At 63.4% G+C, this 57,232-nt stretch carries 52 protein-coding genes (2 of these 52 cut by a window edge); 39 read left to right on the top strand and 13 right to left on the bottom strand.

What is annotated here, in order from left to right:
• Together ppc and ACNQOP_RS03530 are read right to left on the bottom strand one after the other, a co-directional pair.
• A protein-coding gene (gene ppc, locus ACNQOP_RS03525) for a phosphoenolpyruvate carboxylase (RefSeq protein ID WP_416403347.1) crosses the window boundary here: on the bottom strand, positions 1–2,501 show its 5' portion. It extends 298 nt beyond the left edge of the window; only the first 2,501 of its 2,799 coding nucleotides appear in the window; the start codon lies at positions 2,499–2,501; the stop codon falls past the left edge of the window.
• A 170-nt stretch (positions 2,502–2,671) separates the two neighbouring features.
• Positions 2,672–4,246: a sigma-70 family RNA polymerase sigma factor gene (locus ACNQOP_RS03530; protein WP_416403348.1), complete on the bottom strand. Its 1,575-nt coding sequence runs from the start codon at positions 4,244–4,246 to the stop codon at positions 2,672–2,674.
• A 357-nt stretch (positions 4,247–4,603) separates the two neighbouring features.
• Between ACNQOP_RS03530 and ACNQOP_RS03535 the strand changes: the two genes are divergently transcribed.
• Genes ACNQOP_RS03535 through ACNQOP_RS03550 form a run of 4 tightly spaced genes read left to right on the top strand, consistent with a single transcriptional unit; the run spans position 4,604 to position 7,650 of the window.
• Entirely contained in the window at positions 4,604–5,203 is a 600-nt protein-coding gene (locus ACNQOP_RS03535; protein ID WP_416403349.1) for a hypothetical protein, read from the top strand.
• A 59-nt stretch (positions 5,204–5,262) separates the two neighbouring features.
• The gene (locus ACNQOP_RS03540; protein ID WP_416403350.1) at positions 5,263–6,612 is read left to right on the top strand and encodes an Ig-like domain-containing protein; all 1,350 of its coding nucleotides are present in this window, start codon (positions 5,263–5,265) and stop codon (positions 6,610–6,612) included.
• Positions 6,613–6,780, top strand: coding sequence for a hypothetical protein (locus tag ACNQOP_RS03545; protein WP_416403351.1), 168 nt, complete (start codon positions 6,613–6,615; stop codon positions 6,778–6,780). It abuts the gene before it with no gap.
• Positions 6,781–6,822: 42 nt separating this feature from the next.
• Positions 6,823–7,650 (top strand): DUF1684 domain-containing protein, encoded by an 828-nt coding sequence (locus tag ACNQOP_RS03550; RefSeq protein WP_416403352.1) that lies wholly within the window; start codon positions 6,823–6,825, stop codon positions 7,648–7,650.
• 29 nt (positions 7,651–7,679) lie between these two features.
• Here ACNQOP_RS03550 and ACNQOP_RS03555 read toward each other — a convergent pair whose 3' ends face one another.
• Positions 7,680–8,945, bottom strand: a complete 1,266-nt coding sequence (locus ACNQOP_RS03555; RefSeq protein ID WP_416403353.1) for an acyl-CoA dehydrogenase family protein — start codon at positions 8,943–8,945, stop codon at positions 7,680–7,682.
• Positions 8,945–9,736 (bottom strand): SDR family NAD(P)-dependent oxidoreductase, encoded by a 792-nt coding sequence (locus ACNQOP_RS03560; RefSeq protein WP_416403354.1) that lies wholly within the window; start codon positions 9,734–9,736, stop codon positions 8,945–8,947. The genes ACNQOP_RS03555 and ACNQOP_RS03560 overlap by 1 nt, the downstream gene beginning before the upstream one ends.
• Before the next feature lie 93 nt (positions 9,737–9,829).
• On the opposite strand from ACNQOP_RS03560, the gene ACNQOP_RS03565 reads away from it, so the two are divergent.
• From ACNQOP_RS03565 to ACNQOP_RS03580, 4 genes are all read left to right on the top strand, one after another.
• Complete coding sequence (locus ACNQOP_RS03565; protein WP_416403355.1) at positions 9,830–11,005, top strand: glycoside hydrolase family 76 protein; 1,176 nt, start codon at positions 9,830–9,832, stop codon at positions 11,003–11,005.
• Positions 11,006–11,158: 153 nt separating this feature from the next.
• Entirely contained in the window at positions 11,159–12,208 is a 1,050-nt protein-coding gene (locus ACNQOP_RS03570; RefSeq protein WP_416403356.1) for an iron ABC transporter substrate-binding protein, read from the top strand.
• Between the two features lie 4 nt (positions 12,209–12,212).
• Entirely contained in the window at positions 12,213–13,814 is a 1,602-nt protein-coding gene (locus ACNQOP_RS03575; protein ID WP_284985371.1) for an ABC transporter permease, read from the top strand.
• On the top strand, positions 13,811–14,977 hold the full coding sequence (locus tag ACNQOP_RS03580; protein WP_416403357.1) for an ABC transporter ATP-binding protein: 1,167 nt from the start codon (positions 13,811–13,813) through the stop codon (positions 14,975–14,977). Before ACNQOP_RS03575 ends, ACNQOP_RS03580 begins: the two co-directional genes overlap by 4 nt.
• A 13-nt stretch (positions 14,978–14,990) precedes the next feature.
• On the opposite strand, the gene ACNQOP_RS03585 is transcribed toward ACNQOP_RS03580, so the two are convergent.
• Positions 14,991–15,584: a YdeI/OmpD-associated family protein gene (locus ACNQOP_RS03585; RefSeq protein ID WP_416403358.1), complete on the bottom strand. Its 594-nt coding sequence runs from the start codon at positions 15,582–15,584 to the stop codon at positions 14,991–14,993.
• 50 nt (positions 15,585–15,634) lie between these two features.
• Here ACNQOP_RS03585 and ACNQOP_RS03590 point away from each other — a divergent pair, with 50 nt between their 5' ends.
• The gene (locus ACNQOP_RS03590) at positions 15,635–16,339 is read left to right on the top strand and encodes a hypothetical protein (protein WP_416403359.1); all 705 of its coding nucleotides are present in this window, start codon (positions 15,635–15,637) and stop codon (positions 16,337–16,339) included.
• 24 nt (positions 16,340–16,363) lie between these two features.
• Here ACNQOP_RS03590 and ACNQOP_RS03595 read toward each other — a convergent pair whose 3' ends face one another.
• A complete protein-coding gene (locus ACNQOP_RS03595; protein ID WP_416403360.1) occupies positions 16,364–17,326 on the bottom strand; it encodes a hypothetical protein in 963 nt (320 codons plus the stop codon).
• 242 nt (positions 17,327–17,568) lie between these two features.
• On the opposite strand from ACNQOP_RS03595, the gene ACNQOP_RS03600 reads away from it, so the two are divergent.
• The 4 genes from ACNQOP_RS03600 to tgt all read left to right on the top strand — a co-directional run bounded on the left by ACNQOP_RS03600 (position 17,569) and on the right by tgt (position 21,322).
• Positions 17,569–18,108 (top strand): NUDIX hydrolase family protein, encoded by a 540-nt coding sequence (locus ACNQOP_RS03600; RefSeq protein WP_024819523.1) that lies wholly within the window; start codon positions 17,569–17,571, stop codon positions 18,106–18,108.
• 73 nt (positions 18,109–18,181) lie between these two features.
• Positions 18,182–19,183, top strand: coding sequence for a DUF6707 family protein (locus ACNQOP_RS03605; protein ID WP_416403361.1), 1,002 nt, complete (start codon positions 18,182–18,184; stop codon positions 19,181–19,183).
• Positions 19,184–19,233: 50 nt separating this feature from the next.
• Entirely contained in the window at positions 19,234–19,944 is a 711-nt protein-coding gene (locus tag ACNQOP_RS03610) for an SRPBCC family protein (protein WP_416403362.1), read from the top strand.
• Positions 19,945–20,050: 106 nt separating this feature from the next.
• Positions 20,051–21,322, top strand: a complete 1,272-nt coding sequence (gene tgt, locus ACNQOP_RS03615) for a tRNA guanosine(34) transglycosylase Tgt (protein ID WP_416403604.1) — start codon at positions 20,051–20,053, stop codon at positions 21,320–21,322.
• A 22-nt stretch (positions 21,323–21,344) separates the two neighbouring features.
• On the opposite strand, the gene ACNQOP_RS03620 is transcribed toward tgt, so the two are convergent.
• Entirely contained in the window at positions 21,345–22,055 is a 711-nt protein-coding gene (locus tag ACNQOP_RS03620; protein ID WP_416403363.1) for a queuosine precursor transporter, read from the bottom strand.
• A gap of 629 nt (positions 22,056–22,684) precedes the next feature.
• Here ACNQOP_RS03620 and ACNQOP_RS03625 point away from each other — a divergent pair.
• From ACNQOP_RS03625 to ACNQOP_RS03645, 5 genes are all read left to right on the top strand, one after another.
• Entirely contained in the window at positions 22,685–24,094 is a 1,410-nt protein-coding gene (locus tag ACNQOP_RS03625) for an MFS transporter (protein WP_416403364.1), read from the top strand.
• A gap of 116 nt (positions 24,095–24,210) precedes the next feature.
• A complete protein-coding gene (locus tag ACNQOP_RS03630; protein WP_416403605.1) occupies positions 24,211–24,873 on the top strand; it encodes a response regulator transcription factor in 663 nt (220 codons plus the stop codon).
• Positions 24,870–26,285 carry a sensor histidine kinase gene (locus tag ACNQOP_RS03635; protein ID WP_416403365.1) on the top strand — a complete coding sequence of 472 codons (1,416 nt, stop codon included), beginning with the start codon at positions 24,870–24,872 and terminating at the stop codon, positions 26,283–26,285. Before ACNQOP_RS03630 ends, ACNQOP_RS03635 begins: the two co-directional genes overlap by 4 nt.
• On the top strand, positions 26,278–27,270 hold the full coding sequence (locus ACNQOP_RS03640) for a TAXI family TRAP transporter solute-binding subunit (RefSeq protein WP_416403366.1): 993 nt from the start codon (positions 26,278–26,280) through the stop codon (positions 27,268–27,270). The genes ACNQOP_RS03635 and ACNQOP_RS03640 overlap by 8 nt, the downstream gene beginning before the upstream one ends.
• A 44-nt stretch (positions 27,271–27,314) precedes the next feature.
• The gene (locus tag ACNQOP_RS03645) at positions 27,315–28,151 is read left to right on the top strand and encodes a hydroxymethylpyrimidine/phosphomethylpyrimidine kinase (protein WP_416403367.1); all 837 of its coding nucleotides are present in this window, start codon (positions 27,315–27,317) and stop codon (positions 28,149–28,151) included.
• A gap of 62 nt (positions 28,152–28,213) precedes the next feature.
• On the opposite strand, the gene ACNQOP_RS03650 is transcribed toward ACNQOP_RS03645, so the two are convergent.
• Positions 28,214–29,143, bottom strand: coding sequence for a cytochrome b/b6 domain-containing protein (locus ACNQOP_RS03650; RefSeq protein ID WP_257370455.1), 930 nt, complete (start codon positions 29,141–29,143; stop codon positions 28,214–28,216).
• 298 nt (positions 29,144–29,441) lie between these two features.
• Here ACNQOP_RS03650 and ACNQOP_RS03655 point away from each other — a divergent pair, with 298 nt between their 5' ends.
• From ACNQOP_RS03655 to ACNQOP_RS03670, 4 genes are all read left to right on the top strand, one after another.
• Positions 29,442–30,056, top strand: coding sequence for a TetR/AcrR family transcriptional regulator (locus ACNQOP_RS03655; protein ID WP_416403368.1), 615 nt, complete (start codon positions 29,442–29,444; stop codon positions 30,054–30,056).
• Positions 30,057–30,293: 237 nt separating this feature from the next.
• Complete coding sequence (locus ACNQOP_RS03660; protein ID WP_416403369.1) at positions 30,294–31,043, top strand: alpha/beta hydrolase; 750 nt, start codon at positions 30,294–30,296, stop codon at positions 31,041–31,043.
• Positions 31,040–31,555, top strand: coding sequence for a hypothetical protein (locus ACNQOP_RS03665; RefSeq protein ID WP_257370459.1), 516 nt, complete (start codon positions 31,040–31,042; stop codon positions 31,553–31,555). Before ACNQOP_RS03660 ends, ACNQOP_RS03665 begins: the two co-directional genes overlap by 4 nt.
• A gap of 89 nt (positions 31,556–31,644) precedes the next feature.
• Positions 31,645–32,133, top strand: a complete 489-nt coding sequence (locus ACNQOP_RS03670) for a MepB family protein (RefSeq protein ID WP_257370460.1) — start codon at positions 31,645–31,647, stop codon at positions 32,131–32,133.
• Positions 32,134–32,340: 207 nt separating this feature from the next.
• On the opposite strand, the gene ACNQOP_RS03675 is transcribed toward ACNQOP_RS03670, so the two are convergent.
• Positions 32,341–33,828: a helix-turn-helix domain-containing protein gene (locus ACNQOP_RS03675; protein ID WP_416403370.1), complete on the bottom strand. Its 1,488-nt coding sequence runs from the start codon at positions 33,826–33,828 to the stop codon at positions 32,341–32,343.
• A gap of 172 nt (positions 33,829–34,000) precedes the next feature.
• Here ACNQOP_RS03675 and aceA point away from each other — a divergent pair, with 172 nt between their 5' ends.
• Positions 34,001–35,317, top strand: coding sequence for an isocitrate lyase (aceA, locus tag ACNQOP_RS03680; protein WP_110504936.1), 1,317 nt, complete (start codon positions 34,001–34,003; stop codon positions 35,315–35,317).
• A 248-nt stretch (positions 35,318–35,565) separates the two neighbouring features.
• Positions 35,566–37,218, top strand: a complete 1,653-nt coding sequence (gene aceB / locus ACNQOP_RS03685) for a malate synthase A (RefSeq protein ID WP_416403371.1) — start codon at positions 35,566–35,568, stop codon at positions 37,216–37,218.
• A 217-nt stretch (positions 37,219–37,435) separates the two neighbouring features.
• Here aceB and ACNQOP_RS03690 read toward each other — a convergent pair whose 3' ends face one another.
• Positions 37,436–38,629, bottom strand: a complete 1,194-nt coding sequence (locus ACNQOP_RS03690; RefSeq protein ID WP_416403372.1) for a CynX/NimT family MFS transporter — start codon at positions 38,627–38,629, stop codon at positions 37,436–37,438.
• An 82-nt stretch (positions 38,630–38,711) separates the two neighbouring features.
• The gene (locus ACNQOP_RS03695; RefSeq protein WP_416403373.1) at positions 38,712–39,929 is read right to left on the bottom strand and encodes an ROK family transcriptional regulator; all 1,218 of its coding nucleotides are present in this window, start codon (positions 39,927–39,929) and stop codon (positions 38,712–38,714) included.
• Positions 39,930–40,118: 189 nt separating this feature from the next.
• On the opposite strand from ACNQOP_RS03695, the gene ACNQOP_RS03700 reads away from it, so the two are divergent.
• From ACNQOP_RS03700 to ACNQOP_RS03755, 12 genes are all read left to right on the top strand, one after another.
• The gene (locus tag ACNQOP_RS03700) at positions 40,119–41,195 is read left to right on the top strand and encodes a Gfo/Idh/MocA family protein (RefSeq protein ID WP_416403374.1); all 1,077 of its coding nucleotides are present in this window, start codon (positions 40,119–40,121) and stop codon (positions 41,193–41,195) included.
• The gene (locus ACNQOP_RS03705; protein ID WP_416403375.1) at positions 41,192–41,989 is read left to right on the top strand and encodes a hypothetical protein; all 798 of its coding nucleotides are present in this window, start codon (positions 41,192–41,194) and stop codon (positions 41,987–41,989) included. The genes ACNQOP_RS03700 and ACNQOP_RS03705 overlap by 4 nt, the downstream gene beginning before the upstream one ends.
• 115 nt (positions 41,990–42,104) lie before the next feature.
• Positions 42,105–43,436, top strand: a complete 1,332-nt coding sequence (locus tag ACNQOP_RS03710) for an ABC transporter substrate-binding protein (RefSeq protein ID WP_257370467.1) — start codon at positions 42,105–42,107, stop codon at positions 43,434–43,436.
• 13 nt (positions 43,437–43,449) lie between these two features.
• Positions 43,450–44,412, top strand: coding sequence for a carbohydrate ABC transporter permease (locus tag ACNQOP_RS03715; RefSeq protein WP_257370468.1), 963 nt, complete (start codon positions 43,450–43,452; stop codon positions 44,410–44,412).
• Entirely contained in the window at positions 44,412–45,305 is an 894-nt protein-coding gene (locus tag ACNQOP_RS03720; protein WP_257370469.1) for a carbohydrate ABC transporter permease, read from the top strand. The genes ACNQOP_RS03715 and ACNQOP_RS03720 overlap by 1 nt, the downstream gene beginning before the upstream one ends.
• A gap of 57 nt (positions 45,306–45,362) precedes the next feature.
• Positions 45,363–46,109 carry a sugar phosphate isomerase/epimerase family protein gene (locus tag ACNQOP_RS03725; protein WP_235519868.1) on the top strand — a complete coding sequence of 249 codons (747 nt, stop codon included), beginning with the start codon at positions 45,363–45,365 and terminating at the stop codon, positions 46,107–46,109.
• Positions 46,106–47,227: a Gfo/Idh/MocA family oxidoreductase gene (locus ACNQOP_RS03730; RefSeq protein WP_349470666.1), complete on the top strand. Its 1,122-nt coding sequence runs from the start codon at positions 46,106–46,108 to the stop codon at positions 47,225–47,227. The genes ACNQOP_RS03725 and ACNQOP_RS03730 overlap by 4 nt, the downstream gene beginning before the upstream one ends.
• Positions 47,228–47,257: 30 nt before the next feature.
• Complete coding sequence (locus tag ACNQOP_RS03735; RefSeq protein WP_416403376.1) at positions 47,258–48,439, top strand: Gfo/Idh/MocA family protein; 1,182 nt, start codon at positions 47,258–47,260, stop codon at positions 48,437–48,439.
• Between the two features lies 1 nt (position 48,440).
• Positions 48,441–49,442, top strand: coding sequence for a sugar phosphate isomerase/epimerase family protein (locus ACNQOP_RS03740; protein ID WP_416403377.1), 1,002 nt, complete (start codon positions 48,441–48,443; stop codon positions 49,440–49,442).
• Positions 49,443–49,445: 3 nt separating this feature from the next.
• Positions 49,446–50,339 carry a TolB family protein gene (locus ACNQOP_RS03745; protein WP_416403378.1) on the top strand — a complete coding sequence of 298 codons (894 nt, stop codon included), beginning with the start codon at positions 49,446–49,448 and terminating at the stop codon, positions 50,337–50,339.
• Positions 50,340–50,343: 4 nt separating this feature from the next.
• On the top strand, positions 50,344–51,354 hold the full coding sequence (locus ACNQOP_RS03750) for a Gfo/Idh/MocA family protein (protein WP_416403379.1): 1,011 nt from the start codon (positions 50,344–50,346) through the stop codon (positions 51,352–51,354).
• Positions 51,351–51,821: a heme-degrading domain-containing protein gene (locus ACNQOP_RS03755; protein WP_416403380.1), complete on the top strand. Its 471-nt coding sequence runs from the start codon at positions 51,351–51,353 to the stop codon at positions 51,819–51,821. Before ACNQOP_RS03750 ends, ACNQOP_RS03755 begins: the two co-directional genes overlap by 4 nt.
• Positions 51,822–51,825: 4 nt before the next feature.
• On the opposite strand, the gene ACNQOP_RS03760 is transcribed toward ACNQOP_RS03755, so the two are convergent.
• Together ACNQOP_RS03760 and ACNQOP_RS03765 are read right to left on the bottom strand one after the other, a co-directional pair.
• Positions 51,826–52,494: a response regulator gene (locus tag ACNQOP_RS03760; protein WP_257370476.1), complete on the bottom strand. Its 669-nt coding sequence runs from the start codon at positions 52,492–52,494 to the stop codon at positions 51,826–51,828.
• Positions 52,491–54,089, bottom strand: coding sequence for a sensor histidine kinase (locus ACNQOP_RS03765; protein ID WP_284985530.1), 1,599 nt, complete (start codon positions 54,087–54,089; stop codon positions 52,491–52,493). The genes ACNQOP_RS03760 and ACNQOP_RS03765 overlap by 4 nt, the downstream gene beginning before the upstream one ends.
• 250 nt (positions 54,090–54,339) lie before the next feature.
• On the opposite strand from ACNQOP_RS03765, the gene ACNQOP_RS03770 reads away from it, so the two are divergent.
• The 3 genes in view from ACNQOP_RS03770 to ACNQOP_RS03780 are tightly spaced (each overlapping or abutting the next) and all read left to right on the top strand, a layout consistent with a single transcriptional unit that may run on beyond the window.
• Positions 54,340–55,350, top strand: coding sequence for a Bug family tripartite tricarboxylate transporter substrate binding protein (locus tag ACNQOP_RS03770; RefSeq protein WP_235519821.1), 1,011 nt, complete (start codon positions 54,340–54,342; stop codon positions 55,348–55,350).
• Positions 55,347–55,850 (top strand): tripartite tricarboxylate transporter TctB family protein, encoded by a 504-nt coding sequence (locus ACNQOP_RS03775; RefSeq protein WP_211713922.1) that lies wholly within the window; start codon positions 55,347–55,349, stop codon positions 55,848–55,850. Before ACNQOP_RS03770 ends, ACNQOP_RS03775 begins: the two co-directional genes overlap by 4 nt.
• A protein-coding gene (locus ACNQOP_RS03780; protein WP_257370479.1) for a tripartite tricarboxylate transporter permease crosses the window boundary here: on the top strand, positions 55,850–57,232 show its 5' portion. Its footprint extends 228 nt past the window's final position; the window shows 1,383 of its 1,611 coding nt (coding positions 1–1,383); its start codon is at positions 55,850–55,852; its stop codon lies off the right edge, out of view. The genes ACNQOP_RS03775 and ACNQOP_RS03780 overlap by 1 nt, the downstream gene beginning before the upstream one ends.

Raw genomic sequence — 57,232 nt, forward strand, 5'->3', positions numbered from 1 at the left:
GATGAAACATAGTAGCCTGCGATCTCCATGTCCGTCTTGGCCAGCGTCATTTCCACGTTGGAGATCACCGAGCGGAAGAAGTGCCAACGGTCCATCATCTCCACGAGCTGTTCCGTGTTTCCGGCCTCGCGGGCGGCCTTCAGGCCTGATCCGACCCCGAACCAACCGGGAACGATCTGGCGCGACTGGGTCCATCCGAAAACCCACGGGATGGCACGAAGTCCACCAAGGCCGGCACCGGAATCCGGGCGCTTGGAGGGACGGGATCCAATGTTCAACGACCCCAGCTGCTCCACCGGGGTGGAGGCCAGGAAATACGCCGGCAGTTGGGGGTCGTCGATCAACGTGCGGTACCGGGCGAAAGCGGCGTCGGAAATGGTTTCCATGACGTTCCCGTAACGCTCGCGTTCGTCCTCCGACGTGCGCGGAGTCCGGTGCAGGGCCGAACCCTGCATCACAGCGGCCAGCGACAACTCAAGGTTTTCCCGGGCAAGTTCGGGCAGGGAGTACTTGTCCGAAATGACTTCGCCCTGCTCCGTGAACTTGATTTCGCCTTCGAGCACGCCATTCGGCTGAGCCATGATGGCGTCGTACGTCGGTCCACCACCGCGGCCAACAGAACCGCCACGGCCGTGGAAAAGACGCACCCGGACGCCGTGCTTCGCCGCAATATCCCGCAGTTTGCGTTGGGTCTTGTGGATTTCCCATTGGCTGGTCATCACGCCGGATTCCTTGTTGGAATCGGAGTAGCCCAGCATGATCTCCTGGATGTCGCCACGGAGTCGGACGAGTTCACGGTAGGAGGGATCGGAGAGGAGCTGATCCACGATCTCGGCAGATGCCCGGAGTTCCTCAACGGTCTCCAGGAGGGGAGCGAAACCGATCTTGGCATGGGGTTTGCTGCCAAAAAGATCGATCAACCCGGCTTCGCGGGCAAGGACCGCCGCCGCCAACACGTCATCGGCGCCACGGGTCATGGAGATGATGTACGTCTCCACCACATCAGGACCATAAGTGTGGAGGGCCTGTCGGATGCTCCGGAAGACATCGTAGGTTCCATCGGCGGTACCTTCGAGCTTGATGGGGTGGCCGGACAACGGACGGCGCGAAGCAAGTTCGGCGCCGAGGAAGGCGAAACGCTCCTCCCGGGTCAACTCTCCGTAAGGCTTCGCGGCACCCAGCCTGTCCACAAGCTGCCCGACAGCATCATGGTGGTAGTCGGCGTGTTCGCGGATATCCAAGGTGGCAAGATGCAGGCCGAACGCGGCAAGAGCCCGCCGAACGCGGGCCAAGGCACCATCAGCCACCAAGGCTGCTGAATGGTTGCGCAGCGAACTCTCCAGCAGGCCGAACTCTGCCAGCAGTTCAGGCGTCGTCGCGTAGTCGCGGCCGGGCTCGTGGTACGTCGAGGCAGCAATACGACGTCCGGTGTTGATGAGTTTGGCCTTGATACAGGTGAGCTTGAGCCTGTATGGCTCCTGCGCGTTCAATTCCAGGATGCGCTTGTCCAGTCCCGGAAGATTCTTCAAGTCCACGTCGATGGAATCCAACAACTCCTGGTCCGCACCAAACAGGGCGGTGGAGTTCGAGAGGACCGAGATCAGTTCGTCGATCAATACGATGCCGATTCGAACGGCGTTCTGGTTCTGGAGCTGCAGGATTTCCCGGGTGACAGCGGCGGTCACATTGGGATTGCCGTCCCTGTCCCCACCGATCCAGGAACCAAAGCGGATGGGTGCCGACCCCGTCGGCAGTGTCACGCCGTGCTCGGCCAGGAGCTCCGAGAGATCCGTCAGCATTTCCGGCATGGCATCGGTCAGGATGCTGTTCAGGTAGTAGATAGCGTTCCGGGCCTCGTCCACCGGGGTGGGGCGGACCTGTCGAAGCTCGTCCGTTTGCCACATCTGGTCGATGATCTCTGCCAGTTGGCGGTCCTGGCGTCGGCGGGAAGAGGTCCCCTCCTGGGTCGGTTCCGCGAGCACATCCGAGAGCTTACGGACTTTGTCCAGCACGGAACGCCGCGATGCTTCAGTCGGGTGGGCCGTGAAGATGGGCCTTACGTCGAGTTCATTGATTACATCCTGCAGGACCTGAGGGCCGGCCTGGCCGGCGATCTCGGAAACGGCCTTGGCGAGCCAGCCGTCCTTCTCCTGCCGGGTTCGGAGACCCCGGACACGATGGACCTGCTCGGCCGCGTTGCTGAGGTGGAAGTAGAACGCAAAGGCGCGGACAAGGTCGGTGGCCTGCTCAAGTGGCAGGGAGGCGAGCAGTTCACGGACCTGGACAACGACGTCGTGCGCGCTCCACGGACCGGTGGCATCAGCGCCGCCGCGGGCGGCTTCCTTGGATTCCTTGGTCAACAGGCGCACCTGCTCCACGAGCTGGAGCAGTTCGGGACCGTGTTGCCGGACCAAGGACTCGCCCAGCAACGTGGAAACCCGGCGAACGTCGGCCCGCAGTTCAGCGGCGAGATCAGTGTCTAGATGGGCAGTGTGAACCATAGATACATACCTTCGGGATCTATTGAGGCCCGTACACTGCGCTGGATACTGTGAGCCGGATTACTGGTGTTTCCTAGGGATCTTACCCGCACCAAACTTCCCTGACGGAATGTGTCTCAGATTATGGTTTTACATGCGGCGACGTCCGGACGTCCCCTAAAGAAACGGCCTCAGTAGCTGTAGGAAAACTGGTTAGGGGCGATTCCGGTCCCACTGAGCGAGTACGTCAGGACATGGTCTGCCCATCCCCGCTTGGAGACGGCCTGAAGATCAAATTGGAGCCGATCGCGCCGTATTGACTGAGTGGAGCAAGTAACGACGCTCCTGCTCTCCAGGGCGCACGTCCACCCTTCCGGCGCACGGACCGTACCTGCCTCTATCCAGGCATTCTGCCCCACGGAAAAGACTGCCTTTCCGCTGCCCAAGGGGTCGGACCCGGAAGCCTCGAAGTCGACCTGCAACGCTGTGCTGTTGGGCCCACGGTCCCTACTGCGGTCTGCGGACCCTTTGACCTTCACGGGCGGTGCGTCGGAAGGAACCGGCGCGGGTGAAGGCGCAGGCGTGACAACCGGTGGGGGTACCGGAACGACGGGCTCCGTGGGCTCTTGCGTAGGTTCCGGTGAGGCTGCCGGCTCGGGTGCAACGGGAGCCGACGCCGGCGGTGCTGCAACAACGGCCGGCGGGATGGCGGCTGCCGGGGAACTTGGAGCCGATGCCGCGGGGGTGGTCACGAGGGGTTGCGCTTCCGATGGAAGGCCCCTGGTTTCAACGGCCCGCTGCTCCATGTAGGCGTCCGGGGTCAGGTGGTCGACAATGCCCACCGCGCCCAGGACGAGTCCCACCCCGGCCGCTGCGATAACGGCCATCACAGCCGGCTGGGCAAGTGTAGGGACGGCGAGAGCCGCTTTTGCCGGCAGCATGCCACCCAAAACTCCCAGTCCGGCCCCCTTTCCGGCCCACATCGCCAGGGGAACTCCGGTCACCAAGGGCAGGAGAACGGCCCTCATGCTCCCTTGGACGTCCTTCAGTTCTGCCAAGGCAGCGGTGCATTTGGCGCAACCACGCAAGTGCTCCCGGACCTTCCTTTCGGCCGCGGTGGAAAGTCCACCCCGGACGTAACTGCCGAGTTTGGAGGCAAACTCTGCACACCTGCTGTCAGGCTCTTCGGCTATATGGAACTGGAGGTAGTGCCGCCTCAGTCCCTCACGCGCACGCAGGGCGAGCGCGGAAACAGCATTGGGAGACAGCCCGAGGATTGGCGCGACAGCTGCCGGTTTCATTCGTTCCACGTCCAAATACCAGAGCACAGCCTGCCAACGCTCCGGAAGGGCGCGGAAGGCTTTGGACACTGTGTGGGATTCGAAAGCACTGATGGCGGAGTCGGCGTCACCCATCGTCTGGTCCAGAACGGCGTCGTCTCCGCTGGGGAGGACCTTGCCGCTCTTCCGATTCCGCTGGTGGGACAGCCGCGTCACAGTGGAAAGGAGATATGCCCGAAAGAAGGTATCCGGTCCCTTCCCCGCCACCAAGCTCTGCAGGACCGATTGGAAGGCCTCCGCCACGACATCCTCGACATCGCTCGGGTTGTCCACGTTGCGCTTGGCAACGGTCGATGCGATGGAAATATGCCGCTCGTACAAAGCGTCAAACGCAGCCATGTCTCCACTGCGAACCAATTCGATCAGGTGACCGTCGCTATCGATCCCATCCTGCGAAATACTGTCCATGCTTGTCTTGGCGGCCACTTACTGCCCCCTGACAATGTCATAAATCGTGCCCATATTTAAGAAGTGCTGGCACCGTCCGACTCATGACGCAATTTGTCCAAAGTCTTTAGCTTAAGAGAATCGGCTATCGCTTCGTCATGAACGACCGTCCCGCCGCACTATCCGGTTATGACATCGTTTCGGACAAAATCATTCGCAGAATGCGCGTTTTCGCGCCACCTTTTGCTGCGTAGATGGCAGACGACCAGTTACCGGACAGGTTGGCGCTTCCACGCAGACTGGTTCCTGCCCGAAGTCCGAACAGTTGTCAGATGCCTCGCCACAAGCTCCATCGTCCCGGCACCGGCAGCCAAGTCGTTGGGTGCGGCGCGCGCCATGAACGGTGTCGGCATCAGCGAGACCATGACCGATTTCCGCGCCCTTTTTGAAGCTGCGGAACAATCCCTCGACGTCGACGCGCTTCAGTCATTGGCGGAAGGGTGGGCCGAGGTCGCGGAGCTGGCCCCGGCCCTCTCGTGCACGGATGTCTATACCGGCTTGGCCACTCAGGCGCACTTCCAGCGCCGTTTGCATGAGGTATCAACCTTCGGAGACGAGAGCTCGCGGCAGAACGCCGTCGCAAGAATTTTGCTGCCCGGACCCAGCCAGAGCCGGACACATTGCTGGACCCTCCTGGCCAGGCTGGGTGAAGCCGTCAAAGGGCAGCTCCGTGGAACAGGGGCTGTGGCCATGTACCAGGACTGCGCCGTCCATGTGCTTTTTCCACTCAGCGAGGGCAACTTATCCAGGCTGGCCGAATGCAAAACGGCGATTGAAGCCCTGGAAGACGGCGCCCTGAGCCCAGCACGCATGAAGTTGTACCCGTTGTCCTCAGCGCTGGCAGCAACCGCCGCATCCACACTAATGACCCCTTACAAGCCGTCAGACAAACACGGCATGCCGGGCACCGGACCGAAGGCGTCACGAACCACCTGACACCAACACTCATTGTCTGACGGAACATTTTCACCACGGATTTAAGGACCATCCAGCACATGAATAACCAGCTCCATCTAAGAACCGTGTCGATGGTGGCCGCTTTGCTGGCGATCGCCACGACTGTCCTGGGACTGGGGTTGACGGCATTGCCAGCCAACGCCGCAACCCTGCCGGACGCGCACATCAACCTCACAACCAAATCAGTTGTGTCCAGCCAATGGGACCAGGTGGACCTGAGCTGTGAGTGGTCCGTCCCGGACCACTCACAGCCCGGCGATACCTTCAGTGTCCAACTGCCATCCCAGCTCCGTTGGTTTGGCAAGGCCTCTTTTGACCTGAATAACGCAAACGGGGACACCGTGGCCACGGCGGTCGCAAATGATGCCGGATTGGTGGTCTTCACACTCAGCGATTTTGTAAAGGCCCATCCCCTCAACGTGGGCGGAACCTGTTCGTTCAGCACGCAGTATGCCTTGGTACCCACGGGTGGCGAAACGAAAGAACTGACGTTCACTGTTGGATCCAGCGTCGTCCGGGTGCCGGTAGCCGTTGAACCGTGCCAGAAAGACTGTGGTCCGCAAGCGCCTACAGCCGCAGGTAAATCCATGAGCTGGGTCGATCCAGCCCAAACTGAACTCCGGTCTGTTTTCACCATGCCTGCCATGGCTGCCGACAGCAATGATGTTGTTGTCACCGATACCCCCGTGGCCGGAATGGATATCGACTGCGCCCGGGTCACGCCCCGCATCGGTCAAGTGGTGGGAAGCAACGGCTCCATCGTGGAACCCTACGATGACGACCAGTACCCGGCAGCCATCGACTGCACCCCCGGGAAAGTCACGGTTACGTGGAACGGACTTCCCAAGGGAGAGCACGTTGAGCTCTTTGTTGTGACCCGAGTGACTGATCCGTCCCTGGCTGTCTACGAGAACACGGGCACAGTGACCATTGCCGGCACGGAAAGCCCGGTGGTCGCGCAGCTTCGGCGAACAGAAGCCAGCGGCACGGGTGACGGAACTGCGGTACCTACGCCTACTCCCACCGCGACAACGGCAACACCCACCCCCAGCGCAACGCCGACACCGAGCGCTACGCCGACGGCCACGCCGAGCGCAACCCCAAGCGCAACGGCAACGCCGAGCGCCACGCCCACACCCACGGCGACAACGGCTACGCCTCGCGCAACACCCACGGTGACTTCGGAACCCGTTGTCACTACGTCCAGTCCAGTACTCGTAGTGCCAACGGAGCAGCCATCGAAGTCCGCCGCGAGTGATGGTTCGGAGCAGCTGGCCAGCACGGGCGCCCAGGGATCAGCGTTCGTCTTCGTCGCCGCAGCCTTGCTGGCCGTGGGATCCTTGCTGGCCTTCGCCAGTGCCCGATGGAAGGGGCGGCGGACCAACTAATTGACGGTTCGCAATGCCCTTTTGGGCGAGACCACGTCGGTGGGCTGGCACACGGTGCGGCCCGCCGGCGTGGTCCTTTATTCGCGGCTCGCGCTGGCATGGGTTGGGGGCCAGCGCGAGCCGTTCCAGTGGCGGTCCATTCCGGGAATGCCAACGCTCAGCGCATAGTTGATGGAAGTGCAACCGATGCGAATCCAGCCGAGGAGAACAATGAGCTCGCCCACCACCGCCACCGATGCCCAACTTGCCCGTTGGGAGCGGTTTCGTTCGGGCCGAAATGCGGCGCTGGCAACAGACCATGGCTGGCTGACGCTGACGTCATTCCAATGGCTCCAGCCAGAGCCGTCCGAACTCGAACTGGTTCCAGGTCTTTGGTCCACGGACGGCACCACAGCATTCCTTACGGCGAGCGCGGCCGACGGCCTCACGTTCGTCGAAACCGGTGATCCTGTTGATGGCACTGTCAGCGCGGTATTGCAGGATGAAGAATCACTGATGTGGGTTCAATGGGGCGGGGTGGATGGCCGCCAGGTGGTGGTGGAACTTGCCATGCGTGCGGACAAGTACGCGATCCGAACACGGGACAACAGTTCGCCGGTGCTGACGGAGTTCAGGGGTGTTCCTACTTTCAGCTACAACCCGGATTGGGTTATTGAGGGCAGGTTCGAGGCCTACCCGGAGCCCGTGGATGTCCCCATCGGCACTGCCAACCCGTTGGTCGACGGTGTCCACCGCTCCGTGGGCGAGGTGGTCTTCCGGGTGCCGGGCGTCCCCCACGAGATCCGCCTTCATGCCGAGGAAGAGAAGCTTGGCGCCCTGAACGTGACCTTCCACGATGAGACCAACGGGGACTCCACGGATGAGTGGCGGAAAGTTTTCATTCCGCGTCCCCGCCCGGACGGGTCGGTTGTCATCGATTTCAACCGCACCATCAACTACCCCAGCGCCTTTTCGCCCTATGGCACTTGCCCCATGCCCGTCCGCGGTAATTCGATCGATGTCCGCGTGGAGGCAGGCGAAAAACTTCCCCAGGACTGAACGCCCAGCACGAAGCCCAGGCGGGGAGCCTAGGCGATAGCGGACACCCCCGTCACGGCACGGCCCACGATGAGGGAGTTGATCTCGTACGATCCCTCGTAGGTGTAGATGGCTTCGGCATCCGCAAAGATCTTTGCCATCCGATAGTCAGTGACGATGCCATTCCCGCCAAGGATGGACCGCCCCAAGGCTACCGTTTCGCGCATTCGGGCACTGCAGTAGGCCTTCGCGAGTGCTACCTGGGCCATGTCCGCGCCTCCGTGGCGAATTCCGTGCGCATCCGTGGAGATGCCCTCCTGCAGCTGAGCTATGCGGACCATCATTCCCATGCTGGCCACCGCGTTTCCGAGCATGTCCACCAGGTGCTGTTGGATCAGCTGGAACTTTGCCAGGGGCTTGCCGAACTGGAGGCGCTCGACGGCGTACTGCCGGGCGACGTCGAACGCCGCCAGTTGCTGGCCTACTGCCTGCCAGGCGACCATGATGCGGGAGCCACGGAGCAAGTGGTTGGTGTCCGCGAAACTGCTGATCCCGGCAAACCTGTCCGCCTCCGCCACGTGGACGTCCCGGAGCACGATGTCCGCGTTCTGGACTGTTCGCAGGGCGATCTTGTTTTCGATGCGACTGCGGGTGATACCCGGCAATGAGGCATCCACAATGAAGGCGAGCACAGAGCCGTCGGCTTCGTCTTTGGCCCACACCAGCATGTAATCGCAGAACGTCCCGTTCCCGATCCAGCGCTTGGCGCCGTTGATCACCCAGTAGGTGCCGCCGTCGGACTCTGGACGCTGGACTCTCCGCGCGGTTGTCTGCATGCCGCCGGCGACGTCGGAGCCGTGGTCTGGTTCGGTGAGGGCGAAGGCGCCTGTGGTCCGGAGGTTGGACGCGTCGTCAAGGTAGCGGTCTTGTTGTGCGTCGCTGCCGAAGTCGTACAGCGATTCGACGAACAGATCGTGGTGGACCATGAAGAAGGTCGCGATGGACGTGTCCACCCGTGTCATCTCGGCGATCACCAGGCCCGCGAAGAGGTGCGTGTAGCCGCGCTGCGCGGGTGCGCTCAGGCGTAGTGCAGCGAGTTTGGGCAGGATCTGTTCCGGGAATTCGGCTTTTTCCCACCATTGCCCGGCGTAGGGCGCTATTTCGGACTCGAGGAAGGCCCGCAGTTCGTTGAGTTTCCGCTGTTCCTGGACGCTCAACAGCGATTCGAAGTCGAAAAAGTCGGCGGTGGGCAGGTCGGCTACGGATGCTGGGAGGCTGCCCGCGGAGGTCGTAGGGGCAGCACTGTAGTCGCCCATCACTTGAGTCCCATGCGGATGGCGCCGTCCAACCGGATGGTTTCGCCGTTGAGCATCGCATTCTCCACGATGTGGGCGGCCAGGTTGGCGTATTCTGCTGCGCGGCCCAGGCGGGCCGGGTGCGGAACCTGCTGTCCCAGGGAGTCCTGCGCCGACTGGGGCAGTCCGGCCATCATGGGTGTTTCAAAGATGCCGGGCGCGATGGTCGCTACCCTGATCAGGGAGCGGGCGAACTCGCGGGCCAGTGGCAAGGTCATGGCTGCTACGGCGCCTTTGGAGGCTGCGTAGGCCGGCTGTCCGATCTGGCCTTCGAAGGCGGCAACGGAGGCGGTGTTGATGACGACCCCGCGTTCCGGTCCTCCGAGTTCGGTGGAAACTGGCTCGGTTTCCACCATGGCTGCGGCTGCCAGCCGGATCACGTTGAAGGTGCCGATCAGGTTGATCTGGATGACTTTGTTGAAGGTCTCCAGGGGCAGCACGCCATCGCGGCCGAGGACTTTCCCGGGCGTGGCTATGCCCGCGCAATTGACGACGATGCGCAGTGGTCCCAGGGACATCGCAGCATCGACGGCGGCTTGAACCTGGGATTCGTTGGTGACGTCAGCGGGAGCGAAGACGGTCCTGGCCCCTGTTCCACCGGCATTGAGTTGCGCCGCATAGTCCTCGCCGGCCGACTGTGGCAGGTCCACCAGCACTACCGACGCTCCGGCGTCGAACAAGCGCTTCGCAGTGGCGGCCCCCAGCCCTGATGCCCCGCCGGTGACCAGCGCGACCGTGCCCTTGATGTCCATCCATCCTCCTTGATGCAGAACCTGAATCCGTTAATGCATGTTAACTGGAATTGTGATCCAGCGCACCTTGGGCCGTCCCGCTAGGCTGGTGGCATGCCAACGCACCACACCCCGGACAGCCCTGCCGCTTCCACCGCGGATGCAACGGAATGGGCTGCCCGCGCAGACCAGGCGGCACGATCGGTCACTCACGGTTTCGGCCGCCGGCTGTTCTTCCTGCCCGGCACCCACATCGCGGCGGTCAGCCTCCCCATCACTGGCCTCAAGAGCCGCCTGGGACCATGGCATTACTGGTGGCAGGCACACTATGTCGACTGCCTGGTGGATGCCGGTCGCCGCGAGTTGGCCACCAAGGTGAAGTTCGACGGCGCGTCACGCCCGAGCGCCGGAAGGTTGGCTTCGCGGCTGGTCACCACCATCCGCTTGAGGAACCTGCTGCGTTTCGAGAACCACTACTACGACGACATGGCGTGGCTGGCACTTGCCACCCTCCGACTCGACAAACTCGCGGAAGAGTCAGCAAATTCGGGGCGGCGCCGCAACGCCGTAGTCCGCAAGCGGCTCACCCCGCAGTTCGATTCCGCATCAACCGACGACTTTGGGGGCGGCACCTTCTGGAGCACAAAACGGGACTTCAAGAACACCCCTGCCACGGCGCCGGTTGCCCTTTACTACTCCCGGACCGGCCACCGCAGCAAAGCGCAATCCCTGGTGGACTGGCTTGACGGCAAACTGCTCCATCCCGAACGCGGCATCTTCCTGGATGGCCTGCGGCCTGCGAACGGCGGGATTCAGATCGATGACGCCGTGTACACCTACAACCAGGGCCCGGTGCTGGGCGCCTTGCTGGAGCTCGGCGGCGAGCACAATCTCGGCAGGGCCACCGCACTGGTGGCCGCCGTCGCCCGCGAACTGACCCTGCCAGGCACCAGCGTGGTCCGCGGCGACGGAACCGGCGACGGCGGCTTGTTCACCGGCATCCTGCTGCGTTATCTCGCCTTGGCTGCCCGCGATGAACGGCTGCCGGAACCTACCCGGATGGCCGCGGCCTCCCTGGTCCGGGATACGGCAGAGGCGTTCTGGACAGGCCGAACCGAGGGGCGGGAACACCCTCCATCCCCACTGTTCTCCTTCGATCCCCTGCGGCCGGCGGGTGAAACATACCCCCCAGGTACCGCCGTCGAGCTTGCCACGCAGCTGCAGGCGTGGATGGCTTTTGAGGCCGCCGCCACGCTTCCCCAACAATTACGGCACGCAATACTTCCGTAATTGTGGTGACCCCTGTCACATTTACCGCTCTGGATGGTGTTAAGAAGGGTTGGCTAACCTACCCTTTTTAGAGCAGGAACCCCAACCTTCCTGCCAGCACGGGCCAAACCCAACTCCATTGACTCCGTGTCGTGTTCCCAGAAAGAAGCCCTCATGAACTTTCCCAAGAAAGCCCTGGCGGGAATCGCGCTCCTCGCATCGGCCGCACTTGGCCTCAGCGCCTGCGGCTCCAACGCCAGCACAGCTCCGAACTCCTCCGAACCAGCCGCTGCTGGCGACGGGATCACGGTCTACAACGCCCAGCACGAAAGCCTCACCAAGGAATGGATTGACGCTTTCACCAAGGAAACCGGCATCAAGGTCACCGTCCGCCAGGGCGACGACACCGAAATGTCCAACCAGATTGTCCAGGAAGGCGCAGCCTCACCGGCCGACGTGTTCCTCACCGAAAACTCCCCTGCAATGGCGCAGGTTGAGAACGCGGGCCTGTTCGCCGACGTAGACAAGGCCACCCTGGACCAGGTTCCCGCAGAATTCCGCCCCTCCACGGGCAAGTGGACAGGCATCGCCGCCCGTTCCACCGTGCTGGTGTACGACAAGAACAAGATCAGCGAAGACAAGCTGCCCAAGTCCATGCTGGACCTGGCCAAGCCTGAGTGGAAGGGCAAGTGGGCCGCGTCGCCTTCCGGTGCCGACTTCCAGGCGATCGTCTCCGCCCTGCTGGAACTCAAGGGCCAGGCCGCCACTGAGGAATGGCTCAAGGGCATGAAGGAGAACTTCAAGGCTTACAAGGGCAACAGCACCGCCATGAAGGCCGTCAACGCCGGCGAAGTGGATGCTGCGCTGATCTACCACTACTACTACTACGGTGACCAGGCCAAGACCGGCGAGAACTCCAAGAATGTCACGCCGTTCTACTTCAAGAACCAGGACCCGGGCGCGTTCGTTTCCGTGTCCGGCGGCGGCGTCCTCAAGTCCTCCAAGAAGGCCGCCGACGCACAGGCATTCCTGAAGTTCATCACCGGCAAGAAGGGCCAGGAAATCCTCAAGGATGGCACGTCCTTCGAATACGCCGTTGCTTCGCAGGTTGATTCCAACGCCAAGCTGGTTCCCATCAAGGAACTGCAGGCTCCGACCGTGGACCCGGCCAAGCTGAACTCCACCAAGGTCACCGACCTGATGACCAAGGCAGGACTCCTCTAGTTCTGTGACCACTGATCTATCGGCTCCCGACGTTCCACGTTCCCAGGGAAGCACGACGACGGCGGGCAGGGGCAAGCGCCCCCGCCCGCCTTTCGGCGTTTCAACAGTGTCCCTGTTGGCCGTGCTCATCGCCCTGTTTTCCCTGATTCCGCTGGGGTATGTGGTGTATATGACGGCCACCACCGGATGGGAGACGGCGGTCAGCCTCATCGTGCGTCCGAGGGTGGGTGAGCTGCTGCTGAACACTGTCCTGCTGACGGTGTTCACGGTGCCGCTGTGCTTGGTGCTGGGCGTGGGCGGGGCCTGGTTGGTGGAACGGACCCAGCTGCGCGGACACCGTTGGTGGGCGGTTGCATTGGCGGCACCCTTGGCCATTCCGGCGTTCGTGAACAGCTACTCCTGGGTGTCCGCTGTTCCGTCGATGGGGGGCCTCGGGTCGGGTGTCCTGATTGCCACGCTCTCCTATTTCCCGTTGGTCTACATCCCCGCAGCAGCCACCTTGGGCCGCTTGGATCCGGCCATTGAACAATCCGCGGCCTCGTTGGGGCTGGGCTCGTGGGCAGTCTTTTTCCGGGTGGTGCTGCCGCAACTGCGTATCGCCATGACCGGCGGCGCTTTACTGGTTTCCTTGCATTTGCTGGCTGAATACGGCGCCTTTGCCATGATCCGCTTCGACACCTTTACCACCGCCATCATGGTCCAGTTCCAGTCAACGTTCAACGGGACTGCGGGAAACATGCTGGCCAGTGTCCTCGTATTCCTTTGCCTGATCCTGTTGCTGGCCGAAGTCAGGAGCCGCGGCACCGCCCGTTACGCTCGCATCGGATCCGGTGCACAAGCCAAAGCCACCAGGCTGCCCCTTGGCGTTTCCCAGCTCCCTGCCCAGCTGGCACTCCTGGCCCTGACAGCCTTGGCGTTCGGCCTTCCCCTGTGGTTCGTGCTGAAGTGGCTGTTTGCCGGCGGCACGCAGGTGTGGGCAGCTGAGGAGTTCATGCCGGCACTGGTCCAGACCCTCCTGTACGGGGCGGCAGGCGCTGTGGTCACCACTGTGGTGGCGTTCCCCATGGCATACCTCGCGGTGCGGCGACCCAGCTGGTTCAGCAAGATGTTGGAACTCTCCAACTACGTCACCAGTTCGCTCCCCGGCATCGTGGTGGGGCTGGCCTTCGTTACCGTCAGCATTCGGGTGGTCCCCGGTGTTTACCAGACGGCCGGTGTGCTGATCGCGGCCTATGTCCTGCTCTTCCTCCCGCGGGCGTTGGTCAACATCCGCTCTGGCCTGGCCCAGGCGCCCAAGGAACTCGACGAGGCCGCCCAATCACTCGGCAAGGCCCCATTGACCTCCTTCTTCCGTGTCACGTTGCGGCTGACAGCTCCGGCCGCGGCAGGTGGTGCGGCGCTGGTATTCCTTGCCATCGTCAACGAACTCACGGCCACGCTGCTGCTCTCGCCGAACGGCACCCGGACACTGGCCACGGAGTTCTGGAGCAAGAGCAGCGAGATCGACTACGCAGGCGCCGCCCCCTATGCCCTCCTGATGATCCTGCTCTCGGCCCCCATGACGTACTTGCTTTTCCAACAGTCCAAGAAAGTAGCCGGACAGTGACCGAACAATCCCCCTCCAGGCTTCCTGCACCCCGGGTAGCACCGTCCGTGGCCCCCACCACGAACGCCCACCTGGACATCGCCGAAGTGACCAAGAACTTTGGTTCCCAGGCTGTCCTGAAGGGCGTCAACTTGTCGGTGGCCAAGGGCGGCACCACCGCTATCGTGGGACCGTCGGGGTCGGGCAAGACCACCTTGCTGCGCCTGATAGCCGGTTTCGAACATCCCGATACCGGGACCATCAGCCTCAACGGCTCACCAGTGGCGGGCCAGGGCCTCTGGGTGCCGGCACACAAGCGGCAGGTGGGCTACGTGGCCCAGGACGGAGCTCTTTTTCCGCACCTGACGGTGGGGCAGAACGTGGCCTTCGGACTGGATGCGGGAAAGCTCGACGGCGGCCGCCGCGGAGTGCGCGCGCGTGTCCAGCAACTGCTGGAGATGGTGTCCCTTGACGCGTCCATGGCCAAGCGGCGTCCGCATCAGCTGTCCGGCGGCCAGCAACAACGCGTCGCCCTTGCCCGTGCGTTGGCGCGGGAACCTGAGCTGATGCTGCTGGACGAGCCGTTCTCAGCCCTGGACGCCGGACTGCGCGTCGCCACCCGAAGGGCCGTGGCCAAGGTGCTCAATGCTGCGGGAGTAACCACCATCCTGGTGACCCACGACCAAGCGGAGGCGTTGTCCTTTGCCGACCAGGTGGCCATCATGCGCGGCGGGAAACTGGCCCAGATCGGTAACCCGTTCGTCGTCTACACCCGCCCGGCTGACCGGGCCACCGCCGAGTTCCTGGGCGACGCCGTCATCCTGGATGCATGGATGGAAGGCTCGTTGGCGACCTGTTCGCTGGGCGGGATCCCCGTCCGGCGGCCACCGGCACAAGGCAAAGTCCAGCTCATGCTGCGCCCGGAGCAGATCCGGATCGCGTCCGACGGCCCAATCCGCGGCGTGGTGGTGGACACGGACTATTTCGGCCCGGAGACCACCGTCCGTATCAAGCTCGGCGAATACCGGGCACCGGACGGCAGCGCTTCGGGCAACAGCTACCGTTACCCCGGGGGTGGCGAAATCATTACCATCCGCCACTGGAACGCCTCCATCACCAAGCCAGGCACCGAACTGAGCCTGCGCGTGGTTGGCGAGGGTGTGGCTTTCCCCTTCGAATCCTGACCCGCTCCGGAACTTAAGAGGGCCGTTTCTTCTGCGGGTACGGCGCCTCGTGGCGGGCCAGCATCTCCACGAAGCCGGCGATCTTCCGCTCCCGTGTGTCCGCCCTTTTGACCAGGTTGGTGCGGTGGATGAGGGCGAACCGGTTCTGCGATGTGAGGACGTCGAACATGGCCTGCGCCTCCGGCACGGCTGCGATCGCCGCCGCCAAATCAGCGGGCACCACCGAATCGGCGGGGCCCGCATACGCTGCCTCCCAACGGCCGTCCGCCTTTGCGGCCTCGACGGCGGATCGGCCGGCGTCGGTCATCTTGCCTTCCGATTCGAGCCGGGCAATGTGCCCCACGTTCCGCGCGGACCAGATGCTGCGGCGACCCCGGGGCGTCATGCGCTGGAAGTAGCTTTCGGCGTCGCGGCTCCTGGACTGGCCATCGATCCAGCCAAAGCACAAGGCTTCGTCCAGCGCCGCGTCGTAGTCCAGTTCGGTGACGTTGCCGCCCTTCTTATGCAGAATCAGCCACACGCCGGGGCTTTCCTCGGCGTGGTCGGTTAACCACGCACGCCACGCGTCGGCGTCTTTGACCAGTAGTTCTTCCAATTCAATGGGCATGGCCCCAGCATAGGCTTGGAGAAGGATCCCGAAACCCACCAGGAGACCCCATGTTGCGAGCCCGCCCCATCCACTACACCTCCCGCCCGAAAGACTGGACCACCATCCTGGAAGCGCTGGGTTTGGTAAAGACCGTCGACGACGGCGAGTGGCAGGAGTTCGACGCCGGTTCGGGTCGCCTGGCGCTGGGGCATGTGGAGCATGGCCACCCCTTGGATGGCTCCACGCTCTTCAGCGTCGAAGTGGGGGACGTGGACGAGTTCGTACGCCGCACCGAGGAAGCCGGCACCCAGGCCGAGGTTCACGAAACCCCGGAAGCCACCACCGCCCGCATTAGCGCAGACGACGGTTTCGAGTTCTTCGCTTTCCCCGCGACACGGGCGGCCGATGGCAGTTGGGCGACGTCCCCCGACGCCGACCCCGCCCTGGCCGTGGTGGCCACCTGGGTTAGCCCCTTGGTGGAAATGTCCGCCAACGTACTCCGCGGCATCGGGGCAAAGCCCCGCAGCTCGGATGACGAATCAGCGACCTTCAACACCAAAAACGGCGGCATTCTCCAGGTCATTCACGGCGCCGACGCAGGCAACGGGGTGCTCGCGTTCGAGTACGACGCCGGGCTGGACCCTTTGCTTGCACAGCTCACCCAAGCGGGGGTTGAGGCGCGGATCAGCGAGGGCATCCTGTACGTCGCCAACCCCGATGCCGCTGGCGGGGCGGCACCGGCGTCGATAGTGGTGGAACGGGTGCCCGCCTGAAGGGAACGGGCACCCGCATGGGGCTTACTGTGCGTACCGGAGGCTGGTCAGCAGTGCCTTGAGCTTGCCGTACTGCCCTGACTGCATCCAGGCCTCCGCGGCCTCCTGCGTCATGTTCGGGTCGATATTCACCTGGGCGGTGGCAGCGCCGTTGCCCATGATCAGGAAGCTTGCAGCAGAGGTGCTGTCGGGACCTTCGGTCATCAGCATTTCCGGGACGATGCCCACGAAGAACCTGGTTTCCGCGGTGTCGAAGGGATAAACGTCCCGGAAGACCGCAAAGTAGGATGCCCCGTCCCGATCGTCAAAAGAGCTGAGCTTCTGCGAGTCCAGAATGGTGCGGTTGACGGGCCCGGCCACCACTCCCCCGACACCTCCGCTGGTTATGTCCACCACGTTGTGCCCGTTTTCATCGAAGATGTGGGCAATGGCGAAGTGGTCGTCGTAAGGGTAGTCGTCCCCGGGCGCAACAACCGGAACTTCGGCTTGCATTCCCCAACCGGACGGTACCTCGAAGGAGATGTGCCCGTCAGGGAAGGTGTAGGTCCCGATTTCCGGGTAGTTCGGAGATACGTGCGGCGTTGAGGGCTCAGGAGGGGTAATCGGGGTCACCACCGGTTCCGGGGCCGGAACCGTCACCGCGGGGGTGGGCTCAACGGATTCCGTGGGTACTGGGGCGGGTGCTTCTGCCACAGGCTGGGCAACAACAGGAACCTCCACGGGCGCTGGAACCACCAACGGGGCAGGCTCGACGACTGGGATGGGGGCTACGGGATCGGGGTCCGCCACCGGGGCATCGACCTCGGCCACCGGCGCAGCGAGCACTTCCTGCGGGGACGCGAGCACTTCCTGCGCGGACGCGGCAGGACGCTCCGTTGGCGCGCCGCCCGGCTCGGGCGACGACGGCGTGCAGGCAGTAAGCGTCAACGCCAAAGCCAGCGATACAAGGGTGGCGTACTTGGCGTGTCCAGTTCGTCGGTAGTTCATTTCTGGGTTCCTTCCCCCACGGAGTCATGAGCAGATTTGCTTGCTCGAACATGTTGTTTCCGGCTCTGGTCGGCCGGTTACACAGGGGACAAACAATTTTTCGAAAACGGCAATCCACAGCGAATCGGGCCGGCAAATGCAGGAGTCAATCCCCCGACCCCGAATACAGCCGAGAGCGTAACGGCCCCGTGCCCGGCAGGGCCTCCACGGAAGTTCCACCGGTGATGGGGTAGAACTTAACCATGAGCGTACGTACACCCGACCCGTATCCAGGCTGGCTTTCAGATGAAGACCTCTTCGAAGCCCGCGGCCGCCTCCCCATGGTTTACGTGGAGGCCGTTCCGGTCAGGTTGGATCCGCTCGGGTATGTGAACGAAGTCGGCACGCTCCTCCAGGGCGACGCCGATGGCAACATGGTCCGGTACCTCGTTTCGGGCCGCGTCCTCTACCGCGAGACCATCCGGGCAGCCCTCCTGCGGCACATGGAAAAGGACCTCGGTCCCCTGGCATTCCCGCAACTCCCCATCAGTCCCGTCCCCTTCACCGTGGCCGAATACTTCCCCGCCCCCTCGCAAACGGGTTTCACGGACGACCGCCAGCACGCTGTATCCCTGGCCTACGTCATCCCGGTGACCGGCGAATGCGAACCGCGCCAGGACGCACTGGAGCTGACGTGGATGACGCCGCAAGAGGTGCTGAGCGAGAACGTCCAGCAGGAATTCGACGGCGGCCGGGGCAACCTCGTGCGGCAGGCACTGGCATTCTCGGGCATCGTCCTCTAGCGGGTCCCGGCCCCTGTGCCGGCCGGTCTTTGTAGACTGGACGGCGGACCCAAAGAGAACCAAAGGACTTCCGATGACTCACAGCCCAGCCACACAGCAGTACAAAGAAAAGCAGGCTGGGGACCTGCAGCCCGGAGATTTTGTGTTCCCGCCCGGCGACGGTCCGGCCGCCGAAATCCGCGCCGTCGAGGTGAAGAACGACGATTACGGCGTGCCCGCGCTGCTGCTGGTGACAACGGTCGACGGCGGCACCATCAGGATCGCTATCGGGTCCAGTGTCCCTGTGGGTGACGGAGTTCCTGCCGGCCCTGGTGCTGAAGCGTCAGTGGACGCACCCGCCGAAGCCGAACCGGACACCAGCAGCCCCGCCGAAGCCGAGGCCGACGCGCCCGCTGGGCCCGCCGTCGTCGTGCCTCCCCGCCCCGAAACCCCGCCCGCGTACACCGGGCCCAGCGCCGAAGAACTCGCACTGATCCCCGAACCGGACGGCACTCCCGAAGCGGTGGTGCGGGCCGCGGCCGCCCAGCACAAGGGCAAGAACGGTGTCCAGGTGCTGGCCGAACGGCTGGCGAAGGGCATCAACACCAAGTCCGGAAGCTGCCTCCGGGACCTGAGCGACCTCGCCTTCGATCTGTGCATCGTGCTCCGCGATCCGGACCACGCGCTGGCGGTCGCGGACCTGCTGAACGTCCTGCCTTTCGATGGGAACCTGGACCGGTGGGCGTCGATCGAACGGGCCCTGGCGCTGTCCAGTTTCATCTGCCGGGAGGCCGGCCAAACCGAACGGGCTGCCGTCTACGAGAAGCTGCTCCGCGCGCCCGAATCCCAGGAAGAGGACCCGTTCAAGGCCCGGATCAACGCGAGGGTCCGCCAGCGTTCGCTCAACGAACCCAACCTGTACGACAAGGAAATCTTCCGCGCGATCGACAACGGCAACCATGAGGCCGAGCGCGAATGGCGGTTCCTGCGCTTGGAGGCACTGATGTTCCTCCGCGCCCACGGCGGTTCGAAGACCATCGGCGAGGAAGAGCTGGCCCGTCGGATCGGCAATGAGCTGGAATCGGTGCGCGCCTAACTGGATCCGGGGCCTGTTATGCCGGGGCGAACGGCGGTAGATTCGGGGCCATGACGAACAATCTGAGCGTTGTGGTTAATGCCGATGCGCAGCAGGTTTGGACCATGCTGCGTGAACCGTCGTTGGTCGCCCAATGGCACGGCTGGGAGGCCGACGACCTTAACGATGAAATCAAACAGATCTACTTCAATACCGATGTCGTGGAAGGGCCCGATCACACCAGCCTGACCGTCAACGGCGGCGACATCTTTGAACTCCACCCTGTCTCCGGCGGCACCGAAGTGCGGATCACCAGGGTTGCCCTGGACCACGATTCCGAGTGGGCCGACTGGGACGAAGACATCACCCAAGGCTGGCTCACCTTCCTGCACCAACTGAGATTCGCCCTTGAGCGCCATCCGCACGGGCACCGGCGGACACATTTTGTCTCCCTCCCCGGCAAAGGCGGTCCGGCGATCGAGAAGTTGGGGCTGGGGGATCTGCCGCCCGTTGGGGAGGAGTACTCGCTCACCCTTGCTACCGGCGAGAAGATCTCCGGCAAAGTCTGGTTCAAGAGCCGGCACCAGGTTGGCCTCACCGTCCACAGCTACGCCGAACACGGGGACGGGCTGCTGATCGTCGCCGAGCAGTTGCCGATCCCGGAGAAAAGGCCCGACGGCGGGTCCATGGTGATTGCCTCCACCTACGATTTGGGGGCCCATACGTTGGCGGACATCCGGGCCTCGTGGGACAACTGGAAGGCTGAGAACTACGGGTCGTAAGGCTTCCTCCGCTGGTTACCGCCGGTAAAGCTGGCACACTAGGTAGGTGCCAGCTTCCGTTCCCGTCACCGCGTCAGTTTCCTCCCCGGCTACTTCCCTGCCTGACCTGCCGGGGTTGTCCGCCCGACAATCCGAGTTCTCGTTCACGGTGGGCACCCGCCTGACTGAAACGTGCTCGCCGTCGGACGCCCAAGTGGACGCCAACGGCGGCGCTTTCCTTGGCCGGACAGGAACCATCACCACGCCGCACGGAACCATCCAGACGCCCGCGTTCATCGCCGTCGGAACCAAAGCGACCGTCAAGGCCGTGCTGCCGGAGTCGATCGCCGGGTTTGGCGCGCAGGCGGTCCTGGCCAACGCCTACCACCTGTACCTGCAGCCAGGGCCCGAAATCCTCGACGCCGCCGGTGGGCTGGGGGCGTTCATGAACTGGTCAGGGCCCACCTTCACCGACTCCGGAGGGTTCCAGGTGATGAGCCTGGGCTCGGGGTTCAAGAAGGTCATCGACATGAAGAACGTCGATTCGTCCGGCCCTGATGACGCCGTAGCACCGGGCAAGGAACGGCTGGCGCACATCGACGATGACGGTGTCTGGTTCAAATCGCACCTGAACGGTGACCGGCACCGCTTCTCCCCCGAGATCTCCATGCAGGTCCAACACAAGATCGGCGCGGACATCATGTTCGCCTTCGACGAGCTCACGACGCTGCAGAATTCCCGGGCCTACCAGGAGGAGTCCCTGGAGCGCACCCGTTTGTGGGCGCTGCGGTGCCTCGAGGAACACGCGTCCTTGACTTCTTCCCGCGTGGGCAAACCGTATCAGGCCTTGTTCGGGGTGATTCAGGGAGCCCAATACGAGGACCTGCGCCGCAAAGCCTGCCAGGATCTCGGTGCCATGCCCTTTGACGGATACGGGATCGGCGGAGCGTTGGAGAAGGAAAACCTGGGCACCATTGTGCGCTGGTGCAACGAGGAACTGCCCGAGGACAAGCCCCGGCACCTGCTCGGCATCTCCGAACCCGACGACATCTTCACGGCCATTGAGAACGGAGCCGACACGTTCGACTGTGTCTCCCCCACGCGCGTTGCCAGGAACTCAGCGTTCTACACACCCTTTGGCCGGTTCAACTTGTCGGGAGCCAAATACAAAGCCGATTTCGGGCCCTTGCAGGACGGCTGCGACTGCTACACGTGCCAGAACTACTCTCGCGCGTACATCCACCACCTTTTCAAGGCCAAGGAGATGCTTTCCGCAACGCTGATCTCCATCCACAACGAACGCTTCGTGGTGAAGATGGTGGACGATGCCCGTTTGGCCATCGAATCCGGGGACTTCTTTGAGTTCAAGGCGGAGACGCTGGGCCGGTACTACTCCTAGGCGCTGGTTCCAGGCTCTGGTCCTAGGCTGTGACTGCGCCGTAGCTGGGCTCGCGCTTCTTGATCCAGCCGACAACCAGCACCGTGATCGGAACGAACAGGAACTCGACGGCGGTCTTGTACACGAAGCCCACCAGGACGTAGTTGACGAACGAGCCAGCGTCCGAGATCCCGATGACGGATGCCGAGATGCTGCAGAAGATCAGAGTGTCCACGAATTCCCCCACCACGGAAGAACCCATGAGGCGCGCCCACAGGGATTTCTCGCCCGTGCGCTGCTTCATCTTCACCAGGATCCAGGAGTTGATGGTCTGTCCTGCCAGGAAGGCGAGCAGGGAGGCAAGGACGATCTGCGGAACCGGACCCAGGGCGCCCTCGATGGCGGCCTGCTTGGCGGTTCCGTAGTCATCGTTGAAACCGGGCAGGATGATGATCACCCAGTAGCAAAGAGAGGCGAACACACTCAGGGCAAATGAGGTGACGATGGCTTTGCGGGCCACTTTGAAGCCGTAGACCTCGCTCATGACGTCGCCCAGGATGTAGGCCAACGGGAAGAGGAAGAACCCTCCATCGGTGATGATCGGCCCGAGCTCCACACCCTTGGAAGCGCCGATGTTGGACAGGATCAGCACCACGGCCATGACGGCCAACATGATGCCGAAGTACGGGGAACCGATCGAGGCGAAGCGGGGTGCAGGCTTGCTCAGCGTGCTGGAGCCGGAGGGCGAGGGCATGGGTCATCCATTTCGTAGTGGTTCGCGCAGGCCGCCGCATGCTGGCTGCCCCGCTGTATTAGCACTGTGGTGGTGGGGCATCTGGCCCGGCACCGGTTCCATTGTCCCACCGCCGATCCCCTCTCACATCCCACCCCCTTCCCGCCAACCCTCACTCACACCCCACCCCCTTCCGGTCAACCCTCACTCACACCCCACCCCCTTCCCGCCAACCCTCACTCACACCCCACCCCCTTCCCACCAACCCTCACTCACACCCCACCCCCGGCGCCACAACCGGGAGGGCTGTGAGAGAGCGTCCGCCCCTACCGGGAGGGATGTGAGAGAGCGTCCGCCTCAACCGGGAGGAACGTGAGGGAGCGTCGATAGGTGAGCAGCCGCCGTCGGGCTGCCGTCCCCAACCAAGCCACGCCACCCGAATCCTAAGGAAGTGTTAGGAAATGCCCCGCGGGCTATGGCTGTGCCGTGCATCACCCATAGTTTGGAATACGTCCTCTTCACCTTGGAGGACCTTTCTTAGTCGACGAAGAGCCATGCGCAAGGACGCCATGAGCACGAGCTTCATGGACAGAACGAACTCAGGCAAGACACGGCCGCCGCAAAACGCTGCCGTCCAGGAAGGTTCATTGATGAGCACCCAGCAAGCTGCACCTCTGAGCGAAGCCGCTCAGACACGCAAAGCCGTGAGCAATATCCTCAAGGGCTCCGCGGGCAACCTCGTGGAGTGGTTCGACCTCTACGTCTATACGGTTTTCGCGGCATATTTTCAGTCGCACTTCTTTAATTCCTCGGACGACCTTCAGGCTGGCCTTGAGGCGATGGCGGTCTTTTCGACGTCGTTCCTTATGCGTCCGATCGGAAGTTGGTTCTTCGGCCGCTACGCAGACCGCAAGGGCCGCAAGGCCGCGCTGACGCTCAGTGTGACCATGATGTCGGCCGGGTCCTTCGCGATCGCGATCCTGCCGACACAGGATGTGATCGGACTCTGGGCCCTGATCTTGCTGGTGTTTATCCGCGTCGTGCAGGGCTTCTCAGTCGGCGGTGAGTACGGCACCAGCGCCACGTACATGTCCGAGGCGGCAACGGCAAAGCGCCGCGGCTTCTTCTCCAGCTTCCAGTACGTCACGCTGATCGGCGGCCAGATGCTGGCACTTTTGGTGCTCGTGATTCTGCAGAACACCATGAGCAAGGAAGACCTGACGGCGTGGGGATGGCGTATCCCGTTCGCCGTAGGTGGCGTGGCTGCGCTGGTTGTTCTCTGGCTCCGCCGTTCGATGGAGGAGACCCTCTCTTCCGATCAGCTCCGTGCCGCACACGTGAAAGTGGAGGGCGAGGCCCAGCCTGGCACTATGAAGCTCCTGCTAACTAAGCACTGGAAGCCGCTGCTCATCTGCATCGGCATTACCCTCGGCGGTACCGTTGCGTTCTATACGTACACCAACTTCATCCTGAAGTTCATGAACGATACGTCCGGCATCGCCAAGACGGATACCTCCGTGATCAACTTCTGGGCGCTGTTCATCTTCATGCTGCTGCAGCCTGTCTACGGCCTGATTTCGGACAAGGTGGGCCGCAAGCCCCTGCTGATCTGGTTCGGCGTGACCGGCGTCCTGTTCACCTGGCCGCTGCTCTCCACTCTTTCCGGCACCAAGGATCCGTTCATCGCATTCCTGTTGATGCTGGGCGGCCTGCTCATGGTTGGCGGCTACACGTCCATCAACGCACTGGTGAAGGCCGAACTGTTCCCGGCCTCGATCCGCGCCTTGGGAGTAGGACTCGGTTACGCAATCGCCAACTCGCTGTTCGGCGGCACCGTCCCCCTGATCGGTGCTGCGTTGCAGAAATCCAACCAGGTGGATCTGTTCTTCACGTACGTCACAGCTGCGATTTTCATCTCGCTGCTGGTGTACATCTTCGCGCTGAAGAACAAGACGTCCACGCACTTGGATGCGGAGCAAGGCCACGCGTTCGTGGCGAAGGGCGCTGCGACGGCAACAACGAAGGACGACGACGGCACGAAGGATCGCGTCGACGCCTGACCTTCCTGCCTTGTTAGGCCCGCTCTGCGCACTTTGGGTACTCCGAAGGGCGCAGAGCGGGCCTCACAACGTTAAGCTCTAGTAGCGAACCAGCCCCAATCCGAAGGACCATGACAGTGCACGTGCTCATCGTCGAGGATGACGACGCCATGGCGTCGGCCTTGAGCGCTGCCGTCGCTTCGGCTGGACATACACACACCCGCGTATCCCGCGGCGAGGATGCGCTGCTGGCCCACCGGGAGCACCAGGTGATCCTGCTGGACCTTGGCCTTCCGGATTTGGATGGCTTGGATGTGCTGCGCAAGCTGCGCCAAGTGAGCGCAGTTCCGATCCTCATCCTGACGGCCCGGGATGACGAGCGGAGCGTGGTCCTGGGTCTCCGTTCGGGTGCCGACGACTACCTGGTGAAACCCGTGAAGCTCGTGGAATTGCTTGCCAGGATCGAAGCCGTCACCCGGCGCACCAACCGCGGCGGCCAGGAAGCTCCGCACGCAATCGTCCTCGGCGAACTCGAGGTCGACCTCGACCGCCGCGTGGCCGCCGTCGGCCAACGGAAACTCGCCCTGACGGCAACCGAGTTCGACCTCCTCAGCCTCCTGGTCAGGAACGCGGGCTCGGTGGTGACCCGCGAGCAGATCCTGGACGCACTGTGGGGCGACGCGTTCGTCACGCATTCCAGGTCCTTGGACGTTCACCTCACAGGCTTGAGGTCCAAGCTCCAGCTGCCCGGATTCATCATCAACGTCCGGGGCGTCGGCTACCGGGTAGAGCAACCGTGAAAGTCCGTGTTCTCAGCATCCTGAGCCTGCTGGTGGTGATCATCGTGGTGACGGTCTCCAGTGTGATCCTGACCTCGGCCAGCCGGGAGCTCACCCAGGAACTTCAGATCAACCGCGTCGCCGCCCTCAACCGCTTCGCGCAACTGGCCAGCGACGCCGCCCAAGACAAAGACACCAGTCAGTTGCAGCGCGAAATGGACCGCTACTCCGGGCTTTACGGCGAGGGAATCCTGATCCGCACGCAGGAGGGAACCGTCCGTTCCGGCGGACTCAGCGAAGAGCGGCCCGAGGTCCAGGATGCCCTGAACCGGGCGAGCCTCAACCTCAGCGACACCACCCTGAACCCCATCAGTGCTTTCGGGACCGGCAACGACATCATTTCCAGGTCCTTCGGCACGGCCAGCCAAGTCCTCGGCGAGGCTGTTGTGGAAGTCAACCTCGATGCCGCCCGGCAAAAGCTGCGGGAGCGATGGCTGGTGGTCGGATTCGCGGCGCTGGCGTTGGCGGCTTTGCTCCTGCTCGCCGCAGCGCGAATCACCGGGTGGGTCCTGCGCCCGGTCAACCGGCTCAGCAGGGCAGTTCACGAGCTCGAAACCACGGGTAAAACAAGCCAACTACCCGACGCCGGACCGCCCGAACTGCGCGAACTCAGCCGCTCCTTCACCGCCATGGCGGACACCGTCACGGAGAGCATGGAGTCCCAGCGCCGGCTGATCGCAGACACGTCCCATCAACTCCGAAACCCTGTTGGGGCGCTTCGGCTGCGGATCGATTTGCTGCAGCTGGAACTCAAAGGGCAACCGGAAAAGGCTGCGGCAGCCGGCGTCGTGGCGGAACTTGAGCGGGTTGAGGAAATGCTCGACGGCGTGCTGAAGCTGGCGACGGCGGAACACCGCGCCTTCGAGGGGTCTACCCGCCCGGACCAAGCCGCAGAGCACCAGCGGCAAGCCGTCATCGACCCCCTCCCCATCCTGCAGGGCGAAGTAGAACGGGCCGCACCTGCCGCTCAACGGGCGGGATCCCGGCTGACGCTAGATGGCCCCGCACACGAAAACCAGATCAACTGCGACCCCGACGAACTTGCCCACATGGTGGGAGAACTCATTGCCAACGCCATCAAGTACGCCCCCGGGGCCACCATCACGGTGGGTACGCGGCAGGCGGCAGGCAGCACCGCCGTCGTAATTTCCGACGACGGTCCCGGCCTCCCAGCCGAGCAGCGTGCCGCTTCCACCACCAGGTTCTGGCGGGCCCCGCAGCACAGCAAAATCCCTGGCAACGGTTTGGGCATGACCATCGTGGATCGGCTGGCCCAAGCAAACGGCGGCCGGCTCGTCATTGAGCCGCGCGAGCCTCATGGGCTGACGGCACGGCTCGAGTTTGCGAAACCGGAGGACGCGCAGGATGCCTGAGTCGAAGGTGATGCCCCGGCGGTCTGCACTTAAGGCCGGGCTGGCCGTGGGTGTGGCTGGTCTTTTCCTTCCCGCAACAGCAGCTTGCACCCCGGGCGAACGCCCTCGGAAACTTACGGTGGCCGGTGGCGAACCGGGCGGCTTCTACCTGGAGTTCGCCACTTTGCTCGCATCCTTGCTGCAAAAAGAAGGCGTGGCCGAAACCGCTGAACCTGTAGTTACCGGCGGGAGCCTGGAGAACATCAGGCGGGTGGTGGACGGCGAGGCGACGTTCGCCGTCGCGCTTGCAGATGCGGCAGCCCAGCAGTCAAGCCCCGGCGATCGGCCGGCCCAGCCTGCAGACCTTGTGGCTCTCGGCAAGGTCTACCAGAACTACGTCCACTGCATCGTACGGAAGGACAGTGGCATCCGGAACTTTGCCGACCTCGCGGGCAAGACCGCGGGCGTGGGCGAAGTGGGGTCGGGGACATCCCTCACTGCTCCCAGGATCATCGAGGCCTCCAGCCTGTCATCCGCAAAAACCAGTCCCGCGCTCACCCAAGTGAACCTGGGGCTGAACCAAGGGCTCGCGGCGCTGCAGAACCGGACCATCGACGCTCTGTTCTGGTCCGGAGGCGTCCCCACTGCAGCCATCGCGTCCACTGCCAAGGACGTTGGCCTCCGCTTGGTGGACCTATCGGACCTCATCAACGCAACGCGCTCGCAGTTTGGACCGTTTTACGACCGCGTCCTCATTCCCGCCAACAGTTACGGTGACGCTCCGGCTGTGTGGACGGTCGGCGTCGCCAACCTCCTCCTCTGCCGTAGGGACCTTGCCGACCACGTAGTTCGTCAGACCGTGGAACTGTTGGTGGAACAAGCCCAGGAGTTGGTTCCGAAGTCGAGCACCGGAGTGCAATTCCTCAGCCCGGAAACACTGGTTAACACCGCCGGCGTGCCCTTGCATCCCGCCGCGGAGGCCGCCTACCGGGCCCTGCACGGCTAGGCCCGTTTAGGAGCGGGACCGGAGCAACTGCCAAAATGGAAACCATGACTTCAGCCGTTGCCCCTGCCATTGCCCTGACCATCGCCGGTTCCGAAGCGACCGGTGGCGCCGGCGCGCAAGCGGACCTCAAGACCTTCCAGGAACTCGGAGTGTTCGGCATCGCGAACCTCACGTGCATCGTTTCCTTCAACCCGCAGGACAACTGGAACCACCGCTTTGTGCCGGTGGACCAGCAGGTCATAGCGGACCAACTTGAAGCCACGACGGCGGCCTATGGTGCCGCTTCCGGCGCGCCTTCCGTTTTGGACACCGTGAAGATTGGCATGCTCGGCAGCCCGGCGACCATCAGCACGGTGGAAAGGGCGCTGACGGACGGCGCTTTCGCGAATGTGGTTTTGGATCCTGTTTTGATCTGCAAAGGCCAGGAGCCGGGCCACGCCCTGGACACCGACCAGGCGCTGAAGGCCCAGATCCTGCCGCTGGCTACTTTCGTCACGCCGAACCACTTCGAAGCCGAGTCCTTGTCCGGGCTCACGATTACCGATGAAGAGTCCCTCAAGGCCGCTGCGATCCGCATCCACGAGATCAGCGGCGCAGCAGTCCTCGCCAAAGGCGGGGTGCGGCTGGAAGGCCCGGACGCCGTCGACGTCTATTACGACGGCGAGACGCTGGAAGTCCTGCGCGCTCCGAAGGTTGGCGATGTTGCTGTCTCAGGTGCGGGCTGCTCGTTGGCCGCGGCCGTGACTGCCGAGCTGGCAAAGGGTGCCACACCGCTGGAAGCCGCACGCACTGCCAAGGCCTTCGTCACCGAAGGTATCAAGAACCGAGTATCCTCGGGCGCTCCTTTTGATGCCCTGTGGCAGGGTGGCGCACTGTCCTAGCATTCATACGAAAGCAGCCGCCGCGGAGTGTTCCGAGGCGGCTGCTTTTGTTTGCGTGAGCTTTAGCGTGAGACCTTGCCCATGAGCGAGGCGATGGGACGCAGGAACAGTGGGCGGGCCAGGAACCATGCCGCCGCCGTGAAGACGATGGAAGCCGCGAAGATCCCGAAGCCCCACCAGCTGTAATCGTTGTTGGACGCGTACATGTGGTTCAGGTTGTTCAGCGCGCCAGTGGCCAGCACCAGGGTTACGTGGACGATCACGAAGGCCACGAAGTAGATCATCACCGGGAAGTGGATCTTGCGGGCCAGCTCAATCGGGTAGAACTTGTTGATCGCAGCTTTCTTGGGCCATGCGCCTGACATCCGGATGCCTGTGATGATGGCGAGCGGCGCCGCAATGAACACCGTGACGAAGTAGGTCAGGAGCTGGAGGCTGTTGTAGTTGTTCCAGCCATTTTCAACGGGCCAGTTCAGCGAGGCGTACTGCAGGCCGGCGGAGACGGCGTTCGGGAAAACGTCCCAGTTGGTGGGGACGATCCGCAACCATTGGCCGGTGGCGAAGAGCAACACGATGAAAATAATGCCGTTCAAGACCCAGAGCGCATCCAGCGTCAGGTGGAACCAGAGGTCCAGGCTGATCTTGGTAGGCGGGTTCTTGGTTTTGATGAAGCCCTTGTTGTTCCTGGTCCAGTTGGCTGCCGGCCGCGTGGTGGTGCGCACCTGCCACCCCGAACGGATGATCAGGACAATGAAGAACATGTTCAGGAAGTGCGTCCAGTTAAGCCAGGCAGGGAATCCGGTAGGAGTGCCTTCAGGGATGGCCGAATGGCCGGGGTAGTCCGTCAGGAATTGCTGGACGGGCTGAAGGGTCCGGAGCCACTGTGCCACCAGAACCAGGATCAGTGCCACCACCAAAGCTCCTGCGGTGACGGCGACGGGTTTGAACCACCTGTTCGACGTGATCCCGGACGACTTGCTTGAAACGGACATCAGGCCGCGTTCCTCTCTGGCTTGTTTGGCTGCGACCAGTTGGCGCTATATAGCGATTCAACCAGTTGCAGCCCAACGGTGAAAACGGCACCCGGGTTTCGGGGCGTCCGACGTCAAAAATCGCAGCATTCGGATACATGCCGCAACGTGTATTTCTAGAACAGACTTCCAGAATTATTTCCCGTGTTTTAGGGCCAGTCAAGGCTGGCTGCTGGCTATGTGGATTCTTTCGGCGATAGGATTCCAAAAAATAGCTGCTCGACACTCCGGTGTCCGTCCTGCCCGGAAGGAGCCCTGCATGGTTCGCAAGACGTCCGACGTTGCCAGTAACGCGGGCTCGTGGCAATGGACCCGCACGGCGGCCACCCAGCGCAACTTGTTGGATGCGGCGGCCGGGGTCTTCATCGAACACGGCTTCACCGATGCTGGCATTACTGACATCGTGGCCCGCGCCGGATCAAGTGTGGGCAGCCTGTACCACCACTTCGGCGGAAAGACCGAGCTATTCCTCGCCCTCTGGAACGACTACCAGAACGAACACGAAAGACTCGTCGCAGCCGCCGTCGCGAAAGCTAGGAAAGCCGGCGAGGACGATCCCCTGACACTGTTCAACGTGGGCAGCCGCAGCTACTTCGACTACACCTGGAAGCACCGGGACTTGGAACGGGTATTCATCGAGGGCGACACTCCCCCGGGCTTCGAATTGCTCAGGCGGGAACGGGGACGGGAATGGGTCCGGCAGAACTCGGTGCTCCTCGGCGCCAGCGACGACACCCTTGGCAGGCTCACAGTCGCGGTGATCACGGACATCGTGACGGTGTCGGGGCAGGAGGTTGCCCTGAGCGCCACCAAGCGTGAGGCCGACGCCGTGGTTGAAGCTGCGGCGGTGCTGGTCCAGCGACTGGTCGGATAGCTCGCTCCAGATGTTGATCTTCGCTGGTTTTTGTCGCCCTATAGTGACTCGACTCAGCGGATCTCCAGTGACGGGCGTTGGCTCAATCACTAACTTTCGGCGTCACCACCGTTCTCGACATGGTCAGCGAACCAGCACTAATAGCAGCCTCCAAGGAGCAGGCCGATTCGCGGCCAAACGTTGCCGATCTCCCTTCCCGGAGATCGGCGCCACCACACCAGGCGGACACCGACACTGATGTACGCTCCAGTCCCGACGCTTGGTTTCGCCGATAAGGCAGAAAGTTTCACTGCGGAACGCTTGGCCGAGTGCACGGGCTACCTGAAGGTATTTCATGCAAACCATAAAGGTATTGGTTGCTGCGGCTCGCGGCCGGGGACTTCTTGTCGTCACTCGGGCTCCCAAGCTGTTGTTGCCTGGATTGGTGTTGAGCCGGCCCAGGGTATGGGTGTGTTCAGCAATGACCAGGCAAAGGTCGTGGGTCCTGCTCTTCGCAACGACGTGAAAGGGCTCAATGCCGTTCATCAGATCCTTGACAACACGGCCATGACAACAGCCGTTGGGCACTCCATGGGTTCCCTCGGGGCCATGGAAGCAGCCAAAACCGAGCTGCCGGTCGATAACCTCGTTCTCGTCGGGGACGTTGGAGCCCCTGACAACGTGACCTCCGTGAACGATCTCCACCTGAACCCCGGCGGCACCGTATACCGGGGAACCTACGACTGGGACCACATAGCCGAGGTCGGGCATGGGCTCGGCTGGCAGCGTAAAAGTACCGAAGACCCCGGATTCGGTGCCGTCACCTTCGGCACAGACGGCACCACCGCGCCCGATGGCACCGTTGAGAACCCCACCAAAACCCACGACGGACAGACCGGCGGCAAAGACGGCGTCTATGGATACTTTGATCGCGGAACCGAGTCAAGCAGCAATCAAGCCAAGATCGCCTTGGGCCTGAGTGACCAACTTACGAATGTGAAACGATGACCACCATGTCTCCGCGAAGATTTCTCATCCAAGGCCTTGCCGTTGCCATCCTCGCTGCCCTCACTGGGTGTGGAACAACGCCCAGCACCAACCCACCTACCAACACCGCGGAGCAGACCATGGAACCAGAACAAGCCCGCACGGAATACCTCGACATCTTCACACAAATTCAAGCTCTCGCCCCCGGCAACTGGACGCAAATTACACCAGATAAACCCGGCATGGCATGCCCCCTGCCGGACGGGACGGAGGGCACTCGGTTCAATTACGACAGTACGCAGGGCGCGATCTCAGAAGATCAGGCTAAAGCCATACATAAGTCGGTAAAGGAAGTCTTTGAAAGCAACGGCCTGAGCGTTGTACAAACACAGCCTTCGGGGGCGAACCGAGACCAGACGACCACTGGTTTTGGGGATGGCAAGTTCTCCATGCAGCTTGGAACGAGCAGCTTCGGAACCACCCTCGGCGGCAACACTCGATGCGCGCAGGATCCCGAGGGCAAATTCCGGTAGCAAGCAGTGACCAGCGGTCGACCTTGGCACGGTAGTCGATGGCAATAGCCGCGGAGCAGTCTCTATTCTTCAACGAGTAAGATTCGGGAGTGAGTTTCAGTGCACTCAAATACTTCGCCGACTGCGTCCAGGCATCTGATGATCCGCAGCCCATCATCAAGGCAGAAGAGCAGAACGGCGACTATGAATCCGGGGTCGTACTGTTCGGGAAAGAGCGGTGGCGGATCCGCACGGCTCGGATCACACCGACGAAACCGGGCGCCTTTGTGGCGGTCTGGAAGCGCGGCGAAGGCGGATCGACCAGGCCATTTACGGCTGGCGAGTTGATGTCGGGACTGATGGTTTTCGTAGAAGACCGGGACCGGTTCGGGGTCTTCCGTTTCACTCCCTCGCACCTGATCTCGCTTGGCTATGTCACTTCCGAACTCCATCCAGGCAAGCGCGGCTTCCGCGTCTATCCCGCATGGTGCTCCGACCTGAATCCGCAAGCGTTACGCACCCAGCGCGCTCAAGCCGCCGCGTTCGCCGAGCTTCCTTCACGCAGCGTGCCGCGGACCGAAACCGGGCGCACAGACTAGCTGGTCCCCGCCCGTCGAATCTAACGTGCGCGTAAGACCCCGCCGTTCCGGGGATCGCAAGCCGGAACGTGAGAGAGCGTCCACCCCAAGCGGGCGGAACGTGAAAGAGCGTCCACCCCAACCGGGCGGAACGTGAGAGAGCGTCCGCGCCAAACCGACGGAACGTGAGAGAGCGTCCACCCCAAGCGGGCGGAACGTGAGAGAGCGTCACCGTTCGGAGTGCGCTGCCAGGAAGGAGTAGACCTCGGTCTCGTCAACGCCGGGGAACGCTCCGGGAGGCATGGCGGCCAACAGGTGGGAGTGTGCACGGGCGGAAGGCCACGCGTTGCCGGCCCACTCGTTCGCCAGCGAGGCAGGTGGCCTCTTGCAGCAGTTCGGGTCCGGGCAGTTGGACGTGGCACGGGCAGTCGTCTCCCGGCCCCGGAACCACTTGACGTGCTGGTACGGGACCCCGATGCTCAATGAAAACTCGCCGGCCGCGGACCGTTCAGTCCGTGCAGTGCACCAGTAAGTGCCCGATGGAGTGTCCGTGTACTGGCTGTAGGCACTGAACTTGTCCGGCACGTCGAACACCGCCCGGGAGGTCCATGCCTTGCACGACGGCTGCCCTTCGATGGCCCCCGTGTGGTCCTGCGGGAAGTTCACGCCGTCGTTTTCGTACGCCTTGTAGATGATGCCGGACTGGTGGGTCTTCTGGAAATGCGTAGTGATGCCCAGGTGTTGGGTGGCCAGGTTGGTGAAGCGGTGGGCGGCCGTTTCATAGGACACGGCGAAGGCATCGCGGATGTCTTCCACGGCAATTTCCTTGGCGGCTTTGGCCTTCTGCAGGAACTCCACGGTGGCATGCTCCGGCAGCAGGAGCGCAGCGGCGAAATAGTTGGTAGCCACCCGCTGAGCCAGGAAATCGCCGTAGTTCCGCGGAGTTTCATGGCCCAGGACGTAGTGGCCCAAGGCCTGCAGCAAAACAGACCTGGGATCGTGGTCCTGCCGCTGGTTCTGCGTGAGATAAATTCTGCGGTTCTTCAAATCCGTCACGGAGCGCGTGGAATGGGGCAAATCGCCCACGTGGTGCAGGGTGAAACCGAGGTTCTCGGCGATGTCGGCAATGACGTGCTGGCTCAGCGGACCGGTGGTGTAGCCGACCCCTTTGAGGACCTTCTGCGCTTCCGCCTCATACTCGGGAAAATAGTTGCCGCGCTCGCGCATCATGGCACGCAACTCACCGTTGGCTCGGCGGGCTTCCTCCGGCGTCGCGGCTTGTTCATTGAGCTTGCGTTCAAGCTCCTGAAGCAGCCCCACCTGGGACTCCAGGACTTCCAGTGGAAGCCGCGAACTGATGCGGATTTTGGGCAGGTTGAGCGACTCGTACAGGGGTCCGCGCTGATACCTTTCGAGCTCGATTTCGAGGGCGGCGCGGCGGTTGGGCGGCTCGGCCCCGAGCAGCTGGTCGATGCTGACGTTGAGTGCGGCGGCCAGCTGCTGCAGCAGCCCCAACTTGGGTTCGCGCTTGCCGTTTTCGATGAGGCTCAATTGGCTTGGAGCGGTCCCGACGGCGGCACTCAAGCCGTCCAGCGTCAGCCCGGCCTGCTTGCGCAGGTGCCGCACGCGGCGGCCAAGGCTGATGACGTCCAGTTCCGGGGACGCAGGGGACGACGACGGCGATACTACTTCGCGATTCCAGCTCACAGGCGACATTTCTTGAGAATACGCGAAGAAGTGCGTTTCTTTCCATACCTTTCCTCTAGAAAGTCTCTTGAAAGTGCAGAAAAGTAGGTCCTACGAAAAAGAAATACAGACCCCGGGCTACCCGGCCGATGCTGCAACGAAGCAGCAGAGGCCGGGCCGGGCACCACCTAGGAGACAGACAATGACCGCTTCATTTGAACCAGCAGAGCAGAGTGCAGAGCAGCAGGCCGCAGCGCTGGAACTTGAATGGTCCGCCAACCCGCGTTGGGAAGGCGTCACCCGTGATTACTCGGCCACCGACGTCGTCCGCCTCCGTGGCCGCGTCTCCGAAGAGCACACCCTGGCCCGCCGCGGCTCGGAAAAGCTCTGGAAGCAGCTCACCGAGGAAGCTCCCACCGGCGGATACACCAACGCTTTGGGTGCACTGACCGGCAACCAAGCTGTCCAGCAGGTCAAGGCCGGCCTCCGGGCCATCTACCTCTCCGGTTGGCAGGTGGCCGCGGACGCCAACCTCTCCGGCCAGACCTACCCGGACCAGTCCCTGTACCCGGCCAACTCGGTGCCCCAGGTTGTCCGCCGCATCAACAACGCCCTGCTCCGCGCAGACCAGATCGAATACGCCGAGGGCGTCAAGACCGTCGAGGACTGGCTCGTCCCGATCGTCGCCGACGCCGAAGCCGGCTTCGGTGGCCCGCTCAACGCCTACGAACTCATGAAATCCATGATCACCGCCGGCGCCTCGGGCGTTCACTGGGAAGACCAGCTGGCATCGGAGAAGAAGTGTGGCCACCTCGGCGGCAAGGTCCTGATCCCCACGCAGCAGCACATCCGGACACTGAACGCAGCCCGACTGGCGGCCGACGTCGCCGGAACGCCGACGGTGGTCATTGCCCGCACCGACGCGGAGGCAGCGACCCTGATTACCTCCGACGTTGATGAGCGTGACCAGGAATTCATCACCGGCGAACGCACTGCCGAGGGCTTCTACAAGGTCCGCAACGGCATCGAACCCTGCATCGCCCGCGCCAAGGCCTACGCCCCGTACTCCGACCTCATCTGGATGGAGACGGGCACCCCGGACCTGGAGCTGGCACGCAAGTTCGCCGAGTCGGTCAAGGCCGAGTTCCCGGACCAGATGCTCTCCTACAACTGCTCCCCGTCCTTCAACTGGCGCAAGCACCTGGACGACACCACCATCGCCAAGTTCCAGCGCGAACTCGGTGCCATGGGCTTCACGTTCCAGTTCATCACCCTGGCCGGCTTCCACGCCCTGAACTACTCGATGTTCGACCTCGCCCACGGCTACGCCCGTGAAGGCATGAGCGCGTACGTCGAGCTCCAGGAAAAGGAATTCGCCTCCGAGTCACGCGGCTACACCGCCACCAAGCACCAGCGCGAAGTCGGCACCGGCTACTTCGACGACATCGCCACAGCGCTCAACCCGAACGCATCCACCCTCGCACTGGTCGGATCGACCGAAGAGGGCCAATTCCACTAATCAAACGCCCAAAGGTGAGCTGTTCGCTTCGCTCACCGGAAGGCACGACGGCGGTTGTCGCCTCCGGCCTGCGGAACGGCAATGCTCTGCCTGCTATTCCCCACGTCCCGGTTTCGACCTCGCTGAGCGAGGACGGACCGGGACGCAGGGCCCCTTTTACGCAGGCTGCCGCATCACCGCACCTCCGGCCCCAACCCACCCAGGCAAGTGCCGCCGTCGAACATTTGCTTCTCATAGGAGAGATTGAAATGAACAGCTTCACCGACAACTTCACTATTAATGGCATTACGTTGACCGCGCAGCCCATTTCGCGGCAGAACGAGGTTTTGACGCCGGATGCGCTTGAGTTCGTCGGCAAGCTGCACCGGGCTACCGCTGATCGTCGTCAAGAGCTGATGCAGGCGCGGCACGCACGGCGTAACCAGATCTCGAGTGGCCAGGATCCGCGTTTCCTGCCGGAGACCGAGGGCATCCGCAATGACCCGTCGTGGCGGGTGGCTCCCCCTGCACCTGGTTTGGAGGACCGCCGCGTGGAGATCACGGGTCCGGTGGATAAGAAGATGACCATCAACGCCCTGAACTCGGGGGCAAAGGTGTGGCTGGCGGACATGGAAGACTCGTCGACGCCGACGTGGCGCAACGTCATCCAGGGCCAGCTGAACCTGACCGACGCGCTGGAGCGCCGGATCGATTTCACTTCCCCCGAGGGCAAGGAATACAAGCTCAAGTCTGCCGAGGACCTGCCCACCATTGTGGTCCGTCCCCGCGGCTGGCACCTGCCGGAGAAGCACATGCTGATCGACGGCAAGCCGATTGCCGGCGGGATCGTTGACTTCGGCCTGTATTTCTTCCACAACGCCCGGCGGCTCCTGGCCCAGGGCAAGGGACCGTACTTCTACCTGCCGAAGATCGAGAACCACCTGGAAGCCCGGCTCTGGAACGACATCTTTGTGCTGGCACAGGACCTTCTCGGCATCCCGCAGGGCACCATCCGCGCCACGGTGCTGATCGAAACCATCACGGCGGCGTTCGAAATGGAGGAGATCCTGTACGAACTGCGCGACCACGCGAGCGGTTTGAACGCTGGCCGGTGGGACTACATTTTCTCGCTGATCAAGAACTTCCGTACCCGCGGGCCGCGCTTCGTGCTCCCGGACCGCGGCCAGGTGACCATGACCCAGCCGTTCATGCGGGCCTACACCGAGCAACTGGTCCGCGCTTGCCACCGGCGAGGTGCCATGGCAATTGGGGGCATGGCAGCCGCTGTCCCTAACCGCAAGGACGAGGCAGCCAACCAGGCATCGTTTGAAAAGGTTCGTGCCGACAAGACCCGCGAGGCCAACGACGGTTTCGACGGATCCTGGGTGGCCCACCCGGACCTGGTGCCGGTCTGCCGCGAAGTCTTCGACGAGGTGCTCGGGGACAAGCCAAACCAGCTGGGCAAGTCCCGCGAGGACGTCACCCCCGATGACCGTGCACTGATCGACATCGCCAGCACGGAAGGCACCATCACCGAGGGCGGCGTGCGCCTGAACATCGAGGTAGGTATCCGCTACATCGAGTCCTGGCTGCGCGGTAACGGGGCCGTGGCTATCCACAACCTCATGGAGGACGCCGCCACCGCGGAGATCTCGCGCTCCCAGCTGTGGCAGTGGATCCACTCCCACGCGATCACCGACCACGGCGACATCATCACCCGCGAATGGGTCGAGGACATGCTGGACGAGGAATTCGCCCGGCTGGAACGCTTCGACGGCGACCGCTTCGCTGACGCCCGCGCCATCTTCGAAGAAGTCACGCTCGCCGAAGAATTCCCCACCTTCCTGACCATCCCCGCCTACGCCCGATTCCTCACCGAGGCCAAGGAAGAGGCCACGGAAGAGGAGCTCGTCGCCGCCTAAGGAGGCACCACAAGCCCCGCGACACACGCCGCGGACACCACGCCCCGACGCTGGGCTGCCTGCACTCTTCGCAACAAGTGACCCCGATGGTCGGGGAGGCAGCCCAGCAACGGGGCTTCTCCATGTCCGGAGCGCACCCCACTTCGACGACTGGCTACACGCAAGACGCTTCCTACCGTCTAATCCGCAGCAACCCATCGAAACGGGCACGCCAGAGCTAGCGTTGCCGGGCCACCCAGCGCACGGACAACGTGGTGCATATGCAGAACGCGAGCACGGAGCCGAGGATCACGAAAAGCGGGACGGTCCAGCCGCCGGAAACACTGTGCACGAAACCAACGATGGTGGGCGCCAATGCCGCGAAGCAGTAGCCAACACCCTGCACGACGGCGGACATCTTCCCTGCGGCCGCTTGGGAGTGCGCGAACTTGATGATGGCAATGAAGATCACCGTGATGCCGCCGCCTTGCGCAATGCCTCCCATGGAGGACCACAGCCACCAGAACCCGGGAGCGAGCAACAGGCCCACGGGAACGGTCAGCCACAACGCACTCAACGTGACCGCCACCGTCGTCGTACTGGCGAAGCGGGCCAGGAGTGGCACGCCCAGGCCGCCAACAATCGCGAAGATCTGGAAGAGCGAGGAGCCGGCACCGGCTTCGGCTGTGCCCATGGCGAGCTCATCAGCGAGGAAACTGGGCAGCCACGCGGTGACACCGTAATAAGAGAAAGCTTGGCCCGCGAAGCCGAGTGTCAAGCCCACGGTCAGCCAGCGCACACCCGCTACGCGGCCCGCATCGGAAGCAACCGGCAAAGGAACAGCGGCCGGAACAAAAGCACGCCGCGCACCAACTGTGGGCACCCAGAACACAATCGCGGCCAACGCCAGCAGTGCACTGGCGGCCAGGGCAAGCCGCCAACCCATCAACTCCGCCAGAGGTGCTGTGGCTACGGAGGTCAGGAACGAGCCCACATTCAAAGCAGCCGTGTAGACCCCCATGGCGGTGTCCTGGCGGCGCGGTGCGAAGTCGCGCCGGATGATGAGCGGCACCGCGATATTGCCGATGGTGATGGCCAAACCAATGATGACCGTTCCGGCCATGACCAGGGCACCGCCGCCGCTGGAGCGGATCACCACACCAGCCAATACCCCAAGCAGGGTGAGCATCACCGCGAACTCGGCTCCGAGGCGCCGCCCGGCCAACGAGGCCAAAGGGGACGCCAAGGAGAAGCAGAGCACGGGAATGCCGGTCAGCAGCCCGAGTTCCACCGGCGAGAATCCGAGGTCCCGCCGCAGCGAATCCACCACTGGCGCCACGGCAACGAAAGGCCCGCGCATGTTCAGGGCAATGAGCCCAATGCACGCGAGGATCAGCCAGCCGCGTGGGACTTTGGCGAGGAATTGACTCATTGGACGGACCGGGAGGGGGAGAAAATAGGCATCACTTTCATTGCTATCACGCCGCCGCAGGGCAGCCGGTCACAAACAAGACTTAGCCGGCAGCTTGCAGCGTGGCTTCGATCACGGCCGGCGAAAGAACATGTTGCGTGACCATTTGGCTCGCGCCCAGGATGGCCGCACGGTCCCCGGCCATGGTGATACCGATGCGCAGGTGGGTGGTGGCCAGTGGCAGGGAACGCCTGTAGACCACTTCGCGGATGCCGGCTACGAGGTGTTCGCCGGCCTCCCCCACGCTGCCGCCAATGATGATCATGGACGGATTGAGCAGGTTGACCACGGTGGCCAATACGTCGCCAACGTCGCGCCCGGCCTGACGCAGCGCCTGGATGGCCTGCAGGTTTCCCTCGCCCACCAGGCGCAGCACGTCCGCGCCGGTGGCAGCTTCGAGCCCTTGCGCCTTGAGTTGACGGGCGACGGCGGGACCAGAGGCCATCGCTTCGAGGCAGCCGTAGTTGCCGCATCGGCAGAGGACGTCATCGCCGCGGGGAACGCGGACGTGTCCAAGGTCGCCGGCAGTGCCGTTGGCGCCGCGTTGCAACTCACCGCTGCTGATGATCCCTGCACCGATGCCAGTAGCGACCTTGATGAACAGGAAGTTGTCGTGGTCGGGCCAGAATGCGGTCCGTTCACCGAGGGCCATGATGTTGACGTCGTTGTCCACCAAAACCGGAACGGGCAGCAATCGCTGAACGTAAGTGACGACGTCGAATCCGTCCCAACCGGGCATGATGGGCGGCTTCACGGGCCGCCCGGTGGCATGCTCAACCGGCCCTGGCAGTCCGATGCCCATTCCGGCGAGGTCCCCGGGCTCCCGCCCTGCCTCCGCGAGGAGCTCACGCCCCGCGGAAACCAAACGGCCCAGGACCACTTCGGGGCCGTCGGCGACTTCCTGGCCAAGCCGCCGCTCAGCGAGGATGCTGCCGCTGAGATCGGTGACGGCAACAATCACGTGGGTTGCGCCGACGTCGACCGCCAGGACCACGCGCGCAGCCGGATTGAAAGCGAAGCGCGACGGCGGCCTGCCGCCGCTGGAGCTGGCCTCCCCTGCCGGACCGACCAGACCCGAACTAATCAGGGCATCGATGCGGGAAGCGACCGTTGAACGGGCGAGCCCAGTGGTGACGGCAAGTTCGGCACGGGTGCGGGCCTGGCCGTCGCGGAGAAGTTGGAACAGGTCGCCAGCGCGCGAAAGGTTGCCGGCCTCCACCACGGAGGCATTTCCGGCGTCGTGTCCGCTGGCTGAAGTCATGCCTTTAGTGAAACACGATTGCTTATGCGTGTCATGCAGCAGAAGTATGTCGGCCTTATTTCAACTTTTGCTTGACGGTCGGCAAAAGTCCCCCTAGGTTGTGATGAGCAGCACATCAAGGCGATCGATACTCACCATCTCCCGCATCGATTCACCTCCAGAAGTCCGCTTACGAAGAGGTAACTGAACTTGTCCAGCCACACAGACGCCACCCGCCCTTTGGGTGTTGGCATCCTCGGCGCCGGCCCTGTCACTCAGGCCATCCACTTGACGTCCCTCGCCCGACTCGCCGACATCCTCACCGTCCGCCACATCATGGACGTCGACCCCTCCGTCGCCGAGTCGGTCGCCGCCCGCGTCGGCGCCACCCACAGCACCAGCGTCGAAGCCCTCCTCAGCGATCCCGCCGTCGAGGTTGTCGCCATCTGCAGCCCCCACCAGTTCCATGCCGAACAGGTCATCGCCGCCTGCCGCGCCGGCAAGAAGGCCGTCCTCTGCGAGAAGCCCTTCGCCATGAACGCCGGGGAAGCCGCACGGATCTCAGCGGTCAGCGCGGAAACCGGCGTGCCGATCATCGTCGGCGCAATGCACACCTTCGATCCGGGCTGGCTTGCCGCCCAGGAGAACTGGGCCAACCTCCCCGAGACCACGCACACCATCCGGTCCTCGATCGTCCTCCCACCCAACGCCCGGTTCGAGGACTTCGCCACCGAGATCATCACCCGCCCCGCCAACGGCACGCCCGACTACTCGGACCCTGAGGTCATCAAAGGCGCACTCCACGGCGGCATCATGGGCCTGGCCATCCACGACCTCCCGCTGATCCGCCGGTTCACCCCGGATTTCAAGGACATCGAGGTACTGCAGGCACGTCACGTCCGCCCCTTCGGCTACGTCATCTCGCTCCGCACCCCCACCCGGACCATCGAACTCCGCGCGGCCATGAACAACACATGGAAGCCGGAATGGAGCTTCGAAGCCATCTCCGACGACACTGCCCTGCACATCGACTTCACACCGTCGTACGTCCAGGCCGGTTCCGCCACCTCCACCTTGACGCGGGGCACCACGACCACAGTGCTCGGCCCCTTCGATCACAACGGCTACGAAGGCGAGTGGCGCGAACTCGCTGCCCTCGCCACGGGAGCGAAGCAGCCGCCCACCGCGCAAACCCTGATTGACGACCTGACCTTCGCGTTGGACATCGCCGACGCCACGGTAGCCACCCTTGAGACGCAAGCCGTTGCCGAAGGAATCCGCGCATGAGCCACAAGTACACAGTCAGGTCCGCGCCGGAGGCCCAAGTAGCCGGTGCCGTGGGGTTGGTGGTCGCGTCCCTGCCCGAATCGTTCGGTCCGGCCGCCTATGCAAAAGCCTACGTGCACGTCATCTCCGGCCGGCCAGGATGGACCGCCGAGGCGGTCACTGCCATCGACGGCGGTGCGAGCGGCATTGTTGTGGTCAACCCGGCACCGGAAAACACCGACTCCCTCGAGACGGCCGCCGGACGCAGCAACACCGCAGTGGTCCTCGACCAGCGCTGGGCATCCAACCCAGCAATGCCGGCAGCCGAGGATGCAGTCCGCTCCCTCGCCGGACGTGCCGCGATGCTCGACACCGTCGCAACCGCCCCGGCCGGCACCAACTCCGGTGAGCTGCTGGCGGACCATCTTGCCGCCGTCGTACGCGTTACCGGTCCGCTGGACGGCCTCCGCGTCCTCCACCGCGGACCGCGGGGCTACACGGCGACGGCGGTGCTCGCCAACGGCGCGCCGGTGGCGCTGCAAGGCATCCTGTCCGACGCCCGGCCCGCGTCCCTGCAGCTCAGCATGCTGGTTGACGACGGCGGCGTCGACCTCACGCTGCCCGAACCGTCCGCGGCGTGGCCGGCCAGGGTCAAGGTCACCGGGCCGCACGGCGAACTGCTTCTGCCCACCCTGTACGAGTCCGCCCACCGCGCGACGTGGCGCCGGCTGAAGGAACACCTCGACGCAGGCACCGTCCCCTCAGACCTGCGTTGGTTCGCGGAACTGACCGAATCCGTTTCCACCCTCACCTGAATCACCGCAACACAAAGCAGTACCAGCCATTCAGTATCCGTTTGCCCTACTCAAAGTTGAGCTGGACCGGCGTATCGACGCGGACTCCGCGTTGCCGGTCCCGAAAGGAATCACTATGAATGTTCAGTCCACAGCCAACAAAGCATTCTCCCGCCGCGGCTTCCTCGGCCTGACCGCCGCCGCGGCCTCAGTGCCGCTTCTCGCCGCCTGCGGAGGTGGCTCAGCCAGCCAGGGCGGCGGTGGCGGCGGCGCCGGTGGCACCATCAAGTTCTGGGATATGCCGTGGGCAACACCGGCCTACAACGATTCCGCCAAGAAGATCGCTGAAGGCTTCTCCGGCGCCAACAACGCCAAGGCCAACTACCAGATCATCCAGTGGAACAACTTCTACCAGACGTTCTCCTCGGCCATCGCTTCCAAAACCGGTCCGGCTGTTTCCACCGGTGGCGGCTTCCAGGCGTTCCAGTTTGATCAGCAGGGTCAGATCGCCTACGCAGACAAAGTCATCGAGAAGATGAAGGCCAACGGCCAGTTCGACGACTTCCTTCCGGGAGTGCTGGATCCGTTCAAGTCGGACAAGGGCTACGTCGCAGTACCTTGGCAGCTGGACATGCGCGTGTTCTGGTACCGCAAGTCGCTGTTCGAGAAAGCCGGGGTTTCCCTGCCCACCGACTGGCCTTCATTGCTCGAAGCCGGCAAGGCACTGAAGAAGGTTGGCGCGTTTGGCTTCGCCACCGGCGCCGGTTCGGGCAACAACTACGGCAACCACTCCATGATCATGATGATGGTCAACAACGGCGGCGGCGTCTGGAACAAGAACGGCGAACTGGACCTCCTCAACGACCGCAACGTCGAAGCCATGGAATTCGTCCTGGAACTCGTCTCCAACGGCATCATCGATCCTGCCGCGGTCAGCTACACCACTGACAACATGTCGGCACAGTGGAAGGACGGCAAGGCGGGATTCGGCCTCTTCCAGGTCAACGTTCCCCAGCGCGTGGGCGACACCTCCGGCGACCTGCTGGTTGCCGATCCCATCACCGGCCCGCACGGCGACAAAGCCACCATCGTGTTCCCGAACAACATCATGATGTACAAGAACACCCCCTCCCAGGAGGCCTCCGAAGAGTTCCTTGTCTACTACATGGGCCAGCTCAAGGAACTGTGGAAGCAGAAGCTCATGTCCGCGCTTCCGGTCTTCAAGTCGATCACCGAAACGCCCGAGTTCGCCAATGACCCCAACAACGTCAAGATCGTCAAGGACTGGCAGCCCATCGCCAAGACGTTCGCTTCCCAGGGCAGCACCCTCAACGCCAACCTCGCAGCCCTCGACGGCGGCCAGGCCCTCAACCAGTTCAGCCAGTCCATCCTGACCGGCCAGGCAAAGGACGCCAAGAGCGCCCTGCAGACGTTCCAGTCCGGCCTCGAATCCGTCCTGAAGAAGTAGGACGGGTCCAGCCATGACATCCACCACCGCACCTTCGGGCTTGTCCCGGGCCCGCCGGGGGCTCGCCCCCGGCGGGCCGGGGGCCTCCCCTGGTAAGCGCAAGAGCAAACTGAGCGCGCAAACCACCAGGACCTTCTTCTGGCTCCTGCTGCCTTCCGTGGTCCTGCTGGTCCTGATCCACGGCTATCCGCTGATCCACGCCGCGGTCCAGGCCACCCACGACGGCGACCTGCTCCAGACCGGAAACTTCGTTGGCGGGGAAAACTTTGCCCACGTCCTGTCCTCGCCGGCGTTCTGGAAGGCTGCACAGTTCACCCTGTGGTTCACGATTGTTGGCGTGTTCGGCTCCTGGCTTGTTGGCCTGGGACTGGCCCTGCTGCTGCGGACCAAAATCCCCGCAGGCAATACCTTCAAGGTCCTCTTGCTGCTGCCGTGGGTGGTGCCGATCGTGGTGTCTTCCACCGCGTGGAACTGGCTGGTTGCCACACCTGACAGCCTGATCCCCTCGATCTTCCGGGGCCTTGGCCTGGGAACGCCGCTCTTCCTGGCGGATCCGACCCTGGCGTCCATCACCGTCATGGTGTTCAAGGTCTGGGTTTCCTTCCCCTTCATGATGATGATGATCTCCGCGGCCTTGGCCTCGGTGGACACCACCGTCTATGAAGCGGCCAGCATGGATGGTGCCAGCCGTTGGCAGCAGTTCACCCAGATCACCCTGCCGCTGATCGCCCGCTCCACGTACATCTCGTGGATCCTCATGACGATCTTTTGCGTCAACGACTTCCCCACCATCTACCTCCTCACCGGCGGCGGCCCGGTCAGTGCCACCACCTCGCTGGTGGTCCTGGCTTACCGAACGGTTTTCCAGGACTTCGCTACCGGCCCCGGTGTTGCCATCGCCTTCCTCATGACCATGACCCTGGTGGTCATCTCCGTCATCCTGTACCGCCAGATCCGAAAGTCGAGCGTCGAATAATGAGCGCTGTACTCCACGCCCACCCCGAAACCGGCCCGGCCCTCGGCATCAGCGAATCAGGCAAAACCCGCCGGGTCCTCTCCGAAGCCGGCATGCGCGGACGCTGGTGGCGTTTTGTCCTGATCCTGGCCATCACTGTGATCGTCCTGGTACCCATCATGGTCACCGTGGTCCTCGCCTTCACGCCAGGGCCCAACAGCACCGCTACCGGGTTCACCTTCGAAAACCTTGCCAATGTCTTCAACGGAACACTGGCCGCGACATGGCTGCAGAACAGCCTGGTCACCACACTCTCCACCGTTGTGGTCTCCGTTGCCGTGGCAGCGCCGGCGGGCTACGTCCTGTCCCGCGGCCGGTCCAAGGCAGTCTCCGGTTACTCCCTGCTCCTGTTCGTGATGCAGTCCCTGCCGATCATCACCTCAGTGGTTCCGCTGTTCATCCTCTTCGCAGGGATGGGACTGGTGGACAACCTGCTGGGCATCACCATCATCTACGTCGGTTCCACCATGACCGTCGCCACGTGGATGATGGCCGCGTACTTCGATTCGATCCCCATCAGCCTCGAAGAAGCATCGTGGATCGATGGCTGCTCGGTGTTTGGTTCCTTCACCAAGGTGGTGCTGCGTAACTCCTTGCCCGGCATCCTTTCCACGGCGATCTTCGCTTTCCTGCTCGCATGGAACGACTACCTCGTGGCAATCGTCTTCCTCCGCTCCAATGAGATCTTCACCCTCCCCATGGGTGTCCAATCCTTCTTCCAGCAGAACGCCACAGACTGGACCTCAGTGATGGCGCTGGCCGTCGTCATGATGCTTCCCCCGATCATCGTCTTCGCCACGTTGAACAAGTACTTCAGCGTTGGCGGAATCGGTGGCTCCCTCGCCGGGCGCTAACTAGACTGGCGCCAACGCCTGAATTCCCTGCACAAACCACTCCCGCAAAGGAAAACAATGTCGTACTCACTCCAGCTGTACACCCTCCGCAATGCCATCCAGGAGGACCTGCCTGGAACCATCAAGAAGGTCGCCGAGATCGGTTTCACGCAGGTTGAACCGTACAACTTCGTGGCCACCGCAGCCGAGCTCGGGGCTGCGCTGAAGGAAAACGGCCTGACCGCTCCTTCAGGACACGCACCGCTCCTGTCGGCCGACCAGGACGAAATCTTCGCCGCCGCCAAGGAACTGGGCATCACCACCGTGATCGACCCGTTCCTCCCGGCTGAACACTGGCAGGACGCGGAAACCATCCAGGGTACGGCAGCCAAGCTCAACGCCGCCGCGAAGAAGGGTGCGGAGTACGGCATCCGCGTGGGCTACCACAACCACGCATGGGAACTGGAGTCCACCATCGAGGGCAAGACCGCGCTGGAGTACTTCGAGGGCCTGTTGGATCCGGAACTCGTCCTCGAGGTAGACACCTACTGGGTTGCCGTGGGCGGCCAGGACCCCGTGGAGCTGCTGGCCCGGCTCGGTGACCGCGTGAAGCTGATCCACATCAAGGACGGCCCGGGCAACACCGACACCAAGGCCCAGCAGCCCGCGGGCCAGGGCACCATCCCCGTGCTGGATGTCATTGCGGCGGCGAAGTCCTTGGAGGTTGGCGTCGTTGAATTTGACGACTACTCAGGCGACATCTTCGAAGGAATCACGGAAAGCCTCGCATTCCTCAACGCAGAATCGGCAGGTGCCAAGGCATGAGCTTCACACCTTCCACCCGTAAAGGCACTGTAGGCGTAGCCGTCATTGGTGCAGGCAACATCAGCAAGCAGTACCTGGACAACCTCACCACCTTCCCGGACGTCAAGGTCCTGGTCATCGCCGACCTCTTCGAAGAGGCGGCCAAGGCGCGCGCCGAGGAATACGGGATCCCCGAATGGGGTGCCCCGGAGCTGGCGCTGAACCATCCCGACGTCGAAATCATCGTGAACCTGACCATCCCTGCAGCTCACGTCGAGGTGGCGACGGCGGCGGTCAACGCCGGCAAGCACGTCTGGACCGAGAAGCCCTTCTCCCTGGACCGCGAGTCCGGTCTTGGCCTGCTCAAGGCAGCCGACGCCGCGGGCATCCGCCTGGGCACCGCACCGGACACGTTCCTTGGTGCGGGCCTGCAGACCGCGCGACGGATCATCGAGCGCGGCGACATCGGTACCCCGTTGACCGGCATGACCACGTTCCAGACCCCCGGACCGGAATCCTGGCACCCGAACCCTGCGTTCCTGTTCCAGCACGGCGCCGGACCCTTGTTCGACATGGGCCCGTACTACCTGACCGCACTGATCCAGACCTTCGGATCGATCCGCAAGGTGGCCGCCGTCGGCTCCTCCGCGAAGGCGACCCGCGTGATCGGTTCCGGTCCCAAGGCCGGCGAGGAATTCGCCGTCGAGGTCCCCACGCACGTTTCGGCAATGGCTCAGTTCGAGGGCGGCCAGTCCTCGCACAGTGTGTTCTCGTTCGAGTCGCCGCGCCAACGCATGGGCTTCGTGGAAATCACCGGCTCGGAGGCGACGCTCTCGCTGCCGGACCCGAACTATTTCGACGGCGACCTGAAGCTGTGGCGTCCGGGCGCGGAAGAACCCGAGATCATCGCCGCGACAGGTCCCGCCAACGGCCGTGGGCTGGGCGTGCTGGACATGGCCCGGGCCCTCCGCGCCGGCACCCCGCACCGGGCTACCGGTGACCTCGCCTACCACGTGCTGGACAGCATGGTCTCAATCGCAGAGTCCGTCGAATCCGGCACCTTCGTCGATGTCACCAGCAACGCCCCCACCTCGGCTGCCCTGCCCGAGGACTGGGCGCCGGAAACCGCAACCCTCTAAACCCCAGCGAACCCAGCGAGGAAACGAACCATGAGCACGCCCACACACTCGTCCCTGCCTTCCGACCGCCCACTGGGGGTTGCCGCCATCGGCTACGCCTTCATGGGGAAGGCCCACTCGAATGCGTGGCGGAACGTGGCCAGTTTCTTCGACGTCCCGGCCTTCGAGCAGAAGGTCCTCGTGGGCCGGGACGCAGCCCAGGTGGCCGAAGCCGCTGCCAAGTATGGTTGGGCCGAATCCGCCACTGACTGGCGTTCGGTCGTTGATCGGGACGACATCGACATCATCGATATCTGCGCCCCGGGCTGGATGCACGCCGAGATCGCTATTGCAGCCCTCGAAGCCGGCAAGCATGTCCTTGTGGAAAAGCCGCTCGCCAACACCCTGGGCGAGGCTGAACTTATGACCGCCGCCGCTGAGAAGGCCCGCAAACGCGGGGTTCAGTCCATGATCGGCTTCAACTACCGCCGCGTCCCCGCCCTTGCCTTGGCCCGCGAACTCATCGCCGAAGGCCGCCTCGGCACCGTGCGCCACATCCGCGCCGCCTACCTCCAGGACTGGCTCTCCGACGCAGAGTCTCCCATGACCTGGCGGCTCCGCAAGGAAACCGCCGGATCCGGCGCCCTGGGCGACATCGCCTCCCACGCCATCGACCAGGTCCTCTACCTCCTGGGCGACGCCGTCACCGAAGTCTCCGGCCGCCTGCACACTTTTGTTGACCAGCGTCCCGGCCCCAACGGCCCGGAACAAGTAACGGTCGACGACGCCGCCTGGGCAACCTTGGGCCTCGCCTCCGGAGCAATCGCCTCGGTGGAAGTCAGCCGGGTGGCGACGGGCCGGAAGAACTCCCTCACACTCGAAATCTACGGCGACAAGGGCACTCTCCTGTTCGATCTGGAAGCCCTCAATGAACTGGGTTTCCTGGATGCCACCCTGCCTGTGCGGGAACAGGGATTCCGCCGGATCCTGGTCAACGAACCCGAGCACCCCTACCTTGAAGCCTGGTGGCCACAGGGCCACATCATCGGCTGGGAACACACGTTCACGCACCAAATCCGGGACTTCCTTCTCGCCATTCGCGACGGAAGCCAGCCGTCGCCGTCGTTCGAAGAAGGACTCAACGTCCAACACATACTGGCCGCGATCGAAGAGTCGGCGGCCGCCAAAAGTTCACTGATCCAGCTCAACGCAACCCCTATTGAAGGAGCCTGACATGCCCCGCCCCTACACCCTGTTCACCGGCCAGTGGGCCGACCTCCCCTTCGAGGAAGTCGCTCGCCTTGCCTCGGGCTGGGGCTACGACGGCCTGGAAATCGCCGTCTCCGGAGACCACCTGGACGCCTGGCGCTGGGACGAACCCGGCTACGTCGAGTCCAAGCTCGCTGTCCTGGAAAAGTACAATCTGAAGGTCTGGGCCATCTCCAACCACCTCAAGGGCCAGGCCGTCTGCGATGACCCCATCGACTTCCGCCACGAAGCCATCGTCGGTTCCAAGGTCTGGGGCGACGGCGACCCCGAAGGCGTGCGCCAACGCGCCGCCGAGGAAATGAAGCACACCGCCCGCCTCGCCCGCGCTTTGGGCGTGGACACCGTCGTCGGATTCACCGGTTCCTCGATCTGGCAGTACGTGGCCATGTTCCCGCCCGTCCCCGAGAAGGTCATCGACGCCGGCTACCAGGACTTCGCCGACCGCTGGAACCCCGTCCTGGACGTCTTCGACGAACAAGGGGTCCGCTTCGCCCACGAAGTCCACCCCTCCGAAATCGCCTACGACTACTGGACCACGGTGCGCACCCTCGAAGCCATCGGACACCGGGAAGCGTTCGGGCTGAACTGGGACCCGTCCCACTTCATGTGGCAGGGCATCGACCCCGTGTCCTTCATTTGGGATTTCAAGGACCGGATCTACCACGTGGACTGCAAGGACACCAAGCTCCGCCCCACCGGCCGGAACACCGTCATGGGCTCCCACCTGCCCTGGGGCGACCCCCGCCGCGGCTGGGACTTCGTCTCCGCAGGACGAGGCGACGTTCCCTGGGAATCCTCCTTCCGCGCCCTGACCGCCATCGGCTACAACGGACCCATCAGCATCGAATGGGAAGACGCCGGCATGGACCGACTCCACGGTGCCCCCGAAGCCCTCGCCGCGCTGAAGAAGTTCGATTTCCCGGCGTCGCAGACCTCGTTCGACGCCGCCTTCAGCAGCAAGGACTAGCCCGTGGCCGACGCGACCCGAACCCTCCAACCCGACCAGCGTTGCGAGGTGTGGGTCGCGTCGGTATCCGGCGCATCCCAGCTGCTGTACAGCACCGATCGCATCCTGCTGGAGGCGCCCAACTGGACTTTGGATGGTACGGCGCTGGTCCTCAACGGGGACGGCAAGTTGTGGACCCTGGACGTTTCAGGTGGCGAACCCGTAGAAGTTCCGCTGACCGGCGTCCCGGACCTGAACAACGATCACGTGCTCGCGCCCGATGGCTCCGGCATCTACCTTTCAGCCAACGACGGCCACATTTACGGGGCATCACTGGGCGGCGGTCCTACCCAGCGGATCACGGACGACGACGGCACTTTCCATTTCCTCCACGGCGTCAGTCCCGACGGCAGGGAGCTGGCCTACGTGGGTATCGAGGCGGGCGACTTTACCCAGCCCGGTCGACTCATGACCATAGCGTCCGACGGCGGCACTGCCGCCCGCGTGGATGTTGGGCCCGGTCACTGCGACGGGCCGGAATACTCGCCGGATGGCCAGTGGATTTACCTCAATACCGAGTCCTTCACTTCTGCTCCCGGCCACGCGCAGCTGGCCCGCATCCGACTGGACGGGAGCGGTTTCGAGCGGCTCCTGACGTCAGACTCCGTCGACTGGTTCCCGCATCTCTCCCCCGACGGCCGCTTCGCGACGTACATCCGGTTCCCCAGCGGCACCGAAGGCCATCCCGCCGACTTGCCGGTCGCCGTCGTCCTTGTATCCACCGAAGACTGGACGGTTCCCCTCCAAACGTGGCCACTTTTTGGCGGCCAAGGTACCCTCAACGTCAACAGCTGGTCGCCGGATTCGACGCGCTTTGCGTTTGTGGCGTACCCGCTCACCGACCCATCAAAGGACTAAGCCCGTGACCTTCAGCAATGGCACTTCCGACGGCACCATCCGCTGGGGAATTCTCGGCACCGGCTTCATCGCGGGCCTGCAAACCAAGGATCTGAAGGAAAACGGCTTCACGGTTCAGGCTGTCGGATCGCGGTCGATGGACTCGTCCAAGGCTTTCGCCGCAGAGCACGGCGTCACCACAGCGCACGGCAGCTACGAGGACCTCGTGGCCGATCCCTTGGTCGACGTGGTTTACATAGCCACGCCACACCCCATGCACCACGCGAATGCTTTGTTGGCCCTGAACGCGGGCAAGCACGTGTTGGTGGAAAAGTCCTTCACCATGAACGCGCGGGAGGCTCAGGACGTTGTTGATTTGGCCGCATCGAAAGGGCTCGTGGCGTTGGAAGCCATGTGGACGAGGTTCCTTCCACACATGATCCGCGTGCGCGAGGTCATCGGGGCCGGCACCATCGGCGAGGTCCGGAAAGTGGTGGCCAGCCACAACCAAAGCCTTCCCAAGGATCCTTCCCACCGCTTGAACGATCCCGCACTGGGTGGTGGGGCCCTGCTGGACCTCGGCATCTACCCCATCTCGTTCGCTTTCGACATCCTGGGCACGCCCGCCGCGATCCGGGCAAGCGCTTCCGTGACGGCCACCGGTGTGGACCGACAGACGGCGGCGATTTTTGATTACGACGGCGGCGCGCAGGCGATCGTCGACTGCGAACTTGACGCAGCAAGCGCCAACCGGGCCATGGTGATCGGCGCCGAGGGTTGGATCGACATCGAGCACACCTGGTACAACCCTGTTCCCTTTACCGTCTTCAAAGCCGACGGGGAAGTGCTGGAACGCTACGACCAGCCCGTGAACAGCAGGGGCATGCAGTACCAGGCAGCGGAACTGGAACGCCTGGTCCGGGAGGGTTCCACTTCCGGAACGACTCTTCCCCAGTCTGAGACCGTGGCCATCATGGCTGCCATGGACGAGATCCGCCGGCAGATCGGCCTGAGCTACACCGCTGATGCCGCATGAGCGACTCACCCCGCCTCGTGGAACTCCTCCAGCAGGAGGAAGAGCTGGTCTTCGCAGCCTTCGACAACCATGATGCCTGGCGGCTGGGCTCGCTGATCGCCAACCACGCGATCTCTTCCGGGTTTGGTGTGGCAATCGACATTCGCCGCCACAACATCGTGCTCTTCCGCTGCGTCCTTCCCGGTGCTACCTCAGACCAGGAAGAATGGATCCGCCGGAAGGCTGCATCCGTGCTGCGGTTTGAGCACAGCACGGCCTTGCTGGGGGAACAGTTCGCTGAGCGCAACCCGCTGGGCGGTGGGTGGCTCGCTCCGGAGGACTACACCTTGGCTGGGGGATCCTTCCCGCTCCGGGTTCGTGGGGTTGGCGTCATTGGGGCGATCACGGTCTCCGGGTTGTCGTCCGATGACGACCACCAGCTGGTGGTCGACGGGATCCGGAGCTACTTGAAGACGGTGGGGGTTTAGCGCGTCACCGCCCCTTCAACACGTATCGCCGTTCAGGACGTCCGACGCCGTACTTGAGTCGGACGTCCAACGCACCTTCGTCGTGGAGGTACTCAAGGTAGCGGCGGGCGCTCACACGGGAAGTTCCCAGCTGTTCGGCAACCTCGGCGGCGGACAGGTCTCCGGGCGCGGACTTGAGCGCGGATTCGACCAATTCGAGGGTCTCCACGCTGCAGCCCTTGGGCAGTGACCGCTCAGAGACGCTGACACCGAATACCCGATTGACGTCGGCTTGTTCAGCCTGGTCCTTGGAAGAATCCAGTCCCTGGTAGGCGCTGAGGTAGTGTTCCAGCCTTTCCTGCAGGTCAGCTTGGGAGAACGGCTTGATCAGGTAATGCACTATCCCGCCACGCAGGGCTTTGCGGACTGTCTCCACTTCCCGGGCGGCACTGATAACCAGCACGTCCAGGTCGGGGGCCACGTCCCGGAGCTGGTGCATCAGGTCCAGGCCGCTGATGTCCGGAAGGTGGATGTCCAGCAACACCAGGTCGGGTTGAAGGCGTTCGGTTTCGATCACGGCACGGGCTCCGGTGTGGGCCACTCCCACCACTTCAAAGTGGGGTGTCCTCTGGATGAACCCGGCGTGCACTTTAGCCACCATGAAGTCGTCGTCGACGATCAGGACCTTGATCACGGCTGCGCTGCCTCTTTCTTTGCGTGTGAATCCTGCTTTGTGAACCGGGCAGTGAATACGGCACCCGCGTCGTTGGCCACGGTCAGGTCCCCTCCGCTGCGCCGGCAAATCACCCGCGAGAGCGCCAGCCCAAAGCCCCGGGCGTCTCCGGGGCCCGGGTCCTTGGTGGAGAAGCCTTGCCGGAAAATCTCTTCTGCGGAATCCGAGGGTACGCCGGGGCCGTTGTCCCGAACGGTGACGGTGACGCCGTCCACCGAGTCGGCCACCAGAACGGTGACCGCTGCCCCCGCAAACCCGGTGACGGCGTCGAACGCGTTATCCACCAGGTTCCCCACCACGGTGGTGACGTCCCGGGAGAGTTCCTCGGGCACCGGCGAAAGAGTGGACCCGGGGTCCAACTGCACGTCCACGCCACGTTCCGACGCCAGGCTGGCCTTGGCGATAAGCAGGGCGGCGAGCGCGGGGTCTTCGATCCGGCTGGTGATGTCGTCGTTGAGCCGGGTGCGTTCCACGGTAGCGCCGTTGACGAACTGCACCACGGAATCATATTCGCCGATCTGGATCAGGCCGGAGATGACGTGGAGTTGGTTGGCGAACTCGTGCGCTTGCGCCCGCAACGTGTTGGTGACTGTGCGGGTGGCGCCCAGTTCGCTCTCCAAGGAGGACAGTTCTGTCCGGTCCCTCAGGGTTGTCACTGAACCGATGTCGCGCCCATGCGAGTGGAGGGCCACGCGGTTCATCACCACCAGCCGTTCACCTACCAGCACCAACTGGTCCGGGTCTGCTTGGTCGCGCGTCAGGACGGTCTTCAGCGCGGGGTCCACATGAAGGGACCGGAGCTTCTTGCCGACGCAGTCCGGCGGAAGGCCCAGGAGCTGCCGCGCGCTTTGGTTGGCCACGGTGATCCGTTCGTGGGGATCCAACGCGACAACGCCTTCTTTCAAACCCTGCAACATGGCTTCGCGGTTCTCCACCAGACCTGTGATTTCCCGGGGTTCCATGCCCAGTGTCTGGCGTTTTACGCGCCGGGACAACAGGAGCGAGCCGGCCACTCCCAGGACACTTGCAACGCCCAGGTAGGTGAGCAGGTTGGGCACGGCGTCGCCCAGGCGTTCCAGTGTGGAGGGATAGTTGCGGCTGATCGAGGCGATGCCGATCATGGTTCCGGAGTCGTCTATGACCGGCACGTGGGCGGAAAGGACTTCGCTGTTGTTGGCGTTGAGTACACCGGTCCAGGCACGGCCCTCCATGACCCTGCTTTCACCCAGGGGAAGCTTGCGGCCTATCAGTCCGGGGTCGGAGGCAGTGATGACGGTGCCATCCAATTTGGCCAACGCTACGTGCGCCGATCCGGACACCGTGCGGACGGACTCGGCAACTGCCGGAAGGGCTGAACCGCCACGTGGTTCTGCCGTGGGCAGCAGTGCCCGTACGGTGGGGTTGTTGCCCAGGGCTTCGGCGGCGGACAACGCCCTGCGCCCCTCGGTCCGTTCGAAAGCTTCGGCGGATTGGGCCAGGGAGATTGCCACAACAGCTACCAGGACGGCCAACACAATGAGCAACTGCAGTACCAGGTATTGCCCTGCAAGGGACATGCCTCTGCGTCGAGTCACGGTGCGGTTCCTTAGGTGGTGCCGGTGATCGGAGCTGGCTGGGGGTGCTCCGCGTGGCGTACGGGAACTATACCCCAGAGCCTTCCAGGACCTTTGCGGTCCGTGAACGCAATGAACTTAAAGATCACTGCGAACACAAGAGTGATCGCCGTCACGCCCCCGCCTAGCATCAGTTCCCGGGGCTCAACGATGACCGCCCTGGACAGAATTCATAACTGAGAAGAGGAACACCATGCGCCAGATCCGCGCATTGCGAGTCGCCGCCGTTGCCGCCGGCCTCGCCCTGATGGCCACAGGTTGCGGTGCCACAGGCAAGAGCTCCACCGGTTCGGAAACCTCCGGCGCAGCAGCCGGACCCATCACCGGGCTCCAGATCATGGTGCCTAACACTCCCGGCGGCGGCTATGACACCACGGCCCGCGCAGCGGCCAAGGTCCTTGATGACGAGAAAATCGCCAACAACACCGAGGTCTTTAACCTCGCCGGTGCCGGCGGCACTGTCGGCCTGGCCCGGGTGGTCAATGAGAAGGGCAATGGCGATCTCGCCATGTTGATGGGCCTGGGCGTCGTTGGTGCCAGCTACACCAACAAGTCGCAGTCAAAGCTGACGGACACTACGCCCCTGGCAAAGCTGATTGAAGAGCCGGGCGCCATCATGGTCAGCAAGGACTCCCCCTACAAGACCATCGACGACCTTGTGAAAGCCTGGAAGGCTGATCCCGGATCCATCTCAGTGGGCGGAGGCTCCTCCCCCGGCGGACCTGACCACCTGCTGCCGATGCAGTTGGCCGGTGCCGTTGGCATCGACGCCACCAAGGTCAACTTTGTTTCCTACGACGGCGGTGGCGACCTCCTGCCCGCCATCCTGGGCAACAAGCTCGGCTTTGCCGCTTCCGGCGCCGGTGAGTACCTGGAGCAGATCAAGTCCGGCGAAGTCCGTGTGCTCGCCACCAGCGGTGAAAAGCGGCTCGACGGCGTGGACGCACCCACGCTGAAGGAATCCAACATTGACCTGGTGTTCAGCAACTGGCGTGGCGTGGTGGCCCCTCCAGGCATCAGCGACGCCGACAAGCAGTCCCTGATCGCCGCACTGGAGAAAATGCACGCTTCCGAGGGCTGGAAGCAAGCGCTGAAGACCCACAGCTGGACGGACGCTTTTGTCACCGGCGATCAGTTCAAGACCTTCCTGACCGACCAGGACAAGCGGGTGGCGGACGTCCTCACCAAGCTTGGTCTGGCGTGAGCTCTGCAGTAACAGGCTTGAAAGGCCGCGCCGAGCTGGGGGTAGCCCTCCTGCTCGGCGTGGTTGGCGTCCTTGTTTTCCTCGACGCCAACGGCCTGGTAACCCCGTACTCCAAGTCAGACCCCGTTGGCCCCAAGACGGTCCCGTTCATCGTTGCCGGAATTCTCCTGATCTGCGCCGTGATGCTGGCCATCAACGTCCTCCGTGGCGGTAAAGGCGAAGCCGAAGAAGGCGAGGATGTGGACCTGACCCATCCTGCGGACTGGAAGACCATCCTTCCGCTGGCGGGTGCATTCCTCCTGAACATCCTGCTGATCGACTGGGCCGGCTGGGTCATCTCCGGCACCGTCCTGTTCTGGGGCAGCGTCCTTGCCCTGGGCAGCCGCCGGTACATCCGCGACGGAATCATCTCCGTGGCGCTCTCCCTGCTCACCTTCTACGGCTTCTACCTCGGCCTCGGCATTGCTTTGCCGGCCGGGCTCCTGGAAGGAATCCTCTGATGGACGTCTGGTCCTCCTTGATGGACGGTTTCTCCACCGCCCTGACTCCCATGAACCTGATGTACGCCATGATCGGCGTCATCCTGGGCACCGCTGTTGGTGTCCTCCCCGGGCTGGGCCCGGCCATGACCGTGGCACTGCTCCTCCCCGTTACTTATGCCCTTGAACCCACCAGCGCGTTCATCATGTTCGCCGGTATCTACTACGGCGGCATGTACGGCGGCTCCACCACCTCCATCCTGTTGAACACACCGGGTGAATCCTCATCCGTGGTTACAGCCATTGAAGGCAACAAGATGGCCAAGGCGGGACGCGCCGCCCAAGCGCTTGCGACGGCGGCCATCGGCTCGTTCGTTGCCGGAACCATTGGCACCACCCTCCTTGCCGTCTGCGCGCCGATCGTTGTGAAGTTCGCCGTCAGCCTGGGCTCGCCCAGCTACTTCGCAATCATGATGCTGGCTCTCCTGGCCGTCACCGCGGTCCTGGGCAAGTCACGTCTCCGCGGCTTCGCCTCCCTGGGCCTGGGCCTGGCCATCGGACTGGTTGGTTTGGACTCCGTGACCGGTCAAAGCCGCCTAACGTTCGGCATTCCGCTGTTGTCCGACGGACTGGACATTGTGGTGGTGGCCGTGGCAATCTTCGCCGTGGGCGAGGCACTCTGGGTGGCCGCCCATTTGCGCCGCACTCCGCTGCACATCATTCCGGTGGGCCGTCCCTGGATGGGCAAGAAGGACTGGCAGCGTTCCTGGAAGCCGTGGCTTCGCGGCACAGTGTTTGGCTTCCCGTTCGGCGCACTGCCTGCAGGTGGAGCCGAAATCCCCACGTTCCTCTCCTACGTCACGGAAAAGCGCCTCAGCAAACACCCCGAAGAATTCGGACACGGTGCCATTGAGGGCGTGGCCGGGCCGGAAGCTGCCAACAACGCAGCGGCGGCCGGCACGCTCACCCCCATGCTGGCCCTCGGTTTGCCCACCAACGCAACGGCCGCCGTGATGCTCGCAGCATTTACGTCCTACGGCATCCAGCCTGGTCCGCAGCTCTTCTCCAGCCAGGGACCGTTGGTCTGGGCGTTGATTGCCAGCCTCTTCATCGGCAACCTCCTGCTCCTGCTGATCAACCTTCCGCTGGCACCCCTGTGGGCCAAGCTCCTGCAGCTCCCCCGCCCGTACCTGTACGCAGGCATCCTGTTCTTCGCCACTTTGGGCGCCTACTCGGTGAACCTGCAGGCGTTCGACCTGGTAATCCTGCTGGTCCTCGGCGCACTCGGCTTCATGATGCGGCGGTTCGGGCTCCCCGTCCTGCCGCTCATTCTGGGCGTCATCCTCGGCCCTCGCCTGGAAGGCCAGCTCCGCAAGACCCTGCAGCTCAGTGCCGGCGACCCT

The organism is Arthrobacter sp. LFS091 (assembly GCF_047977885.1).
Lineage (GTDB): Bacteria > Actinomycetota > Actinomycetes > Actinomycetales > Micrococcaceae > Arthrobacter.

Excerpts from the sequence above, each read along its gene's own strand:
- ACNQOP_RS03535 (WP_416403349.1), top strand. The coding sequence starts at position 4,604 with ATGAACGGTGTCGGCATCAGCGAGACCATGACCGATTTCCGCGCCCTT.
- ACNQOP_RS03540 (WP_416403350.1), top strand. The coding sequence starts at position 5,263 with ATGAATAACCAGCTCCATCTAAGAACCGTGTCGATGGTGGCCGCTTTG.
- ACNQOP_RS03550 (WP_416403352.1), top strand. The coding sequence starts at position 6,823 with ATGAGCTCGCCCACCACCGCCACCGATGCCCAACTTGCCCGTTGGGAG.
- ACNQOP_RS03555 (WP_416403353.1), bottom strand. The coding sequence starts at position 8,945 with ATGGGCGACTACAGTGCTGCCCCTACGACCTCCGCGGGCAGCCTCCCA.
- ACNQOP_RS03560 (WP_416403354.1), bottom strand. The coding sequence starts at position 9,736 with ATGGACATCAAGGGCACGGTCGCGCTGGTCACCGGCGGGGCATCAGGG.
- ACNQOP_RS03565 (WP_416403355.1), top strand. The coding sequence starts at position 9,830 with ATGCCAACGCACCACACCCCGGACAGCCCTGCCGCTTCCACCGCGGAT.
- ACNQOP_RS03570 (WP_416403356.1), top strand. The coding sequence starts at position 11,159 with ATGAACTTTCCCAAGAAAGCCCTGGCGGGAATCGCGCTCCTCGCATCG.
- ACNQOP_RS03585 (WP_416403358.1), bottom strand. The coding sequence starts at position 15,584 with ATGCCCATTGAATTGGAAGAACTACTGGTCAAAGACGCCGACGCGTGG.
- ACNQOP_RS03590 (WP_416403359.1), top strand. The coding sequence starts at position 15,635 with ATGTTGCGAGCCCGCCCCATCCACTACACCTCCCGCCCGAAAGACTGG.
- ACNQOP_RS03595 (WP_416403360.1), bottom strand. The coding sequence starts at position 17,326 with ATGAACTACCGACGAACTGGACACGCCAAGTACGCCACCCTTGTATCG.
- ACNQOP_RS03600 (WP_024819523.1), top strand. The coding sequence starts at position 17,569 with ATGAGCGTACGTACACCCGACCCGTATCCAGGCTGGCTTTCAGATGAA.
- ACNQOP_RS03605 (WP_416403361.1), top strand. The coding sequence starts at position 18,182 with ATGACTCACAGCCCAGCCACACAGCAGTACAAAGAAAAGCAGGCTGGG.
- ACNQOP_RS03610 (WP_416403362.1), top strand. The coding sequence starts at position 19,234 with ATGACGAACAATCTGAGCGTTGTGGTTAATGCCGATGCGCAGCAGGTT.
- ACNQOP_RS03620 (WP_416403363.1), bottom strand. The coding sequence starts at position 22,055 with ATGCCCTCGCCCTCCGGCTCCAGCACGCTGAGCAAGCCTGCACCCCGC.
- ACNQOP_RS03625 (WP_416403364.1), top strand. The coding sequence starts at position 22,685 with ATGAGCACCCAGCAAGCTGCACCTCTGAGCGAAGCCGCTCAGACACGC.
- ACNQOP_RS03640 (WP_416403366.1), top strand. The coding sequence starts at position 26,278 with ATGCCTGAGTCGAAGGTGATGCCCCGGCGGTCTGCACTTAAGGCCGGG.
- ACNQOP_RS03645 (WP_416403367.1), top strand. The coding sequence starts at position 27,315 with ATGACTTCAGCCGTTGCCCCTGCCATTGCCCTGACCATCGCCGGTTCC.
- ACNQOP_RS03650 (WP_257370455.1), bottom strand. The coding sequence starts at position 29,143 with ATGTCCGTTTCAAGCAAGTCGTCCGGGATCACGTCGAACAGGTGGTTC.
- ACNQOP_RS03655 (WP_416403368.1), top strand. The coding sequence starts at position 29,442 with ATGGTTCGCAAGACGTCCGACGTTGCCAGTAACGCGGGCTCGTGGCAA.
- ACNQOP_RS03660 (WP_416403369.1), top strand. The coding sequence starts at position 30,294 with ATGTACGCTCCAGTCCCGACGCTTGGTTTCGCCGATAAGGCAGAAAGT.
- ACNQOP_RS03665 (WP_257370459.1), top strand. The coding sequence starts at position 31,040 with ATGACCACCATGTCTCCGCGAAGATTTCTCATCCAAGGCCTTGCCGTT.
- ACNQOP_RS03675 (WP_416403370.1), bottom strand. The coding sequence starts at position 33,828 with ATGTCGCCTGTGAGCTGGAATCGCGAAGTAGTATCGCCGTCGTCGTCC.
- aceA (WP_110504936.1), top strand. The coding sequence starts at position 34,001 with ATGACCGCTTCATTTGAACCAGCAGAGCAGAGTGCAGAGCAGCAGGCC.
- aceB (WP_416403371.1), top strand. The coding sequence starts at position 35,566 with ATGAACAGCTTCACCGACAACTTCACTATTAATGGCATTACGTTGACC.
- ACNQOP_RS03690 (WP_416403372.1), bottom strand. The coding sequence starts at position 38,629 with ATGAGTCAATTCCTCGCCAAAGTCCCACGCGGCTGGCTGATCCTCGCG.
- ACNQOP_RS03695 (WP_416403373.1), bottom strand. The coding sequence starts at position 39,929 with ATGACTTCAGCCAGCGGACACGACGCCGGAAATGCCTCCGTGGTGGAG.
- ACNQOP_RS03705 (WP_416403375.1), top strand. The coding sequence starts at position 41,192 with ATGAGCCACAAGTACACAGTCAGGTCCGCGCCGGAGGCCCAAGTAGCC.
- ACNQOP_RS03710 (WP_257370467.1), top strand. The coding sequence starts at position 42,105 with ATGAATGTTCAGTCCACAGCCAACAAAGCATTCTCCCGCCGCGGCTTC.
- ACNQOP_RS03715 (WP_257370468.1), top strand. The coding sequence starts at position 43,450 with ATGACATCCACCACCGCACCTTCGGGCTTGTCCCGGGCCCGCCGGGGG.
- ACNQOP_RS03720 (WP_257370469.1), top strand. The coding sequence starts at position 44,412 with ATGAGCGCTGTACTCCACGCCCACCCCGAAACCGGCCCGGCCCTCGGC.
- ACNQOP_RS03725 (WP_235519868.1), top strand. The coding sequence starts at position 45,363 with ATGTCGTACTCACTCCAGCTGTACACCCTCCGCAATGCCATCCAGGAG.
- ACNQOP_RS03730 (WP_349470666.1), top strand. The coding sequence starts at position 46,106 with ATGAGCTTCACACCTTCCACCCGTAAAGGCACTGTAGGCGTAGCCGTC.
- ACNQOP_RS03735 (WP_416403376.1), top strand. The coding sequence starts at position 47,258 with ATGAGCACGCCCACACACTCGTCCCTGCCTTCCGACCGCCCACTGGGG.
- ACNQOP_RS03740 (WP_416403377.1), top strand. The coding sequence starts at position 48,441 with ATGCCCCGCCCCTACACCCTGTTCACCGGCCAGTGGGCCGACCTCCCC.
- ACNQOP_RS03755 (WP_416403380.1), top strand. The coding sequence starts at position 51,351 with ATGAGCGACTCACCCCGCCTCGTGGAACTCCTCCAGCAGGAGGAAGAG.
- ACNQOP_RS03765 (WP_284985530.1), bottom strand. The coding sequence starts at position 54,089 with ATGTCCCTTGCAGGGCAATACCTGGTACTGCAGTTGCTCATTGTGTTG.
- ACNQOP_RS03770 (WP_235519821.1), top strand. The coding sequence starts at position 54,340 with ATGCGCCAGATCCGCGCATTGCGAGTCGCCGCCGTTGCCGCCGGCCTC.